Source organism: Sphingomonas aurea (assembly GCF_030678875.1).
GTDB lineage: Bacteria > Pseudomonadota > Alphaproteobacteria > Sphingomonadales > Sphingomonadaceae > Sphingomonas > Sphingomonas aurea.
Genome location: NZ_JAUUDS010000006.1, coordinates 1 through 55,714 on the forward strand (window position 1 = coordinate 1; position 55,714 = coordinate 55,714).

Consider the following 55,714-nt stretch of genomic DNA (forward strand, 5'->3'; position numbering starts at 1 on the left):
GCGCCGGTCGCCGCCCCCGTGCGTGCCGCGCCGCCGCCGCCGCCGACTGTCGAGCTGGCCCGCGATCCGTCGATGCCGGCGCCGCGCCGCTTCTCGCCGGTCGCCCGGCCCGAGATCCCGAAGCCGCAACCCAAGCCGGTCGAGCAGCCTGCCGCCGCCGCACCCGCGCCGACGACCGCGTCGTCCGCCGCCAGCGGTGCGTCGCAGCCGCGCAGCTTCACCTCCGGTGCGGCGACTCCGCGCAACGCGCCCCCCAGTCGTCCGCAGCAGCGCGACCGCAAGGGTGACGAGCGTCGTGGCGGCAAGCTGACCGTCAACCGCGCGCTCGGCGACGATGGTGCCCGCTCGCGCTCGCTCGCCGCGCTCAAGCGCGCCCGCGAGAAGGAGAAGCGTGGCTTTGGCGGCCCGCGCGAGCCGCAGGCCAAGCAGGTCCGCGACGTGCAGGTGCCAGAGGCGATCACCGTGCAGGAACTCGCCAACCGCATGGCCGAGAAGGGTGCGGATCTGGTCAAGACGCTGTTCAAGATGGGCATGCCCGTCACCATGACGCAGACGATCGACCAGGACACGGCCGAGCTGCTGGTGACCGAATTCGGCCACAACATCGTCCGTGTGTCCGATTCGGACATCGACCTGGCGATCGACACGGTCGAGGATGCGCCCGAGTCGCTGCGTCCGCGTCCGCCGGTCGTCACGATCATGGGCCATGTCGACCACGGCAAGACGTCGCTGCTCGACGCCCTGCGCGGCACCGACGTGGTGCGCGGCGAGGCCGGTGGCATCACCCAGCATATCGGCGCCTATCAGGTCACGCTGAAGGACAAGTCGAAGGTCACCTTCCTCGACACGCCGGGCCATGAGGCGTTCACCGAGATGCGCCAGCGCGGCGCCAACGTCACCGACATCGTCGTCCTGACGGTCGCGGCGGACGACGGGCTGATGCCGCAGACGATCGAGGCGATCAACCACACCAAGGCGGCCGGCGTGCCGATGATCGTGGCGATCAACAAGATCGACAAGCACGAGGCCAATGCCCAGAAGGTGCGCGAGCGCCTGCTGGAGCATGAGATCGTCGTCGAGGAAATGGGCGGTGAGACGCAGGACGTCGAGGTATCGGCGTTGAAGAAGACCGGGCTCGACACGCTGATCGAGAAGATCCAGCTCCAGGCCGAACTGCTCGAACTGCGCGCCAATCCGGACCGTCAGGCCGAGGGCACGGTGATCGAGGCGAAGCTCGACAAGGGTCGCGGCCCGGTCGCGACGATCCTGGTCAATCGCGGCACGCTGAAGGTCGGCGACGTGTTCGTCGTCGGCGCGGAGAGCGGCAAGGTCCGCGCGCTGGTCGACGACAAGGGTCGCCAGATCAAGGAAGCCGGTCCGTCGATGCCGGTCGAGGTGCTCGGCCTGTCGGGCGTACCGCAGGCGGGCGATCCGCTGCAGGTCGTTGAGAACGAGGCGCGTGCCCGCGAGGTCGCCGAGTATCGCCAGAGCGTGCTGACCCAGAAGCGCACGACGTCCGCGCCCGCCAGCCTGGAGAGCATGTTCTCCGCGCTGAAGGACAAGCAGGCGATCGAGTATCCGCTGGTCGTCAAGGCGGACACGCAAGGGACGGTCGAGGCGATCGTCGGGTCGATCAACAAGATCTCGACCGACCTGATCCGCGCGCGCATCCTGCATTCGGGTGTCGGCGGCATCACCGAGAGCGACGTGACGCTGGCAGGAGCTTCGGGCGCGCCGATCATCGGCTTCAACGTCCGCGCCAATGCCAAGGCGCGCGAGATCGCCGACCGGCAGAAGGTGGCGTTGAAATACTACGACGTCATCTACGACCTGGTCGACGAGATCCGTGCCGGCATGGCGGGCGAACTCGGCCCCGAGGCGTTCGAGACGGTCGTCGGCCGCGCCGAGATCCGCGAGGTCTTCTCGGCGGGCAAGCATGGCAAGGCCGCCGGTCTGCTGGTGGTCGAGGGCGTGATCCGCAAGGCGCTGAAGGCGCGCATTACGCGCAACGACGTCATCATCTATCAGGGTGAGATCGCGTCCTTGCGCCGCTTCAAGGACGATGTTCCCGAGGTACGTGCCGGTCTGGAGTGCGGCGTGACGTTCACGCAGAACTTCGTCGACATCAAGCCGGGCGACTTCCTGGAGACGTTCGAGGTCGAGATGCGCGAGCGGACGCTCTAACCGGCAAGGACAGGGTTCATGATCGGGACGCCCATTCCCATCCTGCGCAGCTTCGACGAGGCGCGGACCAGGGCGTTCTACCTGGACCTGCTCGGGTTCGAGACGATGTTCGAGCATCGTTTCGAACCCGGCCTGCCGCTGTATCTCGGTGTGCGGCGCGACGATTGCGTCCTGCACCTGTCCGAACATCATGGTGACTGCGCGCCCGGTGCCGCCGTGCGTGTCCCGGTCGACGACGTGGTCGGCTTTGCCGCGGCTCTCCGCGCGCGGCACGACGGCAATGCGCGCCCTGGCGAGCCTCGACAGACGCCGTGGGGCACGCTGGAGATCACACTGACCGATCCGGCGAGCAACCGCCTGACCTTCTACTCGCCCGCATCGGGCACCGAGGCCGCATGACTGCCAAGACCGACACCGCGCCCGAGAAATCCGTCCGCACGCTGCGCGTCGGCGAGCAGGTGCGCCACATCCTATCCGAGATCCTCCAGCGCGGCGACGTCCACGACGAGGTGCTGACGAAGCATCTGGTCTCGATCACCGAGGTGCGCATGTCCCCGGACCTGCGCCACGCGACCGTGTTCGTGAAGCCGCTGCTCGGCAAGGACGAGGCGGCGGTGCTGAAGGCGCTGCGCACCAATACCGCCTATCTGCAGCGCGAGGTCGCGACGCGCGTGAAGATGAAATACGCCGCCCGCCTGAAATTCCTGGCCGATGAGAGCTTCGACGAGGGCAGCCATATCGACGCCATCCTGCGCAAGCCGGAAGTCGCGCGCGACCTGGACGCGGATTGACGAGGCGGCGACGCGCCATCATCATCCGGCCATGACCAAGCAAGTGACGATGGATGCCGATGGCCGCGTGACCTTGCCGGTCGAAACGCTGGAGAAGATGGGTTGGCTGTCCGGCCAGCGCCTTCGCATGTGTGTTGTAGACGACGGCATCGTCATCGAAGCCGTGCCGAAGAAGGCACGGCGCCCGCGTCAATGACGCTTGCACGCATCGTCACCTTGTTTGCTGCAATTGGTATTGCGGTAATTTGCGATGCAAATACGTTAAGTATGGCTCAAGTCGGCGCCCTTTCGACCGACTGCAAGGCGGTCGGATTTGATGAGGCGCATCGCACCTATCAAATGGTCGCGACGTGCGCGGGAAAAGCAATATCGCCCAACGGCCGCTACGCGATCGTGCAGCGCGCCTATCGTGATCGACAGCCGCCGATCCTGTTACAGGACACCCGAGGTCGTACCCTCATGCGGCTAACCATGTTGTCCGACGACATGCCGTTTGCTGTACTGTGGTCGCCCGATTCTCACTGGATTGCGGTCAATCATCATGTCGGATCGTTCATGGATCGGTTGCACCTGTTCGAGATGGTGGGCGACAAGGCCGTGGAACGCTCAACGCTGATCCGGGCAGCACGGCATGTCGTCACCCGGCGCTATCCCTGCCTGACACCCGATGCCGTGCTGCCCAACGCGCTGCGCTGGTCGAAGGACGGTCACCATCTGGTGATGGTCACGATCAGCTCGCTCTACGCATGTAGCGATACGGCAAAGTCCGGCGACTGGTGGCCGCTGTGGATGATAGGTGATGTTCGCACGGGAAAGATCGATGTTGCCTCGGTTCGGGTCGACAAGGCCGACGGCCCTCTGCACGAACCGCGCGATCTGCTCTATCGCGGATTTTGATGGCCAAACTCTATTTCTACTACGCGTCGATGAATGCGGGGAAGTCGACCAACCTGCTCCAGGCGGACTTCAACTATCGCGAGCGGGGGATGGCGACGATGCTGTTCACCGCGGCGATCGATACGCGCTTCGCGGCGGGCACGATCACCTCGCGGATCGGGCTGGAGGCGGCAGCGACGCCGTTCGATGCGGCGACCGATCTGGCGGCCTGCGTGCTCGACCGGCACCGGCACGAGGCGATCGCGTGCGTGCTGGTCGACGAGGCGCAGTTCCTGACCGCCGTGCAGGTCGACCAGCTAGCGACGCTGGCCGATACCCATGACCTGCCGGTCGTCACCTATGGCCTGCGCACCGATTTCCGTGGGAGCCTCTTCGAAGGATCGGCGCGGCTGCTGGCGCTGGCCGACGCCCTTGTCGAGATCAAGTCGGTCTGCGTGTGCGGGCGCAAGGCGACGATGAACCTGCGCGTCGACGCTGCCGGCCGCGCCATTGCCGAGGGGCAGCAGACCGAGATCGGCGGCAACGACCGCTATGTCGCGCTGTGCCGCCGGCATTTTACCGAGGCGTTGGGAGAAGAAGGGGTGGGCGGCTGATGCACGGCTGGATCATCCTCGACAAGCCGCTGGGCCTCGGTTCGACCCAGGGCGTCTCGGCGGTCAAGCGCGCGCTGCGCCAGGGCGGCTATGGCAAGTTCAAGGTCGGGCATGGCGGCACGCTCGACCCGCTCGCCACCGGCGTGCTGCCGATCGCGGTCGGCGAGGCGACCAAGCTGGCCGGGCGGATGCTCGACAGCGACAAGGTCTATGCCTTCACGATCCGGTTCGGCGAGCAGACCGATACGCTGGATGCCGAGGGGCAGGTGATCGCGACCAGCCCGGTGCGACCGACGGCCGAGGCGCTGGCGGCGGTGCTGCCGCGCTTCACCGGGCCGATCAGCCAGGTGCCGCCGGCCTATTCGGCGCTGAAGGTGGATGGCGAGCGCGCCTATGACCTCGCGCGCGCGGGCGAGGAGGTGGTGCTCGCGAGCCGGGCGGTGACGGTGCATTCGCTGCGATCCTCCCCGGCACGGAGAGGGGGACCGTTCGTCGAAGACGAATGGTGGGGGGGGGCTTCCACCAGCGGATCGCTTGCGGCGCCCCCCCTTCCCGATCCTCTAGCTCCTCCCCGTGCCGGGGAGGAGCTAGAGGATGCCACCCTCCTCGCCCATGTCTCGAAGGGCACCTACATCCGCAGCCTCGCGCGCGACATCGCGCTGGCGCTCGGCACGGTCGGGCACGTCACCATGCTGCGCCGGCTGAAGGCGGGGCCGTTCACGCTCGATGGCGCGATATCGCTGGACAAATTGGGCGAACTGGGGCAGGCGCGCGCCCTTGAACAGATACTCCTGCCGCTGAGGGCGGGGCTGGACGACATCCCGGCTCTATCCCTCACCCCGGATCAGGCAGGGGCGCTCCGTCAGGGGCGCGTGCTGACCGGGATCGCCGCAGACGATGGCCCCTATTTCGCGTGTGACGGCGACAAGCCGGTCGCGCTGATAGAGGTCGAGGCCAATGAGGCCCGCGTCGTCCGCGGTTTCAACCTGTGATGTCGAGGACCGAAACATGACGATTACCGCAGAGCGCAAGAACGAGCTCGTCAAGGAGCATGCCCGCCAGGAGGGTGACACCGGTTCGCCCGAGGTGCAGGTCGCGATCCTGACCGAGCGGATCCGCAACCTGACCGAGCATTTCAAGGGTCACAAGAAGGACAATCATTCGCGCCGCGGGCTGCTGATGATGGTCAACAAGCGCCGGTCGCTGCTGGACTATCTCCGCAAGACCGAGGGCCAGCGTTACCTGGACCTGATCGCGAAGCTGGGTCTTCGCAAGTAATCGAGAAAGGGCGGCCCCAGGGTCGCCCTTTTGGCATTCCGGCCCTGGCGCCGGAATTCGGCAGGCTCCGGTGCGACAGCGTCGTCGAATACTGCTACACGAGAGATACCGGCACGAGCCGGGTTTAGCGGAAACCGGCAATTCGGCCGCGTTTCCCCCGGGGCGACAAGACGCTCCACACCGACGCGGGCCGGCTTAGCCCGCAGACAGGCCCCCCGCGGCATCTGGCCCGGGGAGTGAAGGAAAATGCATATGTTCGATACCAAGAAGGTCGAGATCGAGTGGGGCGGCAAGACGCTGACCCTCGAGACGGGCAAGGTCGCCCGCCAGGCCGATGGCGCGGTGATCGCGACGCTCGGCGAGACGGTGGTGCTGTGCGCCGTGACCGCCGCCAAGTCGGTGAAGGAAGGCCAGGACTTCTTCCCGCTGACCGTCCACTACCAGGAGAAGTTCTCCTCCTCGGGCCGCATCCCCGGCGGCTTCTTCAAGCGCGAGCGTGGTGCGACCGAGCGTGAGACGCTGGTCAGCCGCCTGATCGACCGCCCGATCCGCCCGCTGTTCCCGGAAGGTTTCTACAACGAGATCAACTGTATCGCACAGGTGATGAGCTATGACGGCGAGAACGAGCCCGACCTGCTGGCGATGATCGCCGCGTCGGCCGCGATGACGCTGTCGGGCGTGCCCTTCATGGGCCCGATCGGCGCGGCGCGCGTCGGCTACAAGGACGGCGAGTATCAGCTGAACCCGTCGGACGGCGAGGTCGCGACCGGCGATCTGGACCTGATGGTTGCCGCCACCCACGACGCGGTGATGATGGTCGAGTCCGAGGCCAAGGAGCTGTCGGAAGAGATCATGCTGGGCGCGGTGATGTTCGCGCACAAGGCGTCGCAGCAGGTGATCGACGCGATCATCAAGCTGGCCGAACAGGCCGCCAAGGAGCCGTGGGAGCTGAAGAAGTCGGTCGACCAGACCGACGCCAAGGCCAAGCTGAAGAAGCTGATCGGCAAGGACATGGAGGCGGCCTACAAGCTGACCGACAAGCAGGCGCGCCAGACCGCGATCAACGACGCCCGTACCAAGGCGCGCGAGGCGTTCGAGGATCTGAAGCACAGCAACCCGGCCGAGTATCTGGGCACGCTGAAGCTGGTGAAGAAGCTGGAGGCGGACATCGTCCGCACCGCGATCCTGAAGACCGGTCGCCGCATCGACGGCCGCGACACCAAGACGGTTCGCCCGATCGAGGCGGAGGTCCACTTCCTGCCGCGCGCACACGGTTCGGCGCTGTTCACCCGCGGCGAGACGCAGACGATCGCCACCACCACGCTCGGCACCCGCGACGCGGAGCAGATGATCGACGGCCTGAACGGCCTGTCGTACCAGCACTTCATGCTGCACTATAACTTCCCGCCCTATTCGGTCGGCGAAGTCGGCCGCTTCGGCGCGCCGGGTCGGCGCGAGGTCGGTCACGGCAAGCTGGCCTGGCGTGCGCTGCACCCGGTGCTGCCGACCAAGGAGGAGTTCCCCTACACGATCCGCGTCACCAGCGACATCACCGAGTCGAACGGTTCGTCGTCGATGGCGACGGTCTGCGGCGGCAGCCTGGCGCTGATGGACGCGGGCGTGCCGATCAAGCGGCCGGTGTCGGGCATCGCGATGGGCCTGATCCTGGAGGGCAAGGACTTCGCCGTGCTGTCCGACATCCTGGGTGACGAGGATCACCTGGGCGACATGGACTTCAAGGTGGCGGGCACCAGCGAGGGCATCACCAGCCTTCAGATGGACATCAAGATCGCCGGCATCACCGAGGAGATCATGAAGGTCGCGCTGGCGCAGGCGCATGATGGCCGCGCGCACATCCTGGGCGAGATGGCCAAGGCGCTCGATTCGACCCGGACCGAGCTGTCGGCACACGCGCCGCGGATCGAGACCTTCACCATCGACAAGTCGAAGATCCGTGAAGTGATCGGCACCGGCGGCAAGGTGATCCGCGAGATCGTCGCCACCACCGGCGCCAAGGTCGACATCGACGACGAGGGCGTCATCAAGGTGTCGTCGTCGGATTCGGCGCAGATCGAGGCCGCGATCAAGTGGATCAAGGGCCTGGTCGAAGAGGCCGAGGTCGGCAAGATCTATGACGGCAAGGTCGTCAACCTGGTCGATTTCGGTGCGTTCGTGAACTTCATGGGCGGCAAGGACGGCCTCGTCCACGTCTCGGAGATCAAGAACGAGCGGGTCGAGAAGGTGTCGGACGCGCTGTCCGAGGGCCAGGCAGTGAAGGTCAAGGTGCTCGAGATCGATCCGCGCGGCAAGGTGCGCCTGTCGATGCGCGTCGTCGACCAGGAAACCGGTGCCGAGCTGGAGGACACCCGTCCCGCCCGCGAACCGCGTGAGCCGCGCGGTGACCGTGGCGACCGTGGCCCCCGCCGTGACGGCGGTGACCGCGACGGTGGTCGCGGTCCGCGCCGCGACGGTGGCGACCGTGGCCCGCGCCGCGACCGCGGCGATCGTGGTCCCCGCAGCGACGGCGGCGACCGCGGCCCGCGCGGCGGCAATGGCGGCAACGATGACGGCCCCGCGCCGGAGTTCGCACCCGCCTTCCTGACCGGCGACCGCGACTAACGCGACCGCCGGTCGTACGGCACGAACGAAAGGGCTTCGGAGCGATCCGGAGCCCTTTTTCGCATGTCGCGGAACCGCAACGAAGCGCGGCTAGAGCGTGATCCACCGAAACTGAAGCACCGCCCCGGCGAACGCCGGGGAGACGAAGTGACTGGTTCGATCCGAGTGGATCACACTCTAACCGATACATCCATCCCTGCCGTCCGAAGGCCCTGACATGACCCTCGTTCTCGACCGCCGCACGCTGCTCGGCGGCCTGACCTTCGGCAGCGCGGCGCTCGCCTCGACCCCGCTGGCGGCACGCCGAGCGCCCGGCACGGTCAGCTTCCTGGTACTGGGCGACTGGGGCCGCGACACGCCGGCGCAGCACGACGTCGCCGCGGCGATGGGGCGCACGGCAGAGACGCTGAACACCGACTTCGTGCTGGCGATCGGCGACAATTTCTACAGCAACGGCGTCACCTCGGTCGACGATCCGCTGTGGCGGACGGTGTTCGAGGGTGTCTACACCCACCCTGCGCTCCAGACGCCCTGGCACGCGCTGCTCGGCAACCACGATTACCAGGGCAACCCGCAGGCGCAGATCGACTACAGCGCCCGCAGCCCGCGCTGGCGCATGCCGGCCCGCTATTATCAGGTCGCCGATCCGGCACTCGCCGCCGCCTCGGTCGACCTGTTCGCGATCGACACCTGCCCCTTCGTCGAGCGGTATCGCGACGATCCGGTGAAGGCGGCGAACATCGCCGGCCAGGACACGGCAGCGCAACTCGCCTGGCTCGACGCGGCGCTCGCCGCGTCGGGCGCGCGGTGGAAGATCGTGACCGGCCATCATCCGATCCGCTCGGGCGGGTCGGGTCACGGCGACCAGCCGGAACTGGTCGCGCGGCTCCAGCCCTTGCTCCTGCGCCACGGCGTGCAGGCCTATATCGCCGGGCACGACCACGACCTGCAGCATATCCGCCGCGACGGGCTCGACATGATCCAGTGCGGTGGCGGAATGGAGGCACGTCCGGTCGCGGCGGTACCCGGCACGCTGTTCTGTCGCGCCGAACCGGGGTTCAGCGTCATCACAATCGCCGGCGACACCCTGACGCTCGACCATCGCGACCAGCAGGGCAAGCGGCTCTACCACGCCACCATCCCGGCGCGCGCGACGGTGGCGGTCTAGAGCGTGATCGACCCGGATTGAACCAGCCACCTTGTCTCCCCGGCGGAGGCCGGGGAGGTGCTTCAGTTCCGGCGGATCACGCTCCAGCAGCCGATTAAGCCGGTTCTAACCGGCGCGGGCGCAGAAAGCGGCACGATGACGCCCCCCGCCCCCACTCCTGCGATCGACCGGCGACGCCCGCTGAAGCTGCTGGGCGCCGTCGCGATTTTTGTCGCGATGGTCGGCGGCTACGCGATCCTCGCCGCGCGGCACGCGGCCGACGCGCCGCTGCCGGGCAGCGAGACGCCGGCGGGACCGTGCACGATCTGGTTCGTCGGCAGCTCGACGATCGCGCGCTGGTCGACGCTGGGGGGTGACATGGCCGGCTGGGACGCGCGCCGACGCGGCGTCGACGGCGCGCTGATCCCGACGCTGACCCACCGGTTGCAGCACGAGCCACAAGGTCCGGCGCCGCTCGCCATCGTCTTCTATGGCGGCGAGAACGACATCGCCGCCGGCGCGTCCGCCGCCGACACCGCGAGCGCCTTTCGCGCGTTCCTGGCGGCCAAGGTCGCGCAGGTTGGCGCGACGCCGATGATCGCCCTCACGCTGAAGCCGAGCCCGGCCCGCTCTGTCAACCAGCCGCAGCACGTCCTGTTCGACGACTGGCTGACCCGGTTCGCGGCCAGGCGGCCCGACCTGGCGGTGGTCGACATCCGGTCCGCCATGTTGGCGGGCGAGGCGCCCGGCGCCTTCTTCGTCGAGGACGGCATCCACATGAACCCGGCCGGCTATGCGCTGTGGACCGCACGCATCCGGCAGGCGCTGGCCGCGATCGTACCGCCCGGGCGCCGCGCCGCCTGTCGAGCGGGCTGATGTCGGCCGCGACGCAGGGGCGGATCGAGGGGCTGGTCGCGTGGCGCGCACTGCTGATGCTCGGCGGGCTGCTGCTCCACGCCACCATGGGTCGGGAGGACTATGCGCCGTTCGCGGCCATCAACATCGTCTCCGGATCGTTCCGAATGGGCACGTTCTTCATGATCTCGGGGCTGCTGACCGGCTTCGCGCTGACCCGCCATCCCGACGGGCCGGAATGGGTGACGCGGCGCCTGCTGCAACTCGCGGTGCCGACGCTGGTCGGGCTGGCGGTGATCTGCCCGGTCGTGCGGATGCTGCTGGTCGCGGGGGAGCCGGGCTCCACGCCGCCGCTCAGCGTCTATCACCTGTGGTTCATGGTCGCGCTGATGCATTATACCGGGATCGCCTGGCTGGTGGCGCGTGTCGATCGCCGCTGGCCGCTGTTTCGCCGGGTCGAGAGCGGGACGATGCTCGCGCGGCTGCGTCAGTCGCTGCTGCTGGTCGCGGTCGGCACGCTGGCGTTCCTGCTGATGGTCGAGACGTCGGCGGCGACCGCCTGGCTGGATGACCAGGGCGAGTCGCTGCTCCGCCACCTGCCTCTGGTCGTCGGCTACGCACCGCTGTTCCTGCTGGGGCTGGCGTGCGGGCAGATGCCGACGTTGCGGCGTATCCTGACCGGCGGCGTCGGCGTGCCGGCGGCGATCATCGCGGTCGCGACGATGGCCCATCTGGGCGCGCGCTGGTGGCTGCCGCTGCTGCGGCCGGAGGTCGCCGCCTCGGCCGAACAGCTGCTGCTGATGGCCGGCGCTGCCTGGTGCCCGCCCGCGGCGACGGCGCTGATCCTGCGCTCCGCGCTCGCGATCCGGCGCGTGCCGGTTGTTCTGGCGCAGCTGTCGGACGCGTCGCTGACCATGTACCTGCTGCACTATCCACTGATGCTGGCGGCACGGCTGGCGATCGCGCCGCTGGCGCCGTCGCCCTGGACGGGGTTCGCGGTGATGCTGGTGGCGGGGGGCAGCCTGTCCTACCTGATCCACCGCCGCGTCGTGTTGCGCGTGCCGCTGGTGGCGCTGCTGCTGACCGGACGCTGGCCGCGCAGAAGCACCGCCTTGCAGCCCGTAACGGTATAGAAACCGGGGAGCTTCTCGCTCCGCGCCGTCGAAGGTCCGGGGGGTTCTGTTGCCCGGCCCCCCCGGCGGCCGCTGGAATCCCCTTCTGTTGCCCGGTGGGGTCCGACCGCGCTATCTTGGTGTAACCTTAGGCCGTGAGGCCCTCAGTTACGCCGCAATCGCGAGTGCTTCGTTATCGTTGGCACTTGTGTAATGGGCCGTTGCGGTGGTCCCATTCCGAGCGAAGAGCAGCGTTTTTCAACACACGTCGATCCTAGTTCGGCCCCTCCAGCTGAGCCGCTCGACCGGCACGCGTCACGCGTACTGGCCAAGCGGCGCAAGTGGTGGAGCCGCCGGGTACCGCCCCCGGGTCCGCTGCGTCTATTGCGCGCCGCCTTTTATCGCCATAGCCGGGCGAACCCGGCACAAGCGGATATAGGGTGGCACGCGGCCGGGTGCAAACGGCTTTCGCATATGGCGAATCCGCGGTCTGGTCGGTCTTGCCGCCTTTTCCTCGCCCTAAAGCAGGTGCATAGCGCGCGCATCATGTTGACCCAGCGTTCCCGATACGGCCTGCGCGCGATGCTGTTCCTCGCCAGGCAGCCCGTCGACGGCCCGCCCACGCCGATGGCGCGCATCGCGGTGGAGGCGAATGTCCCCCGCAAGTTCCTGGAGCTGATCCTCGCCGACCTGCGCGATGCCAGCCTGGTACTGAGCCACCGCGGCAAGCTGGGCGGCTATTATCTAGCGCGGCCGGCGCACCTGATCTCGCTCGGCGACATCATCCGGGTGATCGAGGGGCCGCTGGCGCTGGTACCCTGTGTCAGCCGTACCGCCTATCGCCGCTGCCTGGACTGCAAGAGCGAGGCGGACTGCGCCATTCGCCACGCGATGATGCGCGTGCGCGACGAGACCGCGCGCATCCTCGACGGCACCAGCCTGGCCGACGCGACCGCCGACGACCTCGCCGCCGCCTGATCCTTGCACATGAAGATCCCCGGTGGCGCGGTGGCCACCGGGGATCGCGTTTCCGAATCCTCCGGCGGAGCATGTCCGCCGGAGAGTGTCGGCATCAGGCGTAGACGGCGTTGGTGCTGCGGCGGCGATAGCGGGTCGCACCGGCGACCATGCCGAAGCCGACCAGCATCATCGCCCAGGTGGCGGGCTCGGGCACCGCGGCCACGTTCAGGACGCCGAACACGTCGGCCGAGGCGTTGCCGCCCTCACGGACGTGGAACTCGCGAGCGGTCGAGTCCAGGAAGCCGTCGCCGACCACATTGGTAAAGCCCTTCAGCTGGAAGGTATAGGACTGGCCGTTCACGGTGAAGATGTCCGAAGTCACCAGCGAGTCGAACGTGACATAGTCGGCGTTCTCGTCAGCGGTGCCGGTGTTCGGCGTGTTGTTCAGCTTCATCATGAAGCTCTTGGTGAAGGCGCCGATCGCCGGATCCGAGAAGTTGAAGCCGAGGTTCAGGCCCAGGCTGTTCAGCTCGGTGCCGTTGTTGACGGTGCCGTTGTAGTAGGAGAGCGAACCGACCTTGAACTGCTGACCGACCGTCGCCGAGAACGGCGTGTTGGCGGCGAAGGTCATCTGGTTGACCTTGGCGCCATCGGCCGCGACGCCCCAGGTCACGGCGTTGGTGCCGATGCCGGTGAAGGTAGCGGTGCTGGGCTTGGCATCGGTGAAAGTCGCCGTCGTGGTGCCGGTGACGTTGGACGCTGCCTGTGCGCTCGTGGCGGCAATGAACGATGCGGTGGCGATTGCTGCGATCTTCAGAACGTTCTTCATGACTAATCCCCTGTTTACTAGAATAACTGTCGGGGATTTGTCTGCGTCAGCAACCCCGTGGTCATTCTCTAGTCACGGGGCTGCCTAACAATCTCTGGTTAAAATCTTCAAGACTATCCAATTGTGGGAATTAACTATCTAAGCGCCTAATCGATCGCCGCCAAGTTTTTTACCTCCGGCGCAACTCGTCACGGATTTCGCGCAGCAGGGCCACGTCTGCAGGCTCCGGAGCCGATTCGGCCGGCGCCTTGCCCCGCTCGAAGGCGCTCATGGCCCGATTGGCGGCGCGTACGACCAGGAAGATGATGAAGGCGACGATCAGGAAATTGACCAGCACGGTGACGAACTCGCCGTAGCCGAGCAGCGGCACGCCTGCCTTTTTCAGTGCGGCATAGTCGCTCGATCCCTGAAGCGCCGCCGGCACCGGGCCCATCACCAGGAAATAGCTGGAGAAATCGAGACCGCCAAAGATCTTGCCGATCACCGGCATCAGGATATCGTCGGTCAGCGATGTCACGATGCGCCCGAACGCCGCGCCGATGATGACTGCCACCGCCAGGTCGAGCACGTTGCCGCGCATGACGAAGGCCCTGAATTCCTTGAGCATCACTCGACCCCTTTGCCGTTTACCACGGGGCGAGGCTATCGGACGATTGCCCCTTCGCCAAGCGGCACAACTGTCCTATATCAATAGGACAGGTTTCAGGAGCCAACACCCATGCATCGTGCCTTTGCCCGTCCCGCCCTCGTCGCCGGTCTCGCGCTGACGCTCGCCGGTTGCGGCATCAATTCGATCCCGACCGCAGAGGAAGAGGTGAAGGCGCGCTGGGCCGATGTGCAGAATGATTACCAGCGCCGCGCCGACCTGATCCCCAACCTGGTCGCGACGGTAAAGGCCGCCGGCGCGCAGGAGAAGGACATCCTGACCGAGGTGACCCAGGCGCGCGCCAGCGCCAATCAGGTGAAGGTCAGCGGCGAGCAGCTGACCGATCCGAGGGCCGTCGCCAATTTCGAGCGCGCGCAGAACGCGGTCACCCTGTCGCTGCAACGGCTGCAGGAGGCGTATCCCGAGCTGAAGTCGCAGGGCAACTACACCACCCTGATGAGCCAGCTGGAGGGGACCGAGAACCGCATCAACATCGCCCGGCGCGACTATAACCAGGCGGTGCAGGCGTATAACACCCGCATCCGCACCTTCCCCGACGCGGTCGGCGCGCGCATCTTCTACGGTGCCAAGCCGATCACCCCGTTCCAGGCGACGACGCCGGGTGCCGAGACCGCGCCGACCGTCAATTTCGGGAATGCGAGCTGAGCCGCGCCGTGCGCGAGCTGATGATCCTGTGGCGGTTTGCTGTGGCCCTGCTGCTGCTCGTGGCGGGGTCGGCGGCGAGCGCGCAGACCTTTCCGAAGTTCACCGGGCTGGTCGTCGATGCGGCGAACGTCCTGCCGCCTGACGTGGAAGCGTCGCTGACTGCCAAGCTGGAGGCGTTGCAGAAGACGCAGCACCGCCAGCTGGTGGTCGTCACCGTGCCCGATACGCAGGGCTATCCGCTGGAGGATTACGGATACCGGCTGGGGCGTGAATGGGGGGTTGGCCTGCGCGACGTGAACAACGGCGCGATCCTGTTCGCGGCACCCGGCAACCCCGCCGGCCAGCGCGGCCCGCGGATCGAGGTCGGGCGCGGGCTGGAGCCGGTGCTGACCGACGCGATGTCGAGCGTGATCGTCCGCCAGACGATGATGCCGCTGATCCGCGCCGACCAGGTGCCGCAGGCGTTCGTCGCCGGCACCGACGCGATCATCGCGCAGCTCTCCGCCAGTCCCGACGAGGCGAAGGCGCGCACCGACGCCGCCGCCGCCGAGTTCGACAAGACGCACCGGCGCGGATCAGCAGGCGGGGGCGACGTACCGCTGGGCCTGATCTTCTGGGGGATGGTCATGGCGTTCGCCCTCCTCTCCTTCGCGCGCCATCGCGGCGGGCGCGGGCGGCGGTATCGCAGCGAGGACGGCGGCAGCGGCGTGCTGCCGATCGTGCTGTGGGGCATCGCCAACGAGATCGGCCGGCGTGGCGGCGGTGGCGGCTGGGGTGATTCCGGCGGCAGCGGCTGGGGCGGCGGTGGTGGTGGCGGCAGCGATGGCAGCTGGGGCGGCGGCGGCTTTACCGGCGGCGGTGGCGGCGATTTCGGGGGCGGTGGCGCCTCGGGGGACTGGTGATGCGGCTGACCGATGCCGACCGTGCCCGCGTCGCCGCCGCGGTGACCGCGGCGGAGGCGGATACTGATGGCGAGATCGTGACCATCGTCGCCGGCCGGTCGGACGCCTATCACGATGTCGCGCTGCACTGGGCAGTGCTGGCGATGTTGCTGGTGCTGGCGCTGCTCGCCTCGATTCCGAACGCGGCGGAGGGCCTGCACGCGCTGGTCGCCGATCCCTGGGGTGAGGCGCCGTCGTCGCGGATGCTGTTCACGCTGGCGCTGGTCGTGGTGACGCTCACCTTCCTCGCCGTGCGGGTCACGCTCGCCTGGGCGCCGCTGCGCATGGCGCTGACGCCCAGGGCGACGCGGGCACGCCGGGTGCGGCGCCGCGCGCTGATGCTGTTCCGAACCGCCGCCGAGGCGCGCACCCGCGCTGCGACCGGCGTGCTCCTCTACCTGTCGCTCGCCGAACATCGGGCAGAGATCGTCGCCGACGCGCCGATCCACAGCCGCGTCGCGCCAGAGGTGTGGGGCGAGGCGATGGCGGCACTGATCGTCGCGGTGAAGGACGGCCGCCCCGGCGACGGCATGGCCGACGCGGTCACCCGGATCGGCGCGATCCTGGCCGCCCACTTCCCGCGCTCGCCCGACGACACCAACGAACTGCCGGATCGACTGATCGAATTATGACCGAGACGATGTGGGAGGGCCGTTTCCTCGCGGTCCGCAAGAACGGCACCTGGGAATATGCCGAGCGGCAGGGGCAGATCGGCGCGGCGGTGATCGTCGCGATCGACGATGCGGACCGGCTGGTGCTGGTCGAGCAGCACCGCATCCCCATCGGTCGGCGCACGCTGGAACTGCCCGCCGGGCTGGTCGGCGACGAGGACGCCGGCGAATCGCTCGCCGATGCCGCCGCGCGCGAGCTGGAGGAGGAGACGGGATACCGCCCGGCAAACGTTGAGGAGCTGGGCCTGTTCTATTCCTCGCCCGGCATGACCTCGGAGAGCTTCACCATCGTCCGCGCGACCGGCCTGACGAAAGTGGGTGAGGGCGGCGGCTCGGCGGAGGAGGACATCACCGTCCATCTCGTACCCATCGCCGAGGTCCCGGCCTATGTGCGCCGCGCGCGCGAGACGGGGCTGGGGATCGACGCGAAGATGCTGCTGGTGCTCGACTACGCGACGATGTGAGGACGCCAGATCCTCCCCTGCAAGGGGAGGGGGACCGCCGCGCAGCGGTGGTGAAGGGGTGTCCCCCTCTCGATAGCGCGACACCCCTGCGTCAGCGCTACGCGCTGCCACCTCCCCTTGCAGGGGAGGATCGGCGAATTACCGGAAATTGTCCGCGTAGGCCTGCAGCTTCAGCGTCTTCTCCGGCGCCGGCACGACCGTATAGTCATGCCCCTCGCGCTCGCAGTGCGCCACCGCTGCCTCGAGCGTCGGGAAGAGCAGGCGGATCTGGTCGCGGGTGTCGCCGCTGCCGGCCCAGCCGGTCAGCGGGTCGGGGCGCTTGGGCTCGGCGGGCTCGAACTCGAGTTGCCACTGGTCGGTCCGCGCGCGGCCGGACTGCATCGAGTTCTTGGGGCGCTGGAAGATGCGAGCGGTTGCCATGCCGCCCCCTTATCGCGATCCGCGCGCGCGCGCATCCGCATTTTTGGTGCGCAGCGTCGCCGCCGCCCCGGCCGGATCGTCGGGCCAGGGATGGCGCGGATAGCGACCGCGCATCTCCTTCGCCACCGCCGCCCAGCTGCCCGCCCAGAAGCCGGGCAGGTCGCGCGTCGTCTGGATCGGCCGCCCGGCGGGGCTGGTCAGCGACAGGACCAGCGGCACCCGCCCTTCCCCCACCACAGGATGGTCGGCCAGCCCGAACAGCGCCTGGACGCGTAGCTCGACCCGTGGACCACCCTCTGCGCCATAGTCGATCGCGTGGCTGCTGCCCGCCGGGCTGGTGAAATGCGACGGCGCGACCCGGTCGATCCGCCGCATCGCGTCCCACCCGATCATGTCGCGCATCGCCTCGACCAGCGGCCCGGCACCGATCTGGTCCAGCCGGCGGCGCCCGGCGAGCAAGGGCGGCAGCCACTGGTCAAGGCGCTCGGCGAGCAGCGCCCGCGCGTCGATCCCGGCATAGTCGGCACGCACGGTCAGCGCCGTCGCGCGCTCGTCCCATGGCAGGGCGGAGAGGCCGTGCGCGCGCACCCCCTCCAGCAGCGCCGCCTCAATGGCGGCAGGATCGGCGGCCGGGTCGGGACCGGATTGCAGGCGCAGCGCACCCAGCCGCCGCTCGCGCAACGCCTGGACGCCGCCCGTCGCGGGATCGAAGCCGACGGTGCGGCGCGCCTCGATCCGATCGGCGAACAGCGACTCGATCTCGGCCTGCTCGATCACCGCCGCCGACAGGATGCGCGCGCCGGCTGCGGTGCCCTGCGTCTCCGCCACCGCCAGCCACTCGGCTCGGGCCAGCGGCGAGGTTGCATCGAGCCGGAAGCCGCGCCCGCCGACGCTCGCCCAGCTTTCTCCCGATGGATCGCGACGCCGCGCGACCCGGTCCGGAAAGGCGAGCGCGACGCACGCGCCCTCGCCGTCGCGCCGTTCGCCTTCGCCACCGGCAAGCCGCGTCCAGCGTTCCGCCAGCCGCCGCGCACCGACTGCCTTGGGTCCGCGCTCGGTACGCCAGCGGCGGCGGCGGACCTCCAGATCGACGTCGTTGCCGCCGATGCCCCGCTCCGACAGCAGCACCGCGACCTCGGCGGCGGTCTGGCCCAGCCCGCGCTCGCCGGCGCCGAGCAGCATGTGTGCCAGCCGTGGGGGCATCGGCATTCCGGCGATCCGACGGCCATGCCCGGTCGGGCGGCCATCACCGTCGAGCGCGCCCAGCGACACCAGCCGCGTCCGCGCCTCGGCGATGGCGGCGGCGGGCGGCGGGTCGATCCAGCGCAGGTCGCGGGGATCGCCGACGCCCCAGATCGCCGCCGCCAGCACCAGTCCCGATAGGTCCGCCTCCAGCATCTCCGGCGGGTCGAAGCGCGGCAGTCCGACGGTCGCCGCCTCCTCCCACAGCCGGTACGCGGTGCCCGGCCCCTGCCGCGCGGCGCGGCCGGCCCGCTGGGTGGCGCCGGCCTGGCTGACCCGCTCGGTCACCAGCCGGGTCATGCCGGCGGCGCGGTCGTAGCGGGGACGGCGCGCCAGCCCCGAGTCGACCACCACGCGGATCCCGTCGAGCGTCAGGCTGGTCTCCGCGATCGAGGTCGCGAGCACCAGTTTTCGTCCCTCGCCCGGCAGGATCGCCGCGCGCTGCTCGGCCGGATCGAGCGTACCGTGCAGGCGGTGGAGGACGACGCCGGGCGGTGGCGGGTCGAACCGCTCGGCCACCCGCTCGATCTCCGCGACGCCGGGCAGGAAGGCGAGCACCCCGCCCTCCTCCTCACGCAGCGCCAGCCGGATCGCGGCGGCGACGTCGTCCTCCACGCGGCGCTCGGCAGCGCGGCCGATGTGGCGCAGGGTCAGGGGATGGCTGCGCCCCTCACTCTCGATCACGGGCGCGCCGTCCATCAGCGCCGCGAAGCGCGCCCCGTCGAGCGTCGCCGACATCGCCACCAGCCGCAGGTCGGGCCGGAACGCCCCTTGCGTGTCGAGCGCGAAGGCGAGCGCGACATCGCCGTCGAGGCTCCGTTCGTGGACCTCGTCGAACAGCACCGCGGCCACGCCGGCGAGTTCGGGATCGGCCTGGATGCGCTGGACGAAGATGCCCTGTGTCACCACGGTCACCCGCGTCGCGGCCGAGCGGCGCGAGTCCATTCGCGTCGCATAGCCGAAAGTACCGCCGACCGCCTCGCCCGCCAGCATCGCCATCCGCTCCGCCGCCGCCCGCGCGGCGAGGCGGCGGGGGGAGAGGAGCAGAACCTCCCCCGTGCACCAATCCTCGTCCAGGAGCGCGGGCGCGACCGCGGTGGTCTTGCCCGCACCCGGTGGGGCGACGAGCACGGCGCCGGACCCGGTGCGCAGCGCGGCGAGCAGGTCGGGCAGGACGGCGGTGATCGGCAGGCTGGTCATCGTACGGGCAAGGGCCATGCCACAGACCGCCTGCGATGGGCAGGTGGCGCGAGCCCCGTTCCCCCCGCGCCCGTTCCGCGATAGACGGGGCCGGTGAGCGGGCTTCATCACCACCACCATCACGGCCACGATCATGGCCATGGCCACGGCGCCGGTCATCACGGCCATCACCATGGCCATGTCCACGCGCCGGGCGCGTTCGACCGTGCCTTTGCGATCGGGATCGGGCTGAACCTGGCCTATGTCGTGGCCGAGGCGGGGTTCGGGCTGTGGACCGGATCGGTCGCGCTGCTGGCCGATGCCGGGCACAACCTGTCCGACGTGCTGGGACTGGCGGTGGCATGGGGTGGAGCGTCGCTGGCGCGCCGGCCGGCGACCAAGCGCTTCACCTATGGGCTGAAGGGATCGACGATCCTTGCCGCGCTGCTCAACGCGCTGCTGCTGCTGATGGCGCTCGGCGCGATCGTGCTGGAGGCGGTGCAGCGGATCGGCGCGCCGCCGATCGTATCGGGGCTGACCGTGTCTGCGGTGGCGGGCGCCGGCATCCTCGTCAACGCCTTTACCGCCTGGCTGTTCGCGCGCGGGCGCCACGGCGACGTCAACATCCGCGGCGCCTATCTGCACATGGCGGCGGACGCGATCGTGTCGGCGGGGGTGGTGCTGGCGGGCATCGCGATCTGGGCGACCGGAATCGGCTGGATCGATCCCGTCGTCAGCCTGGTGATCGCCGCGCTGATCTTCTGGCAGACCTGGGGCCTACTGAAGGAAACGACCGCGATGGCGCTGGCCGGGGTGCCGCGCGGGATCGATTACGACGAGGTGTCGGCGGCACTGCAGGCGCTGCCTGGCGTGGAGCGGCTCCACGACCTCCATATCTGGCCGATGTCGACGACGGAGCCGGTCCTGACCGCGCACCTGCTGATGCCGGGCGGCCAGCCCGGCGACGGGTTTCTGGCCGAGGCACAGGCGATGCTGCGCGAACGGTTCGGGATCGGCCATGCGACATTGCAGGTGGAAACAGGCGGAGACTGCGCGGCGGGGTGTTGAGGGGGTTTCCGACCTCCACAACCGTCATTTTCCCCGGACGCGAGAAGTCAGGCGCGTAGGACCTCGTAGGATCCGCGACGTCAGCGCGTCTGGATTTCCGCCTCCGCGGGGATGACGGGATGTGGTGGAAAGCTGACATCTCCAAAGGTCTATGGACGGCGTCCGATCATGCACCCAAGTCCGGTCGCAAGCAGCACGGGAATAATAACGGCAATCCAGAGGTCAGCGCATAGCGCCTTCAAAACAAGATACATTGCGATGCCCAATACCGGGGCCGCATAGCGCCAGCAATTAGCGCGAAGGTCTCCCATAAATGTGACACCGCGCCGCTCCATCGCCGTTCTCCGCATCTTTAGCCGACACGCATGTGCCTTCTCATGGTCGGCCCGGCAATGTCCGCAACTGGGCGACACCGCCGGCCGCTCAGCCTGTCCTACACCCCGGCGCCTCGGCTACACCGCCCGGCATGACCACCCTGCCCGCCCTCGCCCGATCCACCGCGACCAGGCCGAACGCGCGCGGAACCGGACACGCGACGGGCGGTGTAGTGTCCGGTTTCGAGTCGCTGCGCGTCGTGCCGGGCAATGCCGCCGCGTCAGTACGCCCGCGCCACCGCGAACTCGACCGCCTCGACCATCGCGTCCTTCGCCGCGCCGTCGGCGAACCGGGCGATGGCGTCGATCGCGCGCTGGCCATAGTGGCGGGCGCGGGCCAGCGTATCGTCCACCGCGCGGGTGCGCTGGACCAACTCGATCGCGTGGGCGAAGTCGGCGTCGCTGTCGCGGCGGCCCTCGACGGCGTCCTTCCAGAACTGGCGTTCCTCGGGCGTGCCGCGGGCATGGGCGAGGATGACGGGCAGGGTCATCTTGCCCTCGCGGAAGTCGTCGCCGGCGTCCTTGCCCATCGTGCCGGCGTCCGAGACATAGTCGATCGCATCGTCGACCAGCTGGAACGCGATGCCGAGGTTGCGGCCATAGGCGTCGAGCGCCATCTCCTCGCCCTCCGGCCGTTCCGCCACCACGGCGGCGATGCGGCAGGCGGCGGCGAAGAGCGCGGCGGTCTTGGCGCCGATGATGTCGAGATAGCGATCCTCGCCCAGGTCGACGCGGCGCGCGGCGGTCAGCTGGTTCACCTCGCCCTCCGCGATCACGGCGGAGGCATTGGAGAGGATCTTCAGCACCTTGAGGCTGCCATCCTCGACCATCAGCTCGAACGAACGGCTGAACAGGAAGTCGCCGACCAGCACGCTGGCGGGATTGCCCCAGATGATGTTGGCGGTGCGCCGCCCGCGGCGCAGGTCGCTGCCGTCGACGACATCGTCGTGGAGCAGCGTCGCGGTGTGGATGAACTCCACCGCCGCGGCCAGCCGGTGGTGGCGCGTGCCGGTATAGCCGATCAGCCGTGCGCTGGCCAAGGTCAGCATCGGCCGCATCCGCTTGCCGCCGCCCGCGATCAGGTGGCCGGCCAGCTCGGGGATCAGCGGGATCTGCGACTGCATCCGGTCGAGGATCACCGCGTTCACGGCGTTCATGTCGCCCGCCACCAGCCCCAGCATGGGGTCGAGCGAGGGCGTGCGGTCGCGCAGGCGATGGACGGTCGCGGTCATCGGCCCCCAAGTGGCCGCAAGCGCGCGCGAACGCAACCCTTCCCCCTCGCCCCCTGCCCGCCTTGTCCTGCCCCCCTTGCCCCCGACTTCCGCCCGCCGCAAAGGGCGGGTCCGAGGAGAAGCGCCGATGATGCCCGTACTGGATGACATGCCCGCCGCCGGCCCCGCCCCGGACGACAGCGTGCTGAAGGGATATCGCCAGTCGATCGACAATATCGACGCGGCGCTGGTCCACCTGCTCGCCGAGCGGTTCAAGGTGACGCAGGCGGTCGGCCGCTACAAGGCGCAGGCGGGGCTGCCGCCCGCCGATCCGGGCCGCGAGGAGCGCCAGATCGCGCGGCTGCGCCACCTGGCCGAGGACGCGCAGCTCGATCCCGAATTCTCCGAGAAATTCCTGCGCTTCATCATCGACGAGGTGATCCGCCACCACGCGCAGATGCAGGCGTGACCGGGCTTCTCCTCGCGATCGAGGGTGGTGACGGTGCCGGCAAGGCGACCGCGGCGGCAGAGGTCGCCGCACAGCTGAACGCCGCCGGCCGCTCGGCGACGGTGCTGTCCTTTCCGCGCTATGCCGAGACGCTGGGGGGGCATGTGCTGGGCGAGTATCTGGGCGGGCGCCTGCCCCACGCCGCCTCGCCACGCGCGATCGCGACGCTCTACGCGCTCGACCGGTTCGAATCGGCCGCGGTGATCGCGGAGGCGACGGCGCGGCACGAAGTGGTGGTGTTCGACCGCTATATCGCGTCGAACATGGCCTATCAGGCGGCACAGGTCGGGCCGGGCGAGGCCCGCGACCTGATGGGCTGGATCGCAAGGCTGGAGGTCGAGCAGTTCGGCCTGCCGCTGCCCGACCTGTCCCTCTATCTTGACACGCCGGTCGAGGTCGCACGCGGCCTGATCCTCAGGAAGCGCAAGCGCAGCTACACCGACGAGGCGCTGGACACGTACGAGGCGGACATGGCGCTACAGGCCCGGGTGCGCGCCAACTACGCGGCGATGGCGGCGGAGGGACTGCTGGGACGGTGGGCAACGGTATCGACGCTGGCGGATGGCGCGCTGCGGTCTCCGCGTGAGATTGCGGGGGAGATCGTGGGGCTGCTCGTCTAGGCAACACGCGCGCAGAACCCAACATCGTCATCCCCGCGTAGGCGGGGATCCAGACGCGCAAACCTCGCGACTCGATCGGGAAGTAAGCGTTTATGGATTACCGCCTGCGCGAGACGGTCCTGCGGGGCAGGCGGTTCTAGCCCGCCATCGTCTGCACCGATCCTGAATCCACCCGCAGGTTCGCACCGTTGATGAAGCTCGCCTGTTCCGAGCAGAGGAAGACGATTGCCGATGCCACCTCGTCGGCGCGACCGCGGCGGTGGAGGGTCATGCCGGGGCGTTCCTCGTCGAGGAAGCTGTCGATCGCCTCGTCGAAGCTCACGCCCTTCTCCTGCGCGCGCTTCTCCATCATCTTGTCGGTCATCGGCGTGGCGATGAAGGCGGGCGACACGCTGTTCACCAGCACATTGTCGCAGCCATAGGCCTTGGACAAGCCCTTGGTCAGGTTGAGGAGCCCCGCCTTGGACGCGCAATAGGCGAGTTCGTCGACATAGGGCTGCTCGGCATCCTCGGACCCGATCAAGATCAGCCGGCCCCATTTGCGCGCACGCATCGCCGGGATCGCGGCGCGCGCGACGCGGACCGCGCCCATCAGGTTAATGTCGAGCGTCTCCAGCCAGCCCTTGTCGTCGACCTCTAAGAAGTCGCCGGTGGCACCCGTAACCCCGGCGCAGTTGACGACGATGTCGGGTGCGCCCAGCCGGTCGGCGACCTCGGCGAACAGCGCGCGGACGCTCTTGTCGTCGGTCACGTCCGCCTCGACCGCGATGACTTCGCCCAGCGATTGCAGGTCGGCGAGACTCTGCGCCAGGTCGCTGTCGGTGCGGTCGGAGATGGCGACGCGCACCCCCTCTTCCAGCAGCAGCCGTGCCGTTTCCTTGCCCATGCCGCTGTCGGCGCCGGTGACCAGCGCGACGCGACCCTTGATGCCCAGATCCATGCGCGCGTCCTCAGCGAGTGGGGGAAGAGGCGCCGATCGGCTCGGGCGCCGACTTGGCGCGCAGCGTCTCGACCTGATCGGGGTCGATGCGGCGCGTGCGGGCGAAGGGCGGCAGTTTCTGTGGCTGGCCGGTCTTCAGCGCGCGGACGATCCCCTCGATCACCCGCAGGTCGGCGATCCCTTCCTCACCGTCCGGCTCCGGATCGCGACCCTCCAGGATGCAGGCGGAGAAGTAGCGCATCTGACCGCCGAAATGATCGGTGTGCTTGAACGCCTCGTGCGTCTGCGTGTCGCCGACCGTGCGGTTCTGCTCCAGCGCCGACTGCCAGCCATAGCCAGGGCTCATGTGGATCGACCCTTTGGTGCCGGCGATGATGTAGCTGTCGATGTTGTTCGCGAAGTAGGAGACGGTGAACTGCGCCAGCCGGTTGCCGGGAAAGCGCAACGTCACCGCGATCGTGTCGTCGAAGTCCTGCGGGAAGCCGGATTCGGGATGCCGCGTGCCGACCGCCGCCACTACCTCTTCGGGCTCGTCACCGAACAGGTAGCGGGTGGCGTTGATCGGATAGGGCGCCATGTCGAACAGCGGCCCCGCCTCGATCCCGTTCTTTACCCTGTGATTCTCGGGATCGGCCATCTGGCCGAAGCAGGAGGTGAAGGCGATCAGCTGCCCCAGCTCGCCGGCGCGGATGCGGGCGATCGCGTCGAGCGTCGCCGGCTCGAAATGCAGGCGGTATGCGGTCATCAGCCTGGCACCCGACGCCGCCGCGGCGGCGCGCATCGCCTCGGCCTTCTCCACCGACACCTCCAGCGGCTTCTCGCACAGCACATGGATGCCGGCGTTCAGCGCAGGGATCGCGAACTCGGCGTGGCGCCAGTTCGGCGTCGCCAGATAGATCGCGTCGATCGTGCCCGACGCGATCAGCCGGTCGAACTCGTCATAGGTATAGACGCCCTCGACATCGTAGCGGTCGGCCACCGCCTGCGCCTTGTCACGCTCGCCGCTGACCAGCGCGACCAGCTCCGAATTGCCGGTATGCGCGATGCCCGGCATCATCGCGGACTGCGCGATGTCGCCCAGGCCCACCACCGCGTAGCGGACCTTCTTCCCGTCGCCGAACCCGAAGGCGGATGCGAGGCTCATGTACCGATCTCCCGATTGATTGCGGCGCCAACGCACGGAGGGCGGGCTTCTCTCCATGGCACCGACACGGCGGTCGAAGGGTTAGGCTGATGAAGATCAGTTTCTCGGAGTGCGTGCGTGACCTCATCGCCCAGACAATCTTGCGGAGCCGAGCGGGATGCGGCGGGCTATCTGCCGATCGAGGAATATGGCGCGCTGGGCGACGGGCGGGCGGTCGCGCTGAGCGGGGCGGACGGGTCGATCGACTGGTGGTGCGTCCCCAATATCGACTCGCCGCCGCTGTTCGACCGGCTGCTCGACCCCGACGATGGCGGACGTTTCGTCGTCGCGCCGGACCGGAGTTACACGGTCGAGCGCCGCTACCGCGAGGACAGCAATGTACTCGAGACGGTCTTCGCGACCGAGGATGGGCGCGGGCTGCTGACCGAATCGCTCAACAGCGGCACTGCCGGGCGGCTGCCCTGGGCGGAGCTGGCGCGGCGCATGGAATGCGTCGAGGGGCGGATGACCTTCGCCGTCGACCTGCGCTTCAGCCGGCACTGGGATACGGTGAACCCCTACCTGTCGCGCGCCGGGCATCACGACCTGTTCCATGTCGGCACCGTGCTGGGGCTGTTCCTGCGCAGCGACAATGTCCGTATCGACGAGATGGACGATACCCGCATCCGCGCCACGGTGACGCTCACCGCCGGCGAGCGGGCGACGGTGGCGATCGTCGCGGGCGAGAACGAGCCGCTGATCGTCCCGCCGATCGCCGACATCGACGCGCGCATCGACCGGTCCGATCAGGAGTGGCGCGACTGGGTGGCGCTGCTCCGCCACGACGGGCCGCACCGCGGCGAGCTGGTGCGCAGCGCGCTGGCGCTGAAACTGCTGCTCTACTCGCCGACCGGCGCGATCGTCGCGGCGGCGACGACCTCGCTGCCAGAGGGGATCGGCGGGCCCAAGAACTGGGACTATCGCTTCGCCTGGATCCGCGACGCGGGCTACACGATCAAGGCGTTCCTGCGCATCGGCGCGTGGGGCGAGGCGAAGGCGGCGCTGACCTGGCTGCTACAGCGGCTGGGCGATGGCCAGCCCCAGGTCTGCTACACGGTGGGCGGCGACCGGGTGCCGCCGCCGGTCGAGCTGGATGTGCCCGGCTGGCGCGCGTCGCGCCCGGTCGTGCTGGGCAATATCGCCGGCGACCAGCACCAGCACGGCATCTATGGCGACATCTTCGAGACTGCCGGCCGCTTCGTCGCGTGCGGGAACGTCCTCGATTCGGCGAGCGCGGAGACGCTGTCGCATCTGGCGGACGAGTGCGCGGATCGCTGGCGCCTGAAGGATGCCGGCATCTGGGAACTGCCGCAGGACGAGCATTACACCATGTCCAAGATCAGCTGCTGGCAGGCGCTGCAGCGGGCGATCGAGCTGGTCGATGCCGGGCAGATGCCCTCCACCTGCCGCGATCGCTGGATGCGCGAGCGCGACCGGATCGCGGCATGGATCGACGAGCATTGCTGGTCGGAGGCGCGCGGCGCCTATGTCATGTATCCGGGTTCGGACATGCTCGACGCGTCGCTCGCTTTGGCGGTGCGCTTCCGCTTCGACGGTAGCGACCGGCTGGCGCGCACGCTCGACGCGATCGACCGCGAGCTGGGCAAGGGCGCGTTCCACTATCGCTATTCCGGGGTCGAGCACGAGGAGGGCTGCTTCCTCGCCTGCACCTTCTGGATGGTCGAGGCGCGCGCGCTGCTCGGTCAGGCCGAGCGGGCGGAGGCCGCGTTCACCGCGGCGATGGAGGTGCTCGGCGGCTGCGGCGTCGGCACCTATGCCGAGATGATCGATCCCGAGACGCACGGATTTCTGGGCAACACGCCACAGGGTCTGACCCACCTGGCGATCATCCAGGCGATCGCCACGCTGGGCGGTGCCGATTTGTAGCATCTACAGTCGCGTTTGAAACATTGCGCCGATTGCGACCATGGCGAGGGTCGCATTTGCGATTGCGACGCGCTAGTCACGACATCAATCATGCCCTTTTCCAAACAGCCCCCTCGCGTCCGTACCCTGGCGGATCTGGCCCAGCTCGCCGGGGTGTCGCCCGGCACCGTCTCGCGCGCGCTGGCAGGCAAGTCGCTGGTCAACGCCGCCACGCGCGAGCGGATCGCCGCACTTGCCGCGGAACATGGCTTTCGTCCCAATCAGATGGCCAGCCGGCTGCGCACGCGCCGCACCGGGGTGATCGGCATCGTCGTGCCGCTGGGACATGAGCGGCGCCAGCACCTGTCCGACCCTTTCTTCATGACCGTTCTCGGCTTCCTGGCCGACGCGCTGACCGAGAACGGGTATGACGTGATGCTGTCGCGGGTGATCCCCGATGCCGGCGACTGGTTGGAACATATCGTCGATTCGGGAATGCTCGACGGGGTGTTGCTGATTGGCCAGTCCGACCAGCACGACGCGATCGAGCGGGTCGCCGCGCGCTATCGCCCGCTGGTCGCCTGGGGCAGCCAGCTGCCCGGCCAGATCCACTGCGCGGTGGGCACCGACAATGTCGCGGGCGGGCGACTGATGGGCGAGCGGCTGATCGCCAAGGGGTGCCGCCGCATCGCCTTCCTGGGCGAGGTGCGCGCGCCCGAGATCCTGCAGCGCTGGGAAGGCGTGGCGGCCGCCTCGGCCGACGCGGGGCTGCCGCCGCCGCTCCGCCTCGACACCCACCTCGCGTCGGACGTGATGGAGCAGGAGATCGCCGGCCATCTCGACGCGATCGGCGCCGATCTGGGCGTCGGGGTGGACGGGATCGCCGCCGCGTCTGACGTCATCGCCCTGACCGCGATCCGCGTGCTCGCCGACCGATCGATCCGCGTGCCGGAGGATGTCCGGGTGGTCGGATACGACGATCTGCCGCTCGCCAGCCAGGCGATGCCGCGGATCACCACGGTGCGCCAGGACATCGCCGCCGGCGCCCGTGCGATGGTATCGGCCCTGTTCGAGCGGATCGGCGGCATCGATGCGCCCTCGGTGGTGATGCAGCCGGTGCTGATCGAACGCGACTCGGCCTGACCGAGCCATTCCGCAGACAGATTCCAGCCTGTACCGGGGTAACGCCTTGGGTCAGGCCGCCACCTTGATGCGATCGCCGTCGATCGCCAGCCGGAACCACGGCGCCGCGGTGCCGCCGAAATGGGCGCGGCGGATCGCGACATCGGCGGTCGGGTCGACACCGGCCAGATCCCACTGGTCGACGAAGCTGATGACGTCGAGTTCGCCGGTCACCCACCAGCAATAGGCCTGGAACGGCTCGACGGTCGGATTGCCGGCGATCAGGCCGGTGCCGTTGACCGGGCGCCAGGGTCCGTCGAACCGGTCCGCGACCATCGCGTAGAGCCCGGTCGGCGCCGCGACTCCAGGAGCGAAGCGGCGTCCCTGCGTCGACCAGAACAGATAGTAGCGCCCGGCGTGCACGACGATGTGCGGGCGCTCCAGCTCGCTGTTCACCCCCAGCGCCTCGACCAGCGGCGGGCAGAGCGTCCAGCCCCCGCCGGTGCGGCGCGCGGCGCCGATGACGCCGTCGCAAGGGTCGTCGCTGTCGCCGGCCGATCCGACGAAGAGCAGATACTCCACGCCGTCGGCCGGATCGCGGAAATAACCGGGATCGCGAAACCCCTTGATCCCGCCATGCTCGGGCTCGTCCTGCGCCGCGACGGCATAGTGGCGACCGTCCGCCACGACGGACTCGACCGGCTCGCTCCAGCCATCGATGCTAGGTTCGCCGTCGGTCACGGTGAAGCGCCCAACCGTCTCGAACAGCCGCTGCTCGAAGCGCGGCCCGCCCTCACGACGGCCGGAGGCGGTGAAGTACATGGTCAGCGTCTCGCCGTCGGCCGCCAGCACCGCCGATCCCGACCATTCGCGACTGCCCGGCGTGAAGCCGTCCGGGAAGGTGTCGCCATGGTCGCGCCAGCCATCGGCGCCGTGACTGGTCAGGCGGATGCGCGCCGCATCGTGGCGCATCTCGGGATCGTCGAACTGCGGCGTCGCCAGGAAGAACCACCAGCTGCGCCCATTGCGAATCACGGTGCGGCCATCGGCATCGGCGATCTGCCACATGTCCCACAGGTCCATGCCCGGAGCGATCGGCACCACGTCGCGCGGCCCGATCACCGGCAGCTGCCAGCCGCGCTGCGCGGCGATGCCGGCGACGGCGGCGGCCGACCAGTGGGTGGTGGAGAGGGTCGGGGCGTCCATGGGCTGTTCCGTCATGCGGGAGTGAGATGGAAGATGGCGACGCTTTCCGCCTTCATCGCCGGGGTCGGCAGGCCGGCACGCGCCAGCCAGTCGCCGTCGAGGGTGACGCCGTCGCCGCGCATCGCGGCGAACAGCGGGGCGTCGGGCGCGGGATGGCCGGGCGTCGTCGCCAGCGTCAGCAGCCGCACGCGCTGCGGCCCGGCGCCGGCCAGCATCGGCAGGGTGACTGCCGGCGGGCGGCGCAGCTGCGACGGCGCGACGCGGGTCAGCAGCAGCAGCAGCTCGCCCGGCACCTGCCCCTGTGCCTGCCAGACGAGGCCGTCCGCCCCCTCGCCCAGCCAAGTGCGGCCGGCGTGGAGCACGCCCCGCCACTGCTTGTAGCGCGCGATCCCCTCGGCCAGCACGCCCGCATCCTCTACGGACATGGCGGCGGGATCGAGTTCGACGCCGAAATGGCCGGGCAGCGCGACCGCGGCGCGATACGCCATGTCCTGCCGCCGGCCGGTCGCGTGGACGGGACTGGCGCCGACATGGGCGCCCATCATCTCGGGCGGCAGGAAGTGGAGGAAGCCGCGCTGCATCGCGACGCGCAGGGATGCATCGATGTTGTCGCTGGTCCAGAAACGGTGCGCGCGCCGGGCGATGCCGGCATCGCTGCGCCCACCGCCGCCCGCGCAGGATTCGATCTCCAGCCCGGGATGCGCGGCGAGCAGCCGGTCGATCAGCGCGTAGGTGCCGTACACCTGCGCGTGGTAACCGGCATGGCCCGCGGCATCGCCGGCCGGCGCCAGATCGCGGTTATGGTCCCACTTCAGATAGGCGATCGGCAGGTCGCGGAGCAGCGCGTCGAGCCCGGCGAACAGATGGTCCCGCACCTCCGCCCGGCCCATGTCGAGCACCAGCTGGTTGCGCGACGTCATCAGCGGCACGCCCGCCAGTTGCAATGCCCAGTCCGGGTGCGCGCGGAACAGGTCGCTGTCGGGATTGACCATCTCGGGCTCGACCCACAGGCCGAACTCCATGCCAGCGGCGACGACATGATCGGCGAGCGGCTTCAGCCCGCGCGGATATTTGCGGGCGTCGGGCGTCCAGTCGCCGAGCGCGGCGGTGTCGTCGTCGCGGCCGCGGAACCACCCGTCGTCGAGCACGAACCGCTCCACGCCCAGCGCCGCCGCCCGGTCGGCGAGCGCCATCAGCGCCGCCTCGTCATGGTCGAAGTAGAAGCCTTCCCAGCTGTTGATGTGCACCGGGCGCGGGCGCATCCGCCCGCCCGGCCACGGCACCGTCGCGCGCACCGCCGCGTGGAACGCCTGGATCGCGCCGTTCAGCCCGTCCTCGCCCGCCACCGCGATCATATGCGGCGTGTCGTAGCGCGCACCGGGCGCCAGGATCATCTCGCCCGGCGCCAGCGCCTCGCCCATCTGCAGCGTCCAGCCGCCCTCGTCGTCGCGCTCGATCGCCAGCCGGTGGTTGCCCGACCAGGCGAGCTGCGCGGCGTGGATGCGGCCGGTGTGCCAGTCGGCCGCCGGGCCCTCGACGAACAGGCCGGGCGGCCCGGCATGGCCGGTCAGCCCGCGGCGGTTCTCGCGCACCCAGCTCTGCATCGGCATCGCCTCTCGCCGGGCGACGAACTCGGCATTGTGGCGGCCGGTGAAGTGGCGGATCGCGGCGCAGTCCGCGGGCAGCGGCAGCGTGCCGGCGGCGAGCCAGTCGACGGTCAGCGCGTCGTCCCCGTCGTTGCGGACGCTGGCGGCGAGATACAGCGCCCCGCCCTCGACCCACAGCCGCTGCTCGACGGTGATGCCCGCGCCCGCATCGACCAGCGTCACCGCGATCATGTCGTCGTCGGCGCGGACCTGCTCGACGCGCAGCTGCTGGGCAAAGGCGCGGCCGGCACGGTGCGCGCGCAGCGCGGCCGGGCCGAACCAGCCGGTGCCGAACGCCGGCACCAGCGGCAGCGGCTGGTCGATATCGAGCGAGAAGGACGCGGCCGGGCGTGTGTCGGCAAGCGGCGGCAGTCCGGCCGGATCGACCGCCCCGCCCCACCAGCGCCACAGCAATGCGCCCGGCGCCCCCTCCAGCACCGCGCTCCAGCCGGGGCCGTTCAGCGTCTTCACGCCGGTTGTCATGGGGCCGCCACCGCACCGACCGGCAGGCCGTCGGCATTGCGCTCGCGCACCCAGAACACCGCCGCCGCCGCGCAGAACATCAGGATGCCGCACAAGGTCAGCACCCCGCGCGGATCGCCGCCGAGCAGCGGGCCGTAGATCAGCGGCAGCGTCGCCGCGAGCAGCAGCATCGGGATGACGATCATCATGTTGAAGATGCCCATATAGACGCCCGTCCGCTCCGGCGGGATCGACCCGGCGAGGATCACGTACGGGTTGCCCATGATGCTCGCCCAGCCCAGCCCGACGCCGATCGCGGGGATGAACAGGAGCGCCTTGCTGGTGATGTGCGGCAGCCACAGCATCCCGGCGCCCGCCGCGACCAGGCAGGCGGCATGGACGCTCGCCGCGCCCCAGCGCCTGGCCAGCGGCACCAGCGCGAACGCCGCGACGAAGGCGATGCCGTTGTAGAAGGCCGCCATCTCGCCGTTGGTCAGCACCGCCGAGTGGAAACCGGACGAGGTCGGGTCCGACGTACCGTAGACCGACCGCCCGATCGCGTAGATCACATAGGCCCAGTATGCCGCCATCGCGTACCACTGGAACAGGCTCATCAGTGCCAGCTTGCGCATCGCCAGCGGCATGTCGCGGATCGCGCGGCCGATCTCGGCGATCGTGGCACCCAGCGACTTGGGCGCGGCGGCGATGCGCGCGCGCTCGTCGAGGGTCAGCGGCAGCTCGGGCACGCGCACGATCGAGTAGAGGATGGTGCCGAACGACAGGAACGCGCCGACCATGAACGCGACGCGCGCGGTATAGGGGATGTTGTGGCTGTCGACCCAGTCCTGGTTCATCCCCCACCACACCAGGATCGACGGCGTCAGGAAGGCAAGCATCTGCGCCAGCCCGGTAAAGGCAGACTGGGTCAGGAAGCCGATCTGGTGCTGGTCCTCGTTCAGCCGATCCGACACATAGGCGCGGTACGGCTCCATCGTGATGTTGTTGCCGGCGTCGAGGATCCACAGCATCGATACCGCCATCAGGATCGACGACGACAGCGGCATGAAGAACAGGCCGATCGCGCACAGCACCGCGCCGATCATGAAATAGGGGGTACGCCGGCCCCAGCGTGAGTCGGTCCGGTCACTCATCGCGCCGATCAGCGGCTGGACCAGCAGGCCGGTGATCGGCCCAGCCAGCTGCAGGATCGGCAGCGACGCCTCCGACGCGCCGAGATAGCTGTAGATCGGGGTCATGTTCCCCTGTTGCAGTCCGAAGCTGAACTGGAGACCCAGGAACCCCAGGTTCATCTCCAGGATTCGGGCCATGTTCAGATGGGGCTTCACCTCTGGCGCTCGCATGGCAACTCCTCCTGACGATCGCCGTCTGCGCGGCTCGTGACAGGTTAAGCCGGTTTCGGTCGGCGATGCAACAATCGATTGCAGAATGCGGCGATCAAGGCGGCGGTGTCGGCCGGCCGCTCCAGCGGCAGCAGGTGTCCGACGCCGTCCAGCACCTCCACCCGGTGATCGGGATAGTGCGGGGCGTTCATCCGCCGCTGTGCCGCCTCGCCCAGATCGCCGTCGGCCCCGCCCGCGACGATCAGCGCGGGCAGGTCGATGATGCCGGCGCGCGCCGACCAGTCCTCGCGCGCACCCGTCTCCAGCCAGGCGCGCCAGGCGGCGGGCGCGGCGCGCTCGACATCGGCGACGGCCAGGCCGTTCAGCCCCGGCGGCAGCGGCGCGCCGACATTGGCGGCGACGAACGCGCGCGCATCATGCGCGGCGATGGGGCCGCCCGCGACCCAGCCGAGCATCGTGGCCCGGCGCTCCTCGTCGATCGGTTCGGGGGCGGGTGGCGAGGCGGCGAGCAGCACCACGCCGGCCAGTCCCGGCGGGCGGTGGCTGGCGACCAGCGTCGCGATCTTGCCGCCCATGCTGTGGCCGACGATCAGCCACTGCGCCGGTGCGCGGGCCGTAACGGTGGCCAGCACATGGTCGACCATCTCCGCGACCGAGTAACCCGTCTCGTTCGCGGCGTCGCCGAAACCCGGCAGGTCGAGCGCCAGCGGCTCGAACCCGTCACCCAGTTCGGCGGCCACCCCGCCGAACGCGCGCGCACTGCCGCCCAGTGCGTGGAGCATGACGATGACCGGCCTGCTGTCCATCCGCTTATCCTCAGCAGCAGCGCCCGCCGCCACCGCCATAGCGGGCCTGCTGGCGGTCGCGGAAGAACTCGGCGCGGGTCATCGGTACGCGGTCCGGATGATGCGCGGCGAGGTGATCGCGATAGGCGTCATAGTCGGGCATGCCGACCATCAGCCGCGCGGTCTGGGCCAGACGGGCGAACAGGCTCATTCCGCTGCTGCCCATGCCGGGATCTCGGTTACGGTCGGACGATCGACCCGTAACGCGTCGCGGCAGGTCTTCACCGTATAGACCAGGATCGCGGCGACCACGCCCAGGAACAGCGCGCACAGGCCCGCGTCGATCCGGTCGTTCATCAGGATCCGTCCCATCTCCGCCATCGACTTGGCCGGGGCCAGCACTTCTCCGCGCGCGACCGCGTCGGAGAAGCGGGCGGCGTGCGCCAGGAAGCCGGTCTTCGGATCGGGGTGGAACAGCTTCATCAGCCCCGCCGTGCCTGTACACAGCACCAGCCAGGCGGCCGGCAGCGCCGTCACCCAGGCGAAACGCTGGCGCTTCATCCGGAACAGCACCACCGTCGCGAGCATCAGCGCGACCGCCGCGAGCATCTGGTTCGAGATGCCGAACAGCGGCCACAGCGTGTTCACCCCGCCCAGCGGATCGGTGACGCCCTGATAGAGGAAGAAGCCCCAGGCGGCGACGCACAGCCCGGTCGCCGCCCAGCCGGTCACCCCCTCCCCCTCGCGGAAGCGCGGGCTCGCCAGGCCGAGCAGGTCTTGGAGCATGAAGCGCCCGGCACGGGTACCCGCATCGACCGCGGTCAGGATGAACAGCGCCTCGAACAGGATGGCGAAATGATACCAGAACGCCTTCATCGCAGATCCGCCGACGACGTGGCTGAAGATCTCCGCCATCGCCACCGCCAGCGTCGGCGCGCCGCCGGTGCGGCTGATGATCGTATGCTCGCCGACCTCGCGCGCAGTGTTCGCCAGCGTTGCCGCATCGATCGGGAAGCCCATCGCCGTCACCGCCGCGGCCGCGCTGGCGGGATCGGTGCCCAGCACCGCGGTCGGCGCATTCATCGCGAAATAGATGCCGGGATCGAGGATCGAGGCGGCGACCAGCGCCATGATCGCGACCGCGCTCTCCATCAGCATCGCGCCATAGCCGATGAACGGCGCGTCCGCCTCGCTCGCGATCAGCTTGGGCGTGGTGCCGCTGGCGATCAGCGCGTGGAAGCCGGATACTGCGCCGCAGGCGATGGTGATGAATAGGAACGGGAACAGCGGCCCGGCCCAGACCGGCCCGGCGCCGGTCGCGGCGAACTCGGTCAGTGCCGGCATCCGCAGCGGCGGCGCCATGATGACGATGCCGATCGCCAGCGCCGCGATCGCCCCGATCTTCAGGAAGGTCGACAGATAGTCGCGCGGCGCCAGCAGCAGCCACACTGGCAGCACCGACGCCACCGCCCCATACGCGATCAGCCCGAAGCACAGCTGGACGGGGGTAAAGGTGAACAGCGGCGCCAGCGTCGCGCTCTCCGCCACCGACTGGCCGAACACGATCGCCAGGATCAGCCCGACTAACCCGATCACCGACACCTCGCCGATCGCGCCCGGCCGGATCCAGCGGGTATAGGCACCCATCAGCATGGCGAGCGGCACGGTCACGGCGACAGTGAACATGCCCCAGGGACTCTCGGCCAGTGCCCGCACCACGATCAGCGCCAGCACCGCCAGGATGATGACCATGATCGCGAAGGTGCCGACGAGCGCGATCGTCCCCGCCACCGCGCCCATCTCCAGCCGGATCAGCTCGCCCAGCGATCGTCCGTCGCGGCGCATCGAGATGAACAGGACCATGAAGTCCTGCACCGCGCCCGCCAGCACCACGCCCGCCAGGATCCACAGCGTGCCGGGCAGATAGCCCATCTGCGCCGCCAGCACCGGCCCGACCAGCGGCCCCGCGCCCGCGATCGCGGCGAAATGGTGCCCGAACAGCACCCGCCGGTCGGTCGCGACATAGTCCAGCCCGTCGGCGCGCCGGACCGCCGGCGTCGGCCGCGCCGGATCGATCCCCGCCACCGTGCGCGCGATGTAGAGGCCGTAGTAACGGTATGCGACCAGATAGACCGACAGCGCCGCCGCGACGATCCACAGCGCGTTGATCGCCTCCCCGCGCGCCGTCGCGACCACGCCCAGGCATGCCGCTCCCACCAGCGCCAGCACGATCCATGGCAGGTGTCTGGTCATGGTCGTCCCCTCCTCGCGCCGCAATCCTGCGCCGGCCCAGCATGACGCGCTCGGCACGGCGGGTCGAGGGGCATCGTTCCAACGACCCGCTTGACGCCGCTGCCCCGCATCGGTCCAAGACGGTCGCGACCGGCGGCCGGCACCGCCGCACGACCATGGAGAGAGCATGACCGACGCGATCTACCCGGCCACCCGCCACGACGGCAGCATCGACGCCGCCGAGTATGACCGCCGCTATGCCGCCGCCGCGCGCGATCCCGACGGTTACTGGCGCGAGGCCGGCCGCTGCCTCGACTGGATCGCGCCGTACACGCAGGTGAAGGACACCTCGTTCGAAGAGGCCGATTTCCGCATCCGCTGGTTCGGCGACGGCTCGCTCAACCTGGCGGCCAACTGCCTCGACCGGCACCTCGCCACCCGCGGCGACCAGGTGGCGATCATCTGGGAGGGCGACGAACCCGGCGAGACGCGGCACGTTACCTATCGCGAGCTGCACGAACAGGTCTGCCGCTTCGCCAACGTGCTGAAGGCGCAAGGGGTGGCGAAGGGCGACCGGGTCACGCTCTACCTGCCGATGATCGTCGAGGCGGCGGTGGCGATGCTCGCCTGCGCGCGGATCGGCGCGATCCACTCGATCGTGTTCGGCGGCTTCTCGCCCGACAGCCTGGCCAACCGCATCCAGGACTGCGATTCGAAGCTGGTCGTCACCGCCGACGAGGGCTGTCGCGGCGGCAAGCGCGTGCCGCTGAAGGCGAATGTCGACAAGGCGCTGGCCAGTTGCCCCTCGGTCGCCCGCGTCATCGTCGTCCGCCGCACGGGCGCCGACGTTCCGATGAACGAGGACCGCGACCTCTGGTGGCACGACGCGGTCGCGCAGGTCTCCGCCGACTGCGCACCCGAGCCGTTGAATGCCGAGGACCCGCTGTTCATCCTCTACACCTCCGGCTCCACCGGCAAGCCGAAGGGGGTGCTCCACACCACCGGCGGCTACGGCGTCTGGGCGCAGACGACGTTCCGCGACGTGTTCGACTGGCGTGAGGGCGATGTCTTCTGGTGCACGGCGGACGTCGGCTGGGTCACCGGGCACAGCTATGTCGTCTATGGCCCGCTCCTCAGCGGCGCGACGACGGTGATGTTCGACGGCGTCCCCAACTATCCCGATCACGGCCGCTTCTGGGAAACGGTCGACCGGTTGGGCGTCACCATCTTCTACACGGCCCCCACCGCGATCCGCGCGCTGATGCGCGAGGGCGACGACTGGGTGACGCGGCATTCGCGCACCTCGCTGCGCCTGCTCGGCACGGTCGGCGAGCCGATCAACCCGGAGGCGTGGGACTGGTATCACCGCGTCGTCGGCGATCGGCGCTGCCCCGTCGTCGATACCTGGTGGCAGACGGAGACGGGCGGCATCCTGATCGCCCCCCTGCCCCATGCCACCGACCTGAAGCCGGGATCGGCGACAAAGCCGCTGCCCAGCGTCCTGCCGCTGCTGGTCGATGCGGAGGGCAAGGTGCTGGACGGCGCGACCGAGGGCAATCTGTGCATCGCCGACAGCTGGCCCGGCCAGATGCGCACCGTGTGGGGCGATCACGAGCGGTTCTTCCAGACCTATTTTACCACCTATCCCGGCCGCTATTTCACCGGCGACGGCTGCCGCCGCGATGCCGACGGCTATTACTGGATCACCGGCCGGGTCGACGACGTCATCAACGTGTCGGGCCACCGCATGGGCACCGCCGAGGTCGAGTCGGCGCTGGTCGCCCACGCCAAGGTCGCCGAGGCGGCGGTGGTCGGCATGCCGCACGAGGTAAAGGGCCAGGGCATCTACGCCTATGTCACCCTTAATGCCGGCGAGGAGCCGTCCGAACCCCTGCGCACCGAGCTGCGCCAGTGGGTCCGCGGCGAGATCGGCCCGATCGCCAGCCCCGACGCGATCCAGTTCGCCCCCGCCCTGCCCAAGACCCGCTCGGGCAAGATTATGCGTCGCATCCTGCGCAAGATCGCCGAGGGCGATACCGGCAATCTGGGCGATATCTCGACACTGGCCGATCCCGGCGTGGTCGAGACGCTGGTGAAGGAGCGCGTGGGATAGACCTTCTACCCTACCTCTCCGGGGAGGGGAGCAGCAGGCCTAAACCCCCGCCCCCTCCAGCGCCTTCGCCGCGACCGCGCCGGTCCAGTCGAGGTCGCCGACCGTCCGCCACACCTCCTTGCCCTGCGCATCGTACAGGATGCTTGTTGGCAGGTTGTTCGCCACCGCCGGTACCCACGCCATCTTCGGGTCGGTATACGCCTTCAGCGCCTTGAACTTCCGCTCGGCGAAGAAGGGGGCGACCTTGGCGGGGTCCATGTCCTGGCTCAGCGTCACGACCGCCAGCTTGCCCGCCTCGCGGACCGCCAGCGCGTCGAGCGTCGGCAGCTCCTTCACGCACGGCCCGCACCAGGTCGCCCACAGGTTCAGGAGCACCGGCTTGCCGCGCCACGCCGCCAGCGTCACCGGCTTGCCGGCGGGATCGACGAAGCCGAGCGTCGGCGCGGCCTCGCCCTTGTGGCTGGTATCGATGCCGCCGCTTTTGGGCTGAGGCGCGGCGGGGGCGGCCTCGTCGGGGCTCGCAGGGGACGCCGCATTGCCTTGCCCGGCGTCGTTCGAGGCCCTATCGCCGCAACCGATGAGCGGGGCGGCCAGCAGGGCGGCCAGGACAGCCGGGACGATCGCAGAACGCATGAGTGACTCCAATGCCATGTGGGGCGGCCGCTTCGCCGAAGGGCCGTCGGCGGTGATGCGGGAGATTAACGCCTCGCTGCCGTTCGACAAGCGAATGTGGCGCCAGGACATCGCCGGCAGCCGCGCGCACGTCGCGATGCTGGGCGCGCAGGGCATCGTCGCTCCCGCCGATGCCGACGCGATCGCCGCCGGTCTCGGAACGGTGGCGACCGGCTATGAGGCGGACGGCGTGCCCGACGACCTCTCCCTCGAAGACATCCACATGCTGACCGAGGCGCGGCTGGCCGCGGCGATCGGCCCCGTCGCCGGGCGGCTTCATACCGCGCGGTCGCGCAACGATCAGGTCGCGACCGATTTCCGCCTGTGGGTGCGCGACGCGATCGACCAGGTGCTGGCGGCACTCGACGCCTTCCGCACGGCGCTGCTGGTGCGGGCGGAGGAGCATGCCGATGCGGTGATGCCCGGCTTCACCCACCTGCAATCGGCGCAGCCAGTGACGCTCGGCCATCACCTGATGGCCTATGTCGAGATGATCGGCCGCGACGTGTCGCGCTTCCGCGATGCGCGGGCGCGGATGAACCTGTGTCCGCTCGGCTCGGCGGCGCTCGCGGGCACCGGCTTTCCGATCGATCGCCACGCCACCGCCGCCGCGCTCGGCTTCGACGGGCCGACCCGCAACTCGCTCGACGCGGTCAGCGACCGCGATTTCGCGATCGATTACCTCGCCGCCGCCGCGCAATGCTCGCTCCACCTGTCGCGCCTCGCCGAGGAGTTCGTGCTGTGGGCGTCGCAGCCGTTCGGCTTCGTATCGCTGTCGGACCAGTGGTCGACCGGCAGCAGCATCATGCCGCAGAAGCGCAATCCGGATGCCGCCGAGCTGGTGCGCGGGCATAGCGGCCGGATCACCGGCTGCCTCGTCAGCCTGATGGTGACGATGAAGGGCCTGCCGCTCGCCTATTCCAAGGACATGCAGGACGACAAGCCGCCGGTGTTCGAGTGCCACGACCTGCTCGGGCTATCGATCGCGGCGATGACCGGGATGGTCGAGAGCGCGACCTTCCGCACCGACCGGATGCGCGGGCTGGCCGAAAGCGGCTTCGCCACCGCGACCGACCTGGCCGACTGGCTGGTGCGCGAGGCGGGGCTGCCGTTCCGCGAGGCGCACCACGTCACCGGCCGCGCGGTGGCGCGGGCTGAGGCGCTGGGCGTCGGGCTCGACAGGCTGTCGCTCGACGACCTGCAGGCGATCCACCCCGCGATCACCGCCGGCATCTATGACGTATTGTCGGTCGACGCCTCGGTATCGAGCCGCACCAGCTTCGGCGGCACCGCGCCCGCCAACGTCCGTGCCGCCGTCGCCGCGGCGCGCCAGGCGATGGAGGATCGGGCATGAAGCCGTGGATCGTCATGGGTGTCGCCCTGTCGCTCGGCGGCTGCGGTGCCGCGTCGGGGCTCCAGCCGCCCGAGGGCCAGTCGCTGCCCGTCGCCCCGGCGGGTGCGACCGCGACGCCGACCGCGGCGCAGCTGCTCACCCCCACCGTCCAGCAGCGCCCGCAACGCAGCGACGAGCTGCTCCGCCAGTCGGACGAGCGCCGCAGCGACGAATTCGACCTGCCGCCCCGCAACTGACGCCAGAGACCGACGATGGATCATTTCGAATTTCGCGACGGCGTGCTCCACGTCGAGGACGTGCCGCTGCCGGCGATCGCCGCGGCGGTCGGCACCCCCGTCTATATCTATTCCGCCGCGACGCTGCGCCGCCATGCCCAGGTGTTCCGCGAGGGGTTGACCGGCGTCGAGCGCAAGCATCTGGCCTATGCGATCAAGGCCAATCCCAACGTCGCGGTGCTGCGCGTGCTGGCGAACGAGGGCTACGGTGCCGACGTCGTCTCGGCCGGCGAGATGCGGCGCGCACTGGCGGCGGGCATTCCGGCCGCCGACATCGTCTTCTCCGGCGTCGGCAAGACCCGCGCCGAGCTGGCCGCCGCCCTCGATGAGGGCATCGGCCAGTTCAACCTGGAGCTGGAGGAGGAGGGCGTCGTCCTCGCCGCTCTGGCAGCCGAGCGCGGCATGCGTGCGCCGGCAACGCTGCGGGTCAATCCGGACGTGGATGCCGGTACCCACGCCAAGATCTCGACCGGGCGCAAGGAGAACAAGTTCGGCGTGCCGATCGACCAGGCGCCCGCGATGTTCGACCGGCTCGCCGGCCTGCCCGGGCTCGACCTGCGCGGCGTCGCCTGCCACATCGGCAGCCAGCTGTTCGATCTCGCGCCGCTGGAAGCCGCCTACCAGCGGATCGGCCGGCTGGTCGCCGATCTGCGCGGCGCCGGCCACACGATCACCCATGTCGATCTCGGCGGCGGCCTCGGCGTTCCCTACAAGTCGGGCGACATGCCCCCCAGCCCTGCCGATTACGGCGCGATGGTCGCGCGCGTCACGCAAGGCTGGGACGCGGAGCTGATGTTCGAGCCCGGCCGCGTCATCGCCGGCAATGCCGGGGTGCTGCTGACCGAAATCGTCTGGGTGAAGCCCGGCGTCGTCCATCCTTACGTGATCGTCGACGCGGCGATGAACGACCTCGCCCGCCCCGCGCTCTACGACGCGTGGCACGACTTCGTCGCGGTCACGCCTACGGGAGAGCGGATGACCGCCAACATCGCCGGCCCCGTCTGCGAGAGCGGCGACACCTTCGCGATGGGCCGCGACATCGACGCGGTGAAGGGCGGCGACCTCGCCGTGTTCCGCACCGCCGGCGCCTATGGCGCGACAATGGCGTCCACCTATAACAGCCGCGCGCTGGTGCCCGAAGTGCTCGTCGACGGCGACCGCTTCGCCGTGGTCGCCGACCGGATCGCGGCCGAGACGATCCTGGCGGCGGAGCGCGTGCCGGAGTGGCTGTCCGCATGACGCTCCACAGCCTGCCGCTGTTCGTGCGGTTGGGCGGGCGGCCGGTGATCCTGCTGGGCGATGGCGAGGCGGCGGACGCCAAGCGCCGCCTGCTGGAGCGGGCGGGTGCGGTGGTAGTGGGCGAGGCGCACCCCGGCGAAGGCACCCCCACCCTTGCCATCGTCGCGATCGACGACGAGCGCGAGGCGCTTGCCGCCATCGCCCGGCTGAAGGCGCGCGGCATCCTGGTCAACGCGGTCGACCGTCCCGATCACTGCGACTTCACCCTGCCCGCGATCGTCGAGCGCGGGCCGGTGATCGTCGCGGTCGGCACCGGCGGCGTGTCGGCCGGGCTCGCGGCGGCGCTGCGCCAGCGGCTGGAACTGCTGCTGCCCGCCACCCTTGGTTCGCTCGCCACCGCGCTCCACGCCGCGCGCGATGCGTTGCGCGCGCGCTGGCCCGATGGCGGCGCGCGGCGGCGGGCGATCGGCGCGGCGCTGGCGCCGGGCGGCACGCTCGATCCGCTCGCGCTCGACCATGTCCCTGCCGATCCGGTCGCGACGATGGGCGCGGACAACACGCCGCGCGCTGTCCGCATCCGCCTCCGCTCCGCCGATCCCGACGACCTGACCCTGCGCGAGGCGCGGTGGCTGGCGGCGGCGGACCGGGTGGTGCATGATGGCACCGCGCCGCCCGCGATCCTCGACCGCGCGCGCGCCGATGCCGCGCGGCTTGTCTCTTCGCCCGATGACGCGCCGGGCCTGTCGGTGTATCTGGAAAACCCATGAAGGCGTACTGCTTCCACATCGTCAACGGCCAGGCAGAGGAGGTGCCGCTCGACCGCGCGCTGACCGGCCAGCCCGATCTCGCCTGGGTCCATCTGGCCGGGATCGACGACGACAGCCGCACCTGGCTGCACGAGACCGCCGCGCTCGACGACTATGTCGTCGACGCGCTGACTGCGACCGAGACGCGCCCCCGCTGCGAGGCGTTCGGCGACGGCGCCTTCGTCAACCTGCGCGGCCGGTCGAAGGTGGAGATGGACGGGTCGGACCTGCTCGCCTCGGTCCGGCTGTGGGCGATTCGCGGCCGCGTCTTCTCGGTGACGCGCAATCCGCTGGTCGCCGTCGGCATGGTGAAGGAGGAGGTGGCGTCGGGCCATGTCCATGATCCCGGCGACCTCATCACCGCCTTCGCCGCGGCGATCACCGCCGATCTCGACCCCGAGGTCGCGGAACTGGGCGACCAGATCGACACCTGCGAGGAGGCGCTGGACGCCGCGCGCGTGTTCGAGCTGCGCCGCACCGTCAGCCGGGTGCGGATCGCCGCGATCGGCTATCGCCGCTTCCTCAATCCCCAGCGTGCCGCGCTGGAGAAGCTGGCGGCGCTGCCCGGCGACTGGCTGGCCGACGACGACCGGCTCCACATCGCCAGCGCCGCCGACCGCGCCGCGCGCATGGCCGAGGAGCTGGAATCGATCCGCGAGCGCTCCGCCCTGATGCACGAGACGCTGTCCGACCTGCGGGCCGAGCAGATCGACGGGCGCGCGCTCGTCATCTCGATCGTGGCGATGGTGTTCCTGCCGCTGACCTTCATCACCGGATTGTACGGGATGAACGTCGCCAACCTGCCCTATGCGCAGGAACCCTGGGCGTTCGACGCGATCATGGGCGTGTGCGCGGCGATTGCAGCGGGGGTGGTGATCTATTTCGTCCGTCGCCACTGGTTCAGCCGCTAGCTTGCACCTGGTGTTATAGACGTATAAGACAGCACATAGTGTCCTGGAATTCACCGATGCGCCCCGATCCCCTCGATCCCGATCAGCCGCGGCACTGGCCCGCGCGGGGCCGGGGCGTCGATGGCTGGCCCGCCTATACCGCCCCCGATCTGTGGACCGATCCGCCCGAGCCCGAGCCGCAGCGCCGCTCGTATCGCTGGGTCGGCCGCTGGCTGGTGCGCGGGGCGGCGGCCGCGATCGTGCTGCTGGTCATCGCCATCGCCTGGCTGGCGATCACCGCGCCGCTGTCGCGCTCGCTCAAGCCGCCCACCCCGCCCTCGATCACGCTGCTCGCCGAGGACGGTACGCCGATCGCCCGGCGTGGCGCGATCATCGGCGCACCCGTCGATGCCGCCAAGCTGCCCGACCATGTCCGCGAGGCGTTCCTGGCGATCGAGGATCGGCGCTTCTACTCGCACTGGGGCATCGACCCGCGCGGCATCGCCCGCGCCGCCTGGGCCAATGTCGGGTCGGGCGGGGTGCGCCAGGGCGGCAGCACGATCACGCAGCAGCTGGCCAAGAACGCCTTTCTCGACTCGGACCGCACCGCCGCGCGCAAGCTGCGCGAGGTGATGATCGCCTTCTGGCTGGAGGCGTGGCTGACCAAGGACCAGATCCTGTCGCGCTACCTGTCGAACGTCTATTTCGGCGATAATGTCTATGGCATCACCGCCGCGTCGAAGCATTATTTCGGCCGCACCCCCGACCGGCTGAACGTCGGCCAGGCGGCGATGCTGGCGGGCCTCGTCAAGGCGCCCAGCCGCCTTGCCCCCACCGTCAACCTGAAGGGCGCCCGCGCGCGTCAGGCCGTCGTCGTCGGCGCGATGGAGGATGCCGGCTTCCTGACGAAGCGAGAGGCCGACGCCGTACAGCCGCAGCGCGTGCTCGAGCGGTCGGCACAGACGCTGCCGACCGGCACCTATTTCGCCGACTGGGTGCTGCCCCAGGCCCGCGATCGCGCCGGCGAGGTGCAGGCCGAGACGACCGTGCGCACCACGCTCGACCCGCGCCTGCAGAAGGTTGCCGAGCGCGTCGTGCGCTCCGCCGGCCTGGGCAAGGCGCAGGCGGCGATCGTCGCCATGCATCCCGATGGCCGCATCGTCGCGATGGTCGGCGGGCGCGACTATGCCAAGAGTCCATTCAACCGCGCCACCCAGGCGCGGCGCCAGCCGGGCTCGACCTTCAAGCTGTTCGTCTATCTGGCCGCGATGCGCGCCGGCATGTCGCCCGACACGGTGATGGATGATTCGCCGGTCGAGATCGCCGGCTGGAAACCGCGCAACGACGACAACCGCTATCTGGGGCCGATCACGCTGCGCCGTGCCTTTGCGCGCTCCTCCAACGTCGTCGCGGCGCGGCTGACGCAGGAGGTCGGCGTGCGCAACGTCATCGCCGCCGCGCGCGACCTGGGCATCACCACGCCGATCGCCAACGAGGCGACGATCGGGCTCGGCACTTCGGAGGTCTCGCTGACCGAGCTGACCGCCGCCTATGCCGCGATCGCCGCCGGCGCCTATCCGGTCGAGCCCCGCGGCGTGGCCGAGGTCGACGACAAGCCCTGGTACCAGGCGATCGCCGGCGGGCAGAAGCGCTTGCCGGAACGGGTTCGCACCGACATGCTCCAGCTGCTCGGCTCCTCGCTGCGCGGCACGGGGCGAGAGGCGACGCTCAGCATCGACGCCTGGGGCAAGACCGGCACCTCGCAGAACAGCCGTGATGGCTGGTTTATTGGTGCGGCGGGTGATCTCGTGGTCGGCGTATGGATCGGCAACGACGACAGCTCTCCCATCCCCGGCCTCCACGGCGGCGGGATTCCGGCACAGCTGTGGCGCGGCTTCATGCAGGACGCGCTGGGCGTGGCGCCGGTGGTGCGCGAGGAGGTGGTGCCGGTCGATGCGAACCTGATCGGCGACGCCGGCAACGAGCTGGAGGGGATCATTCCCGACACGATCGACGCTGCTGCCGATCAGCTCGACCAGCTGGGGTTGGAGATCCGCCAGAACGACGACGGCTCGATCGCAGTCGGCCCCCGCCGCGATCGGGAGCGTGATCGCAGGCCGCCGCTCGACGATCGCCGCGATCCGGACGAACCGCCGGAAGAGGATTACTGATCGCTCAGGCGGGCGTCGCTTCCGCCCGCGCCCCGTCCACCGGGCTGCGGTCCACCGGGCTGCGGCGGCCGATGAAGATGATCGCGCCGGGGGCATAGCGCTCGGCGAGGAGTACGGCGACCATCGGCGTCACGATGCCGACCACGACGCGCAGCAGGACCGCGACATACACCGCGAGGTGGACGCGGTGGAGGAGCACGGCGCTCAGCACCGCCGCCAGCGGCAGGTGCCAGAGGAAGATCGGCAGCGAGAAGCGGCCGATGCCGGTCAGCAGCCCATATGACGGCATGTGCCGCGACAGCGACAGCACCGTCGCCCAGCCGATCGCCACCCCGATCAGCGACGACCCGGCCCATGGCGTGCCGGACTGGATACCCGCGGCGGCGAATGCCAGTGCCACCACCCCCGCGACATAGATCGCCAGCCGCATCGGCCAGGCCAGCCCCTCGCGACCATGGTAACCCAGCACCACGCCGAACAGGAAATGCGGCAACAGGTAGAAGCTGCGGTCGATCGACAGGATCTGCACCGTCCCGAACAGGCCGCCGGCACTGATCGCCGCCGCCACCAACGCCGCGAGCCACAGCCCGCGCCGTCCCGGATGGAACGCCCGCTCGCCCGCGTAGACGACGATGAGGACGACGGCGAGCGCCTGCAGGTACCAGAGGTGCCACATGCCATAGAAGAGCGACCGGATCGGCGTAGCGGATCGCCCGGCCTCCCAGTCGATAGCCGAGCAGACCAGGGTGAGGAGGACGAACGGCGGCACCAGCCGCGACGTCCGCTTCGTCCACCCCTCCCAGCTCAGCACCTGCGCGTCGCGGCGATAGCCGTAGATGAAGCCCGTGATCGCGATGAACAGCGGCATCCGGACATAGCCGAGCAGCTGGATCGCCGATCCCACGAGCGAACCGCGCAACGTCGGTTCGGAGCCAACCGCGTGGAATGCCACGACCATCAGACACGCGAACCCGCGCATATCGTCCAGACGCTTCATCAAGCTCCCTTGCTGCACGGCAACACGGGCGACGCTAGGTTGGCAGGTGCACGGTGCCAATCGTCAATCCGCCACAATGGATCGAATGTTAATGTGATTTCGCACTTTTCGGCTTTTGCCTGACAAAGTGGAAAGGGTTGAGTTTCGGCCCCTCCCGCCTAAACCCCGCGCATGCGCTTCTTCTCGGACAATGCCGCCCCGGTCCATCCGCAGCTATTCGCCGCCATGGCCGCGGCGGACACGCTCGACACCGCGTATGACGGCGACCGCTGGTCGCGCGCGCTGGACGAGCGGCTGGGTGCGCTGTTCGAGCATGAGGTGCGCGTGCTCTGGGTGCCGACCGGCACCGCCGCCAACTGCCTGGCGCTCGCCGCACTGTGTCCGCCTTATGGCGGCGTGATCTGTCACCGCGACGCGCATATCCAGAACGACGAGGGCGGCGCGCCCGAATTCTATACCCACGGCGCCAAGCTGATGCTGGCCGAGGGACCGGGAGCCAAGCTAGACCCCGCCGGTATCGCCGCGGTCGCCGACGCCATCGCCGACGACGTCCACCGGGTACAGCCGCATGCCGTCTCGATCACCAACGCCACCGAATACGGCCTCGTCTACCGCACGCCCGAGGTCGCCGCGATCGGCGAACTCTGTCGCGCGCGCGGCCTGCGGCTGCACATGGACGGCGCGCGCTTCGCCAACGCGATGGCGACGGCCGGCTGCTCCCCTGCCGAGATGACGTGGCGTGCGGGCGTCGACGCGCTGTCGTTCGGCTTCGTAAAAAATGGCGGCATGAGCGCCGAGGCGCTGGTCCTGTTCGATCCCGCGCTTGCCGACGCGACGCTGCGCCGCCGCAAGCGGGCCGGGCTGCTCCTGTCCAAGGGGCGCTACCTCGCCGCGCAGATTCTGGCGATGCTCGACGACGAGCTGTGGCTGACCAATGGCCGCGCCGCCAATGCGGGCGCGGCGCTGCTGGGCGCGGCGGCCGGCGACCGGCTGATCCATCCGGTCGAGGCGAACGAGGTCTTCCTGCGTGCCAGCCCGCAAGAGGCCGCGCAGCTGCGCGCCGCCGGGTTCGACTTCTACGACTGGGCACCGGGCGAGGTGCGGTTCGTCACCGCGTGGAACAGCGCGTCAGAAGACCTGGCCCGCTTCGCCGACGCCATCGCCGCCCTGTGACCGAGCCCCGCCCGAACTCGACGCGGGCCCGCATCCTGATCCCGTTCGGCATCGTCACGCTGATCTGGGGATCGACCTGGCTCGTCATCCGCGACCAGATCGCGGTGGTGCCGCCCAGCTGGTCGGTCACCTATCGCTTCATCGTCGCCTGCATCGCGATGGGCGGCTGGGCGCTGTACCGGCGCGAGGAACTGCGCCTCGACGCGCGCGGCCTCGCCTTCGCGGCGGCGATCGGCATGCTGCAATTCTGCCTGAACTTCAACTTCGTCTACCGGGCGGAGGCGTTCATCACCTCCGGGCTGGTGGCGGTGATCTTCGCGCTGCTGCTCGTCCCCAATGCCCTGTTCGCCCGCGTCTTCCTGGGCCAGCGGCTGGGCGCGCAGCTGGTGCTCGGCTCCGCCATCGCGATGGCGGGGATCACGCTGCTGTTCGTGCACGAGGCGCGGGTCGATCCGGCTGGCCCGACGCGCGCGCTGGCGGGGATAGGCCTGACCCTGGTCGCTATCCTGTCCGCCTCGTCCGCCAACGTGATGCAGGCGACGCGCACCGCCGCCCGCTATCCGATGGCGCCGATGCTGGCGGTCGCGATGCTGATCGGCGCGGTGGTCGACGGCGTCTATGCCTGGGCGACGGTGGGGCCGCCCGTGTTCGAGCCGCGGCTCGGCTATGTCGCCGGCATCCTCTATCTGGGCCTGTTCGCCTCCGCGCTCGCCTTCACGCTCTATTACCGGGTGCTGCGCACGATCGGGCCGGCCAAGGCAGCCTATTCCAGCGTCATCGTGCCGGTCATCGCGATGCTGCTGTCGACCCTGTTCGAGGGCTATCGCTGGTCGCCGCTCGCCGCCGCCGGGGCGGTGCTGGCCGGGACTGGGCTGGTCGTGGCGCTGAGGGCGCGCAGGCCGGCGCGATAGTCGGGCCAGACCGGCGCCCAGCCCAGCACCCGCCGCGCCTTGCCGGCGGCCACCCGCCGGTTCTCGGCATAAAAGGCGCGCGCCATCGGCGACAGGCTGTCGAGCGCCACGAACGGCGGCGGCGGCAGGCCCAGCAGGTCCGCCGCATAGGCCACCACGTCGTTCTGCGGGCAGGGCCGGTCATCCGCCAGATTATAGGCACCCGCCGGCCCCTCGAACCCCGCGATCACGCCGCCGGCGATGTCGTCGACATGCACCCGGCTGAACACCTGCCCCTCCACCGCGACGCGGTGCGCCTTGCCCTCGCGCACCCGCTCCAGCGCCGAGCGGCCGGGGCCGTAGATTCCGGGTAGCCGGAACACCCGCGCACCCAGCGCCAGCCAGTCGGCATCCGCCCGCGTCCGTGGCGGGCGGCGGCCCCCGGTCGGTGCGCCCTCGTCCACCCACGCGCCGCCGGTGTCGCCATAGACACCGGTCGACGACAGGTAGCCGAGCCACGCGCCCGACCGCGCCAGCATCGCGCCATAGCGGACCAGCACCGGATCGACCGCGTCCTCGGGCGGCACGGAGGACAGGACGTGCGTCGCCGCCGCGATCTCCGCCGCCACCGCGTCCCCGTCGGCGAAGCGCAATGTGCCGCCCCGCCCGTCGCGCGTCGTCCCGACCACGCGCCAGCCGTCCAGCCGCGCCGCGACAGCCTGCGCGGCATAGCCCAGCCCGAAGACCAGCAGCCGGCTCACTTGCGTGCCATCGGCCCCTTGTAGAGCCGCCCGAAATAGTCGCCCTTGTTCCATACCGGCCGCGCGGGCGCGTCGGCGATCTCGCGCGCGATGCGATAGTTGATGTCGACGAAGCGCACCCCTTGGTCCCACAGGATCGGCTGGCTCAGGTCGTCGCAGGGCCGGTGATAGCAGGTCGACAGGAACTTCTCTGACGCCGCCTTCCCCTCACCCGCGCGGCCCGGCCACAGGAAGACCGAGGGGATGCCCTGCTGGACGAAGCGGAAATGGTCCGAGCGGACGAAGAAACCCTGTTCCGGCGCCGGATCGGGCGACATGGTCGCGCCGCCCGCCGCCACCGCGCGCGCGACGATCGGCCCCAGGGTGGAGCGGTCGGCCCCGTACACGTTCATGTCGCTGAACGGATAGAGCAGCATCGGCATGTCGAGATTGACGTCGGCGACCAGCCGGTCGCGCGCCACCGTCGGATGCTGCGCGAAATAGTCGGCGCCGACCAGCCCCTTCTCTTCCGCGGTCACCGCCAGGAACATCAGCGTGCGCTTGGGCGGCTTGCCGGTGAAGCGCTTCGCCTCCTCGATCAGGCTGGCAATGCCGATCGCATTGTCGAGCGCGCCGTTGTTGATCCGGTCACCGGTGCCCGACGCGTTGACGCCGATATGGTCGAGATGGGCGGACAGCACCACGATCTCGCGCGCCAGTTTCGGATCGCTGCCCGGCAGCAGGCCGACGACGTTGCTGCTGGTCGCCGGCGTGAAATCGGTGCGCAGGGCCACCGTCAGCGTACCGGCGGCGCGCACCGGGCGATAGCGTGGCGTGTCGCTCGCCGCGGCCGCGGCGATCCCCGCCCAGTCCTTGCCGAACAGCGCCCGTCCCGCCACCGGCGACAGCGTGCCGAGCAGCGGTGCGGTGGGCGCAGGCGCATTGGCGCGCCCGTCCGGCTCCGCCCAATTCATCCGCCCCGCATCATAACGCGCGGCGAGCGCGGTCATCGCCTGGGGCGTGCCGTCCGGGTCGGCGATCACCACCGCGCCGACCGCGCCCCGCGCCGCGGCCATCCGCAGCTTCTGCGCGTCCTGCCCGAAAAAGGCGCGTTCCTCGCCGTCGAGTGAGGCCGGCGCGCCGCGGACATAGGCGACGATCCGTCCGCGCACGTCGGTCTTGCCATAGCTGTCGACGCCCTCGCCCGGCGCGTCGATACCATAGCCGACGAAGACGACCGGCGCCGACACGCTGGTTTCCGCGCGTGAAGGGTCGCCGCTCGGCACATAGTCGGTCCCGAACGCCAGCGGTCGGGGTGCCCCGCCCGGCGCGCTCCACACGAAGCTGCCCTGCCCCGCCGGTTTGTAGGTGACGAGCGGCACCCGCTGCAGATAGCCGCCGTCGTCGCCGCCCGGCCGCAGCCCGGCGGCGTAGAACTGCGCCGCGACATATTGCGCGGCGATGTCGTATTCGGGGCTTCCCGCCTCGCGTCCCTTCATCGCGTCGGACGCCAGGAACATGACGTGCGCCTTCATCGCCGCCTGGTCGGGCGGCAGCGCCGCGTTGATCTTTTCCAGATCGGCGGGCGCGGCCGACCCGGCGCCGGAGAGCGCCAGCGCGAGCAGCGCGGCCGGAAAACGGAGCATTGTCATGTCTTTCATCAGGCCGGGCGGGGTAGCACGGCAACGAACGCGCGCAAGCAGTGGAACATGCAGCCCGCTCGGCTATATTCGGGCGATGGACATCCAGCAGAGCCTCGCCCAGCCCGCCATTGCCCCGGCTGTCACCCTGCGCGCCGACTATCGGCCGCCGGAATGGCTGGTGCCGGAGACGGCGCTGGACTTCGACCTGGACCCCGCCGCCACCCGCGTCCGCACCACCCTGTCGGTGACCCGCAACGGCAGTCACGCGGAACCGCTGCGCCTCGACGGCGCCGGACAGGAGCCGCTGGCGGTGAAGGTCGACGGCGTCCTCGTCAACGACTGGCGGATCGAGGGTGAGCAGCTGGTCGTCCCGCTCGCCGGCGACGCGCACAGCGTCGAGACGGAGGTGGTGATCGCCCCCGATCGCAACACCCAGCTGATGGGCCTGTATGCGAGTGGCGGGAACCTGTGCACCCAGTGCGAGGCGGAAGGATTTCGCCGCATCACCTTCTTCCCCGATCGCCCCGACGTGCTCAGCCGCTACCGGGTGCGGATGACGGCGGACAGCGCGCGCTTTCCGATCCTGCTCGCCAACGGCGATCCGGTCGCGCAGGGCGACGCCGGCGAAGGACGCCACTGGGCCGAGTGGAACGACCCCTTCCCCAAGCCCAGCTATCTGTTCGCGCTCGTCGCGGGCGACCTGGCGGTCAACCGCGGCAGCTTCACCACCCGCTCCGGCCGCGAGGTGCAGCTGGGCATCTGGGTACGGGCGAGCGACCTGCCGCGCACCGACCACGCGCTCCACGCGCTGAAGCTGTCGATGGCGTGGGACGAGCGCGTCTATGGCCGCGAGTACGACCTCGACGTGTTCAACATCGTCGCGGTCGACGATTTCAACTTCGGCGCGATGGAGAACAAGGGGCTGAACATCTTCAACAGCCGCTACATCCTCGCCGACCCGGACACCGCCACGGACTATGATTACGACGGCATCGCCGCGGTCGTCGCGCACGAGTATTTCCACAACTGGTCGGGCAACCGCATCACCTGCCGCGACTGGTTCCAGCTGTCGCTGAAGGAAGGCTTCACCGTCTATCGCGACCAGGGATTCTCCGCCGACCAGGGATCGCCCGCCGTCAAGCGGATCGAGGACGTCCGATCCCTCCGCGCCGCTCAGTTCCCCGAAGATGCCGGCCCGCTCGCCCATCCGGTGCGGCCCGATGCCTATCAGGAGATCAGCAACTTCTACACCGCGACCATCTACAACAAGGGCGCGGAGCTGATCCGGATGATGGCGACGATCCTCGGCCCCCAGGCGTTCCGCGCCGCCACCGACCTGTATTTCGACCGGTTCGACGGGACGGCGGCCACCTGCGAGGATTTCGTCGCCTGCATGGAGGAGTCGTCCGGCCGCGACCTCGGCCAGTTCCGCCTCTGGTACGGCCAGGCCGGTACTCCGCGCGTCTCCGCCAGTGTCGACCACGCGCCCGGCGGCGGCCGCGCGACGCTGCGCCTCGCCCAGCGCGTCCCCGCCACGCCGGGCCAGCCCGACAAGCAGCCGATGGTCCTGCCGCTGAAGCTGCGCCTGTTCGGTGCGGAAACCGGCCGCCCGCTGACCGACGAACGGCTGGTCCTGCTCGACCAGCCTGCCGAGACGGTGACGTTCGAGGCCATTACCGAGCGTCCCATCCTGTCGATCAACCGCGGCTTCTCCGCCCCCGTCGTGATCGAGAGCGATCGCACCGCCGCCGACCTCGCCTTCCTGTCGGCGCATGACGACGATCCCTTTGCCCGGTACGAGGCGATGCAGCAGCTGATGCTCGACACGCTGGTCGCCGGCGCGATCGAGGGGGCCGCCGATCACGACGCGGTGGTCGCCGCAATCTTCAACACGTTGGAAAACCCCGAGCTCGACTATGCCTTCATGGCCGAGGCGGTGCTGCTGCCGTCCGAGAGCTTCATCGGCGACCAGCTGGCGGTGGTGGATCCCGAGGCGGTGCACCGCGCGCGCGAGACGCTGCGCCGTGCCATCGGCCAGGGCCTCGCCGACAGCTGGCGCCAGCTCTACGCGGTGCTGCAGCAGGGGCCATACGCCTACACACCGGATGCCAAGGGCAAGCGGCGGCTGCGCGGCGTCGCGCTCGGCTATATCGCCGCGTCCGGCGATGCCGACACGGGCAGGCTCGCTTTCCGTCAGTTCGAAGCGGCGGACAACATGACGGACCGTCAGGCGGCGCTCACCACGCTGGCGAACGGCGACTATGCCGAGCGCGAGGCGGCGCTCGACATCTTCTACAACCGCTATGCCGACAATTCGCTGGTGCTGGATAAATGGTTCCAGACCCAGGCGCTGTCGAGCCGCGCCGACACCGCCGCCTTGGTCGAGCAGCTGGCGCAGCACCCCGACTTCTCGCTCGCCAATCCCAACCGCGCGCGCAGCCTGATCGGCGCGTTCGGCGTCAACCAGCGCGCCTTCCACACAGCAGGCGGCGCCGGCTATCGCTTCCTCGCCGACCAGCTGATCGCGCTCGACACGCTCAATCCCCAGACCGCGGCCAAGCTCCTGCCTCCCTTGGGCCGCTGGCGCCGCTTCGACGAACAGCGCGCCGCCCTGATGCGTGCGGAGCTGGAACGCATTGTCGCCGTGCCCAGTCTGTCGAAGGACATGTTCGAACAGGCAAGCAAGAGCCTGGAGGGATAACGCCTACCCCCTGTCATGCCGGCCCGTCCCGGCATCCAGAGCCAAAGGCGACATCGCCCGCGACCCCGTATGCCGGGACGAGCCCGCCAAAACGCCCGCATGTCCTACACCGACTGACGCGTGTAGACCCGCCGCCATGCACCGCCCGATCCGCCCTGCCCCGAACCGCCCTGCCCCGAAGCGCACCGCGACGGGGGCAACAGCTCGGAACCGGACACGGAAGGGGGGGTGTAGTGTCCGGTTCCGCTGCCGGTCAGAACATCCGCCCGCCATCGGGCACGCCATGCCCCGGCCCGATCAGCACCACTTCGCCGTCCGCATCGGGAAAGCCCAGCGTCAGCACCTCGGACATCATCGGGCCGATCTGGCGGGGTGGGAAGTTGACGACGGCGGCGACCTGGCGACCGATCAGTGTCTCCGGCGTGTAGTGCGCGGTGATCTGCGCGGAGGAGCGTTTGCGGCCGATCTCCGGGCCGAAGTCGATCGTCAGCTTGATCGCGGGCTTGCGTGCCTCCGGAAACGGCTCTGCGGCGACGATCGTGCCGACGCGGATGTCGACCTTCAGGAAATCGTCGAACGCGATCGGGTAGGCCATGTCAGAAATCCGGATTGTCATAGTGGCTGGGGGGGCCGACCAGCTCCATCCGCTCGGCCAGCAGCGGGCGGAACGAGGGGCGGCTCTTCAGCCCGCGATACCAGCGCGCGGTCTGCTCGTGCCCCTTCCAGTCGATGCCGCCGAGATAATCGGCGACCGAGATGTGCGCCGCCGCGGTCAGGTCGGCCAGGCTCATCGTCGCGCCGCCCAGCCACTGACGGTGATCGAGCAGATAGTCGGTGTAGTCGAGATGCCCGACCGCGCCCTTCATCGCCTCGCGCAGCGCCCGCGCGTCCGGCGTGGCGCGCTGGGCGATGCGCTTGACCAGCCGCTCGTGGAGCAGCGGTCCGGTGACGTCGCGGAAGAACTGCTGGTCGAACCACGTCACCAGCCGGCGGATCTCGGCGCGGTTGGTGGCGGTGCCGTTTATCATCGCCGCCTTGTCGACCGTCTCCTCGAAATATTCCGCGATGGCCTGCGAATCGATCAGCAGGATGCCGCGTGTGGGGTCGGCCATCACCGGCGTCTGCCCGGACGGATTCATGTCGACGAACTCGTCGCGCCGCATCCAGGGCGATTCGCGCACCAGCTCGTACCCGACGCCCTTCTCGCCGAGCAGCAGGCGCACCTTGCGGCTGAACGGACAGATGGGGAATTGATAGAGCTGCCACATGCCAGCCTCTCTAGGCGGTGCGGTGGCATTGTTCCAAGCGGGAAGCTGTTCTAGAAACGTCATGGCGCAATCTAGAAAAGGTCAGCGATGGGTATCAGCATCAAGCATGATGAGATCGAGCGGCTGATCCGCGAACTGGCCAGCCGCCGCGGCACCAGCCTGACCGACGCGATCGGCGCGGCGGTGCGCAACGAACTGGCGCGAGAGGGTCTCACCGTGACTGAGGAGACGTGGATTGAACGCGTCCGGCGCATTCAGGAGCGGGTGAGAAGCTACGAGATCGACCCCCGGACGGATGACGAAATCATTGGCTATGACGAGCATGGTCTGCCGCGGTGATCGCCGTAGATACTTCCGCACTGATGGCGATCCTGCTCGAGGAACCCCAAGCCGAGGCCATCCTGTTCGCCATCTCCACCGCCGGCAAGGTTCTTATCGGCCAACCAACGCTTGTCGAGTTACATCTGGTAGCCAGCGGTCGGTCCCGTCCGTCCATGGCTGAAGATGCCGCCGGCCTGATGGTGGGCGGTCCGTTCGTGCCCGTCGACTTCACCGCCACGCACCTCGCCGCCGCGACCGACGCGTTCGACCGCTACGGCAAGGGCCGGCATCCGGCGTCGCTCAACTATGGCGACTGCATGGCCTATGCGGTCGCCAAAGTCGCGGGCTGTCCCCTGCTCTACAAGGGCGAGGATTTCGCGCGA

Annotated in this window: 53 protein-coding genes and 1 other RNA gene (1 of these 54 cut by a window edge); 34 read left to right on the plus strand and 20 right to left on the minus strand. The window is 69.5% G+C overall.

Translation table 11 applies throughout. From position 1 onward, the window contains the following. From infB to Q5H91_RS11690, 12 genes are all read left to right on the plus strand, one after another. Positions 1-2,184: translation initiation factor IF-2 (gene infB, locus Q5H91_RS11635; protein WP_305173582.1), on the plus strand; the 2,184-nt coding region annotated here is incomplete at its 5' end. Between the two features lie 18 nt (positions 2,185-2,202). Next, a complete protein-coding gene (locus tag Q5H91_RS11640) occupies positions 2,203-2,583 on the plus strand; it encodes a bleomycin resistance protein (RefSeq protein ID WP_305173583.1) in 381 nt (126 codons plus the stop codon). After that, positions 2,580-2,975, plus strand: coding sequence for a 30S ribosome-binding factor RbfA (rbfA, locus tag Q5H91_RS11645; RefSeq protein ID WP_305173584.1), 396 nt, complete (start codon positions 2,580-2,582; stop codon positions 2,973-2,975). The genes Q5H91_RS11640 and rbfA overlap by 4 nt, the downstream gene beginning before the upstream one ends. Before the next feature lie 31 nt (positions 2,976-3,006). Next, the gene (locus Q5H91_RS11650) at positions 3,007-3,171 is read left to right on the plus strand and encodes an AbrB/MazE/SpoVT family DNA-binding domain-containing protein (RefSeq protein ID WP_305173585.1); all 165 of its coding nucleotides are present in this window, start codon (positions 3,007-3,009) and stop codon (positions 3,169-3,171) included. Further along, positions 3,168-3,872, plus strand: coding sequence for a hypothetical protein (locus Q5H91_RS11655; RefSeq protein WP_305173586.1), 705 nt, complete (start codon positions 3,168-3,170; stop codon positions 3,870-3,872). The genes Q5H91_RS11650 and Q5H91_RS11655 overlap by 4 nt, the downstream gene beginning before the upstream one ends. Beyond that, positions 3,872-4,465, plus strand: coding sequence for a thymidine kinase (locus Q5H91_RS11660; RefSeq protein ID WP_305173587.1), 594 nt, complete (start codon positions 3,872-3,874; stop codon positions 4,463-4,465). Before Q5H91_RS11655 ends, Q5H91_RS11660 begins: the two co-directional genes overlap by 1 nt. After that, positions 4,465-5,457 carry a tRNA pseudouridine(55) synthase TruB gene (gene truB, locus Q5H91_RS11665; protein WP_305173588.1) on the plus strand — a complete coding sequence of 331 codons (993 nt, stop codon included), beginning with the start codon at positions 4,465-4,467 and terminating at the stop codon, positions 5,455-5,457. The genes Q5H91_RS11660 and truB overlap by 1 nt, the downstream gene beginning before the upstream one ends. Before the next feature lie 16 nt (positions 5,458-5,473). Continuing rightward, entirely contained in the window at positions 5,474-5,743 is a 270-nt protein-coding gene (rpsO, locus tag Q5H91_RS11670) for a 30S ribosomal protein S15 (RefSeq protein ID WP_305173589.1), read from the plus strand. A gap of 252 nt (positions 5,744-5,995) precedes the next feature. Then, a complete protein-coding gene (gene pnp, locus Q5H91_RS11675; protein WP_305173590.1) occupies positions 5,996-8,362 on the plus strand; it encodes a polyribonucleotide nucleotidyltransferase in 2,367 nt (788 codons plus the stop codon). 217 nt (positions 8,363-8,579) lie between these two features. Further along, complete coding sequence (locus Q5H91_RS11680; RefSeq protein ID WP_305173591.1) at positions 8,580-9,530, plus strand: purple acid phosphatase family protein; 951 nt, start codon at positions 8,580-8,582, stop codon at positions 9,528-9,530. A gap of 135 nt (positions 9,531-9,665) precedes the next feature. Next, the gene (locus Q5H91_RS11685) at positions 9,666-10,385 is read left to right on the plus strand and encodes a GDSL-type esterase/lipase family protein (protein WP_305173592.1); all 720 of its coding nucleotides are present in this window, start codon (positions 9,666-9,668) and stop codon (positions 10,383-10,385) included. Then, the gene (locus Q5H91_RS11690) at positions 10,385-11,497 is read left to right on the plus strand and encodes an acyltransferase family protein (RefSeq protein ID WP_305173593.1); all 1,113 of its coding nucleotides are present in this window, start codon (positions 10,385-10,387) and stop codon (positions 11,495-11,497) included. Before Q5H91_RS11685 ends, Q5H91_RS11690 begins: the two co-directional genes overlap by 1 nt. Positions 11,498-11,570: 73 nt before the next feature. Here the strand turns inward: Q5H91_RS11690 and ssrA are convergent. Continuing rightward, positions 11,571-11,941, minus strand: a transfer-messenger RNA (tmRNA) gene (gene ssrA / locus Q5H91_RS11695). An 81-nt stretch (positions 11,942-12,022) separates the two neighbouring features. On the opposite strand from ssrA, the gene Q5H91_RS11700 reads away from it, so the two are divergent. Further along, positions 12,023-12,454: an RrF2 family transcriptional regulator gene (locus Q5H91_RS11700; protein WP_305173594.1), complete on the plus strand. Its 432-nt coding sequence runs from the start codon at positions 12,023-12,025 to the stop codon at positions 12,452-12,454. 94 nt (positions 12,455-12,548) lie between these two features. On the opposite strand, the gene Q5H91_RS11705 is transcribed toward Q5H91_RS11700, so the two are convergent. Together Q5H91_RS11705 and mscL are read right to left on the minus strand one after the other, a co-directional pair. Next, positions 12,549-13,265 carry a choice-of-anchor K domain-containing protein gene (locus Q5H91_RS11705; RefSeq protein ID WP_305173595.1) on the minus strand — a complete coding sequence of 239 codons (717 nt, stop codon included), beginning with the start codon at positions 13,263-13,265 and terminating at the stop codon, positions 12,549-12,551. Between the two features lie 169 nt (positions 13,266-13,434). Next, a complete protein-coding gene (gene mscL / locus Q5H91_RS11710) occupies positions 13,435-13,872 on the minus strand; it encodes a large conductance mechanosensitive channel protein MscL (RefSeq protein ID WP_305173596.1) in 438 nt (145 codons plus the stop codon). A 111-nt stretch (positions 13,873-13,983) separates the two neighbouring features. Between mscL and Q5H91_RS11715 the strand changes: the two genes are divergently transcribed. Genes Q5H91_RS11715 through Q5H91_RS11730 form a run of 4 tightly spaced genes read left to right on the plus strand, consistent with a single transcriptional unit; the run spans position 13,984 to position 16,653 of the window. After that, the gene (locus tag Q5H91_RS11715; RefSeq protein ID WP_305173597.1) at positions 13,984-14,577 is read left to right on the plus strand and encodes a LemA family protein; all 594 of its coding nucleotides are present in this window, start codon (positions 13,984-13,986) and stop codon (positions 14,575-14,577) included. 20 nt (positions 14,578-14,597) lie between these two features. Further along, positions 14,598-15,479: a TPM domain-containing protein gene (locus Q5H91_RS11720; RefSeq protein WP_305173759.1), complete on the plus strand. Its 882-nt coding sequence runs from the start codon at positions 14,598-14,600 to the stop codon at positions 15,477-15,479. Continuing rightward, positions 15,479-16,150: a TPM domain-containing protein gene (locus tag Q5H91_RS11725; protein WP_305173598.1), complete on the plus strand. Its 672-nt coding sequence runs from the start codon at positions 15,479-15,481 to the stop codon at positions 16,148-16,150. Before Q5H91_RS11720 ends, Q5H91_RS11725 begins: the two co-directional genes overlap by 1 nt. Further along, positions 16,144-16,653: an NUDIX hydrolase gene (locus Q5H91_RS11730; RefSeq protein WP_305173760.1), complete on the plus strand. Its 510-nt coding sequence runs from the start codon at positions 16,144-16,146 to the stop codon at positions 16,651-16,653. The genes Q5H91_RS11725 and Q5H91_RS11730 overlap by 7 nt, the downstream gene beginning before the upstream one ends. A gap of 138 nt (positions 16,654-16,791) precedes the next feature. Here Q5H91_RS11730 and Q5H91_RS11735 read toward each other — a convergent pair whose 3' ends face one another. After that, entirely contained in the window at positions 16,792-17,073 is a 282-nt protein-coding gene (locus Q5H91_RS11735) for an ETC complex I subunit (protein WP_305173599.1), read from the minus strand. A 9-nt stretch (positions 17,074-17,082) separates the two neighbouring features. Further along, on the minus strand, positions 17,083-19,515 hold the full coding sequence (gene hrpB, locus Q5H91_RS11740; RefSeq protein WP_305173761.1) for an ATP-dependent helicase HrpB: 2,433 nt from the start codon (positions 19,513-19,515) through the stop codon (positions 17,083-17,085). A gap of 93 nt (positions 19,516-19,608) precedes the next feature. Between hrpB and Q5H91_RS11745 the strand changes: the two genes are divergently transcribed. Beyond that, positions 19,609-20,562 (plus strand): cation diffusion facilitator family transporter, encoded by a 954-nt coding sequence (locus Q5H91_RS11745; RefSeq protein ID WP_305173600.1) that lies wholly within the window; start codon positions 19,609-19,611, stop codon positions 20,560-20,562. A gap of 595 nt (positions 20,563-21,157) precedes the next feature. On the opposite strand, the gene Q5H91_RS11750 is transcribed toward Q5H91_RS11745, so the two are convergent. Next, positions 21,158-22,168, minus strand: a complete 1,011-nt coding sequence (locus Q5H91_RS11750) for a polyprenyl synthetase family protein (protein ID WP_305173601.1) — start codon at positions 22,166-22,168, stop codon at positions 21,158-21,160. A gap of 130 nt (positions 22,169-22,298) precedes the next feature. Between Q5H91_RS11750 and Q5H91_RS11755 the strand changes: the two genes are divergently transcribed. Further along, positions 22,299-22,616, plus strand: coding sequence for a chorismate mutase (locus tag Q5H91_RS11755; RefSeq protein ID WP_305173762.1), 318 nt, complete (start codon positions 22,299-22,301; stop codon positions 22,614-22,616). Further along, positions 22,613-23,275, plus strand: a complete 663-nt coding sequence (locus tag Q5H91_RS11760) for a dTMP kinase (protein ID WP_305173602.1) — start codon at positions 22,613-22,615, stop codon at positions 23,273-23,275. Before Q5H91_RS11755 ends, Q5H91_RS11760 begins: the two co-directional genes overlap by 4 nt. Positions 23,276-23,411: 136 nt before the next feature. Here the strand turns inward: Q5H91_RS11760 and Q5H91_RS11765 are convergent, their stop codons facing one another. Next, positions 23,412-24,215 (minus strand): SDR family NAD(P)-dependent oxidoreductase, encoded by an 804-nt coding sequence (locus Q5H91_RS11765; protein WP_305173603.1) that lies wholly within the window; start codon positions 24,213-24,215, stop codon positions 23,412-23,414. 10 nt (positions 24,216-24,225) lie between these two features. Next, the gene (locus Q5H91_RS11770) at positions 24,226-25,359 is read right to left on the minus strand and encodes a Gfo/Idh/MocA family protein (protein ID WP_305173604.1); all 1,134 of its coding nucleotides are present in this window, start codon (positions 25,357-25,359) and stop codon (positions 24,226-24,228) included. Between the two features lie 117 nt (positions 25,360-25,476). On the opposite strand from Q5H91_RS11770, the gene Q5H91_RS11775 reads away from it, so the two are divergent. After that, complete coding sequence (locus Q5H91_RS11775) at positions 25,477-27,285, plus strand: glycoside hydrolase family 15 protein (RefSeq protein ID WP_305173605.1); 1,809 nt, start codon at positions 25,477-25,479, stop codon at positions 27,283-27,285. A gap of 90 nt (positions 27,286-27,375) precedes the next feature. Next, positions 27,376-28,407, plus strand: a complete 1,032-nt coding sequence (locus tag Q5H91_RS11780; protein WP_305173606.1) for a LacI family DNA-binding transcriptional regulator — start codon at positions 27,376-27,378, stop codon at positions 28,405-28,407. 51 nt (positions 28,408-28,458) lie between these two features. On the opposite strand, the gene Q5H91_RS11785 is transcribed toward Q5H91_RS11780, so the two are convergent. The 6 genes from Q5H91_RS11785 to Q5H91_RS11810 all read right to left on the minus strand — a co-directional run bounded on the left by Q5H91_RS11785 (position 28,459) and on the right by Q5H91_RS11810 (position 36,099). Further along, complete coding sequence (locus tag Q5H91_RS11785) at positions 28,459-29,592, minus strand: glycoside hydrolase family 68 protein (RefSeq protein WP_305173607.1); 1,134 nt, start codon at positions 29,590-29,592, stop codon at positions 28,459-28,461. Positions 29,593-29,603: 11 nt separating this feature from the next. Then, the gene (locus tag Q5H91_RS11790; protein ID WP_305173608.1) at positions 29,604-31,721 is read right to left on the minus strand and encodes an alpha-galactosidase; all 2,118 of its coding nucleotides are present in this window, start codon (positions 31,719-31,721) and stop codon (positions 29,604-29,606) included. Then, entirely contained in the window at positions 31,718-33,028 is a 1,311-nt protein-coding gene (locus Q5H91_RS11795; protein ID WP_305173609.1) for an MFS transporter, read from the minus strand. Before Q5H91_RS11795 ends, Q5H91_RS11790 begins: the two co-directional genes overlap by 4 nt. 77 nt (positions 33,029-33,105) lie before the next feature. After that, positions 33,106-33,867 carry an alpha/beta fold hydrolase gene (locus Q5H91_RS11800; RefSeq protein ID WP_305173610.1) on the minus strand — a complete coding sequence of 254 codons (762 nt, stop codon included), beginning with the start codon at positions 33,865-33,867 and terminating at the stop codon, positions 33,106-33,108. Between the two features lie 10 nt (positions 33,868-33,877). Continuing rightward, positions 33,878-34,057: a YbdD/YjiX family protein gene (locus tag Q5H91_RS11805; protein ID WP_370655262.1), complete on the minus strand. Its 180-nt coding sequence runs from the start codon at positions 34,055-34,057 to the stop codon at positions 33,878-33,880. Next, positions 34,054-36,099, minus strand: a complete 2,046-nt coding sequence (locus Q5H91_RS11810; RefSeq protein ID WP_305173612.1) for a carbon starvation CstA family protein — start codon at positions 36,097-36,099, stop codon at positions 34,054-34,056. Before Q5H91_RS11810 ends, Q5H91_RS11805 begins: the two co-directional genes overlap by 4 nt. Positions 36,100-36,265: 166 nt before the next feature. On the opposite strand from Q5H91_RS11810, the gene acs reads away from it, so the two are divergent. Then, a complete protein-coding gene (gene acs, locus Q5H91_RS11815) occupies positions 36,266-38,191 on the plus strand; it encodes an acetate--CoA ligase (RefSeq protein WP_305173613.1) in 1,926 nt (641 codons plus the stop codon). Between the two features lie 39 nt (positions 38,192-38,230). Here the strand turns inward: acs and Q5H91_RS11820 are convergent, their stop codons facing one another. Then, positions 38,231-38,824: a TlpA family protein disulfide reductase gene (locus tag Q5H91_RS11820; RefSeq protein ID WP_305173614.1), complete on the minus strand. Its 594-nt coding sequence runs from the start codon at positions 38,822-38,824 to the stop codon at positions 38,231-38,233. Between the two features lie 16 nt (positions 38,825-38,840). Here Q5H91_RS11820 and argH point away from each other — a divergent pair, with 16 nt between their 5' ends. The 6 genes from argH to Q5H91_RS11850 are packed head-to-tail and all read left to right on the plus strand — an operon-like array spanning position 38,841 to position 45,598. Beyond that, on the plus strand, positions 38,841-40,217 hold the full coding sequence (gene argH, locus Q5H91_RS11825) for an argininosuccinate lyase (protein WP_305173763.1): 1,377 nt from the start codon (positions 38,841-38,843) through the stop codon (positions 40,215-40,217). Continuing rightward, complete coding sequence (locus tag Q5H91_RS11830) at positions 40,214-40,453, plus strand: hypothetical protein (RefSeq protein ID WP_305173615.1); 240 nt, start codon at positions 40,214-40,216, stop codon at positions 40,451-40,453. The genes argH and Q5H91_RS11830 overlap by 4 nt, the downstream gene beginning before the upstream one ends. A gap of 15 nt (positions 40,454-40,468) precedes the next feature. Continuing rightward, the gene (lysA, locus tag Q5H91_RS11835) at positions 40,469-41,731 is read left to right on the plus strand and encodes a diaminopimelate decarboxylase (RefSeq protein ID WP_305173616.1); all 1,263 of its coding nucleotides are present in this window, start codon (positions 40,469-40,471) and stop codon (positions 41,729-41,731) included. Then, on the plus strand, positions 41,728-42,498 hold the full coding sequence (locus Q5H91_RS11840; RefSeq protein WP_305173617.1) for a precorrin-2 dehydrogenase/sirohydrochlorin ferrochelatase family protein: 771 nt from the start codon (positions 41,728-41,730) through the stop codon (positions 42,496-42,498). Before lysA ends, Q5H91_RS11840 begins: the two co-directional genes overlap by 4 nt. Next, positions 42,495-43,448, plus strand: coding sequence for a CorA family divalent cation transporter (locus Q5H91_RS11845; RefSeq protein ID WP_305173618.1), 954 nt, complete (start codon positions 42,495-42,497; stop codon positions 43,446-43,448). Before Q5H91_RS11840 ends, Q5H91_RS11845 begins: the two co-directional genes overlap by 4 nt. Before the next feature lie 56 nt (positions 43,449-43,504). Next, positions 43,505-45,598: a transglycosylase domain-containing protein gene (locus Q5H91_RS11850; RefSeq protein WP_305173619.1), complete on the plus strand. Its 2,094-nt coding sequence runs from the start codon at positions 43,505-43,507 to the stop codon at positions 45,596-45,598. Positions 45,599-45,602: 4 nt separating this feature from the next. Here Q5H91_RS11850 and Q5H91_RS11855 read toward each other — a convergent pair whose 3' ends face one another. Further along, on the minus strand, positions 45,603-46,595 hold the full coding sequence (locus Q5H91_RS11855; RefSeq protein ID WP_305173620.1) for an acyltransferase family protein: 993 nt from the start codon (positions 46,593-46,595) through the stop codon (positions 45,603-45,605). 171 nt (positions 46,596-46,766) lie between these two features. Between Q5H91_RS11855 and Q5H91_RS11860 the strand changes: the two genes are divergently transcribed. Together Q5H91_RS11860 and Q5H91_RS11865 are read left to right on the plus strand one after the other, a co-directional pair. Beyond that, positions 46,767-47,768 carry a threonine aldolase family protein gene (locus tag Q5H91_RS11860; protein ID WP_305173621.1) on the plus strand — a complete coding sequence of 334 codons (1,002 nt, stop codon included), beginning with the start codon at positions 46,767-46,769 and terminating at the stop codon, positions 47,766-47,768. Next, positions 47,765-48,679: a DMT family transporter gene (locus Q5H91_RS11865; protein WP_305173622.1), complete on the plus strand. Its 915-nt coding sequence runs from the start codon at positions 47,765-47,767 to the stop codon at positions 48,677-48,679. Before Q5H91_RS11860 ends, Q5H91_RS11865 begins: the two co-directional genes overlap by 4 nt. On the opposite strand, the gene Q5H91_RS11870 is transcribed toward Q5H91_RS11865, so the two are convergent. Both Q5H91_RS11870 and Q5H91_RS11875 read right to left on the minus strand, forming a co-directional pair. Then, complete coding sequence (locus tag Q5H91_RS11870) at positions 48,589-49,419, minus strand: Rossmann-fold NAD(P)-binding domain-containing protein (RefSeq protein WP_305173623.1); 831 nt, start codon at positions 49,417-49,419, stop codon at positions 48,589-48,591. The genes Q5H91_RS11865 and Q5H91_RS11870 overlap by 91 nt on opposite strands. Continuing rightward, positions 49,416-51,044 carry a M28 family peptidase gene (locus Q5H91_RS11875; protein WP_305173624.1) on the minus strand — a complete coding sequence of 543 codons (1,629 nt, stop codon included), beginning with the start codon at positions 51,042-51,044 and terminating at the stop codon, positions 49,416-49,418. The genes Q5H91_RS11870 and Q5H91_RS11875 overlap by 4 nt, the downstream gene beginning before the upstream one ends. A gap of 91 nt (positions 51,045-51,135) precedes the next feature. Between Q5H91_RS11875 and pepN the strand changes: the two genes are divergently transcribed. After that, positions 51,136-53,742, plus strand: coding sequence for an aminopeptidase N (pepN, locus tag Q5H91_RS11880; RefSeq protein WP_305173625.1), 2,607 nt, complete (start codon positions 51,136-51,138; stop codon positions 53,740-53,742). A 253-nt stretch (positions 53,743-53,995) separates the two neighbouring features. Here pepN and Q5H91_RS11885 read toward each other — a convergent pair whose 3' ends face one another. After that, the gene (locus tag Q5H91_RS11885) at positions 53,996-54,337 is read right to left on the minus strand and encodes a tRNA-binding protein (RefSeq protein WP_305173626.1); all 342 of its coding nucleotides are present in this window, start codon (positions 54,335-54,337) and stop codon (positions 53,996-53,998) included. 1 nt (position 54,338) lies between these two features. Further along, positions 54,339-55,010, minus strand: coding sequence for a glutathione S-transferase family protein (locus tag Q5H91_RS11890; protein ID WP_305173764.1), 672 nt, complete (start codon positions 55,008-55,010; stop codon positions 54,339-54,341). An 87-nt stretch (positions 55,011-55,097) separates the two neighbouring features. Between Q5H91_RS11890 and Q5H91_RS11895 the strand changes: the two genes are divergently transcribed. Further along, positions 55,098-55,349, plus strand: coding sequence for a type II toxin-antitoxin system VapB family antitoxin (locus tag Q5H91_RS11895; protein WP_305173627.1), 252 nt, complete (start codon positions 55,098-55,100; stop codon positions 55,347-55,349). Next, positions 55,346-55,714, plus strand: the 5' portion of a protein-coding gene (locus tag Q5H91_RS11900; protein ID WP_305173628.1) for a type II toxin-antitoxin system VapC family toxin. It continues 24 nt past the right edge of the window; only the first 369 of its 393 coding nucleotides appear in the window; it begins with the start codon at positions 55,346-55,348; the stop codon falls past the right edge of the window. The genes Q5H91_RS11895 and Q5H91_RS11900 overlap by 4 nt, the downstream gene beginning before the upstream one ends.

What these genes read in the sequence shown, in the direction of transcription:
- Q5H91_RS11640 (WP_305173583.1), top strand. Translation starts at nt 2,203, where the DNA reads ATGATCGGGACGCCCATTCCCATCCTGCGCAGCTTCGACGAGGCGCGG.
- rbfA (WP_305173584.1), top strand. Translation starts at nt 2,580, where the DNA reads ATGACTGCCAAGACCGACACCGCGCCCGAGAAATCCGTCCGCACGCTG.
- Q5H91_RS11650 (WP_305173585.1), top strand. Translation starts at nt 3,007, where the DNA reads ATGACCAAGCAAGTGACGATGGATGCCGATGGCCGCGTGACCTTGCCG.
- Q5H91_RS11655 (WP_305173586.1), top strand. Translation starts at nt 3,168, where the DNA reads ATGACGCTTGCACGCATCGTCACCTTGTTTGCTGCAATTGGTATTGCG.
- Q5H91_RS11660 (WP_305173587.1), top strand. Translation starts at nt 3,872, where the DNA reads ATGGCCAAACTCTATTTCTACTACGCGTCGATGAATGCGGGGAAGTCG.
- truB (WP_305173588.1), top strand. Translation starts at nt 4,465, where the DNA reads ATGCACGGCTGGATCATCCTCGACAAGCCGCTGGGCCTCGGTTCGACC.
- rpsO (WP_305173589.1), top strand. Translation starts at nt 5,474, where the DNA reads ATGACGATTACCGCAGAGCGCAAGAACGAGCTCGTCAAGGAGCATGCC.
- pnp (WP_305173590.1), top strand. Translation starts at nt 5,996, where the DNA reads ATGTTCGATACCAAGAAGGTCGAGATCGAGTGGGGCGGCAAGACGCTG.
- Q5H91_RS11680 (WP_305173591.1), top strand. Translation starts at nt 8,580, where the DNA reads ATGACCCTCGTTCTCGACCGCCGCACGCTGCTCGGCGGCCTGACCTTC.
- Q5H91_RS11685 (WP_305173592.1), top strand. Translation starts at nt 9,666, where the DNA reads ATGACGCCCCCCGCCCCCACTCCTGCGATCGACCGGCGACGCCCGCTG.
- Q5H91_RS11690 (WP_305173593.1), top strand. Translation starts at nt 10,385, where the DNA reads ATGTCGGCCGCGACGCAGGGGCGGATCGAGGGGCTGGTCGCGTGGCGC.
- Q5H91_RS11700 (WP_305173594.1), top strand. Translation starts at nt 12,023, where the DNA reads ATGTTGACCCAGCGTTCCCGATACGGCCTGCGCGCGATGCTGTTCCTC.
- Q5H91_RS11705 (WP_305173595.1), bottom strand. Translation starts at nt 13,265, where the DNA reads ATGAAGAACGTTCTGAAGATCGCAGCAATCGCCACCGCATCGTTCATT.
- mscL (WP_305173596.1), bottom strand. Translation starts at nt 13,872, where the DNA reads ATGCTCAAGGAATTCAGGGCCTTCGTCATGCGCGGCAACGTGCTCGAC.
- Q5H91_RS11715 (WP_305173597.1), top strand. Translation starts at nt 13,984, where the DNA reads ATGCATCGTGCCTTTGCCCGTCCCGCCCTCGTCGCCGGTCTCGCGCTG.
- Q5H91_RS11720 (WP_305173759.1), top strand. Translation starts at nt 14,598, where the DNA reads ATGATCCTGTGGCGGTTTGCTGTGGCCCTGCTGCTGCTCGTGGCGGGG.
- Q5H91_RS11725 (WP_305173598.1), top strand. Translation starts at nt 15,479, where the DNA reads ATGCGGCTGACCGATGCCGACCGTGCCCGCGTCGCCGCCGCGGTGACC.
- Q5H91_RS11735 (WP_305173599.1), bottom strand. Translation starts at nt 17,073, where the DNA reads ATGGCAACCGCTCGCATCTTCCAGCGCCCCAAGAACTCGATGCAGTCC.
- hrpB (WP_305173761.1), bottom strand. Translation starts at nt 19,515, where the DNA reads ATGACCAGCCTGCCGATCACCGCCGTCCTGCCCGACCTGCTCGCCGCG.
- Q5H91_RS11750 (WP_305173601.1), bottom strand. Translation starts at nt 22,168, where the DNA reads ATGACCGCGACCGTCCATCGCCTGCGCGACCGCACGCCCTCGCTCGAC.
- Q5H91_RS11755 (WP_305173762.1), top strand. Translation starts at nt 22,299, where the DNA reads ATGCCCGTACTGGATGACATGCCCGCCGCCGGCCCCGCCCCGGACGAC.
- Q5H91_RS11765 (WP_305173603.1), bottom strand. Translation starts at nt 24,215, where the DNA reads ATGGATCTGGGCATCAAGGGTCGCGTCGCGCTGGTCACCGGCGCCGAC.
- Q5H91_RS11770 (WP_305173604.1), bottom strand. Translation starts at nt 25,359, where the DNA reads ATGAGCCTCGCATCCGCCTTCGGGTTCGGCGACGGGAAGAAGGTCCGC.
- Q5H91_RS11780 (WP_305173606.1), top strand. Translation starts at nt 27,376, where the DNA reads ATGCCCTTTTCCAAACAGCCCCCTCGCGTCCGTACCCTGGCGGATCTG.
- Q5H91_RS11785 (WP_305173607.1), bottom strand. Translation starts at nt 29,592, where the DNA reads ATGGACGCCCCGACCCTCTCCACCACCCACTGGTCGGCCGCCGCCGTC.
- Q5H91_RS11790 (WP_305173608.1), bottom strand. Translation starts at nt 31,721, where the DNA reads ATGACAACCGGCGTGAAGACGCTGAACGGCCCCGGCTGGAGCGCGGTG.
- Q5H91_RS11795 (WP_305173609.1), bottom strand. Translation starts at nt 33,028, where the DNA reads ATGGCCCGAATCCTGGAGATGAACCTGGGGTTCCTGGGTCTCCAGTTC.
- Q5H91_RS11800 (WP_305173610.1), bottom strand. Translation starts at nt 33,867, where the DNA reads ATGGACAGCAGGCCGGTCATCGTCATGCTCCACGCACTGGGCGGCAGT.
- Q5H91_RS11805 (WP_370655262.1), bottom strand. Translation starts at nt 34,057, where the DNA reads ATGAGCCTGTTCGCCCGTCTGGCCCAGACCGCGCGGCTGATGGTCGGC.
- Q5H91_RS11810 (WP_305173612.1), bottom strand. Translation starts at nt 36,099, where the DNA reads ATGACCAGACACCTGCCATGGATCGTGCTGGCGCTGGTGGGAGCGGCA.
- acs (WP_305173613.1), top strand. Translation starts at nt 36,266, where the DNA reads ATGACCGACGCGATCTACCCGGCCACCCGCCACGACGGCAGCATCGAC.
- Q5H91_RS11820 (WP_305173614.1), bottom strand. Translation starts at nt 38,824, where the DNA reads ATGCGTTCTGCGATCGTCCCGGCTGTCCTGGCCGCCCTGCTGGCCGCC.
- argH (WP_305173763.1), top strand. Translation starts at nt 38,841, where the DNA reads ATGTGGGGCGGCCGCTTCGCCGAAGGGCCGTCGGCGGTGATGCGGGAG.
- Q5H91_RS11830 (WP_305173615.1), top strand. Translation starts at nt 40,214, where the DNA reads ATGAAGCCGTGGATCGTCATGGGTGTCGCCCTGTCGCTCGGCGGCTGC.
- lysA (WP_305173616.1), top strand. Translation starts at nt 40,469, where the DNA reads ATGGATCATTTCGAATTTCGCGACGGCGTGCTCCACGTCGAGGACGTG.
- Q5H91_RS11840 (WP_305173617.1), top strand. Translation starts at nt 41,728, where the DNA reads ATGACGCTCCACAGCCTGCCGCTGTTCGTGCGGTTGGGCGGGCGGCCG.
- Q5H91_RS11845 (WP_305173618.1), top strand. Translation starts at nt 42,495, where the DNA reads ATGAAGGCGTACTGCTTCCACATCGTCAACGGCCAGGCAGAGGAGGTG.
- Q5H91_RS11850 (WP_305173619.1), top strand. Translation starts at nt 43,505, where the DNA reads ATGCGCCCCGATCCCCTCGATCCCGATCAGCCGCGGCACTGGCCCGCG.
- Q5H91_RS11855 (WP_305173620.1), bottom strand. Translation starts at nt 46,595, where the DNA reads ATGAAGCGTCTGGACGATATGCGCGGGTTCGCGTGTCTGATGGTCGTG.
- Q5H91_RS11860 (WP_305173621.1), top strand. Translation starts at nt 46,767, where the DNA reads ATGCGCTTCTTCTCGGACAATGCCGCCCCGGTCCATCCGCAGCTATTC.
- Q5H91_RS11875 (WP_305173624.1), bottom strand. Translation starts at nt 51,044, where the DNA reads ATGCTCCGTTTTCCGGCCGCGCTGCTCGCGCTGGCGCTCTCCGGCGCC.
- pepN (WP_305173625.1), top strand. Translation starts at nt 51,136, where the DNA reads ATGGACATCCAGCAGAGCCTCGCCCAGCCCGCCATTGCCCCGGCTGTC.
- Q5H91_RS11885 (WP_305173626.1), bottom strand. Translation starts at nt 54,337, where the DNA reads ATGGCCTACCCGATCGCGTTCGACGATTTCCTGAAGGTCGACATCCGC.
- Q5H91_RS11890 (WP_305173764.1), bottom strand. Translation starts at nt 55,010, where the DNA reads ATGTGGCAGCTCTATCAATTCCCCATCTGTCCGTTCAGCCGCAAGGTG.
- Q5H91_RS11895 (WP_305173627.1), top strand. Translation starts at nt 55,098, where the DNA reads ATGGGTATCAGCATCAAGCATGATGAGATCGAGCGGCTGATCCGCGAA.